Here is a 55,983-nt window from a genome sequence, read left to right on the forward strand (position 1 = left end):
GCTCACCGGCACCATCCTCAGCAACGTCGGGCTCGCGCTCAGCTCCTACGCCGCCGAGAAGCAGCACGTCTATCTCGCCTCCGAGCCGCTGGCGGACACTCTGGTCTGGGGCTCGGGCAATCCCTACACCTTCCGGCTGCGCACCTCGACATGGGTGCAGGCGGCGATGCTGGCCGAGCAGGCGGCAACCACCGACGCCATCCGCTATGCCACCATCGCGCCGAATTACGCCTATGGCACCGAGGCGGTCGAGGCCTTCAAGACCAACCTCAAGCGGCTCAAGCCCGAGGTGGAGTTCGTCGCCGAGCAATGGCCCGCGCTGTTCAAGATCGACGCCGGCGCCGAGGTACAGGCGCTGGAGCGCTCCAAGCCCGACGCGATCTACAATGTCACCTTCGGCACTGATCTGGCCAAATTCGTCCGTCAGGGCACCGACCGCGGCCTCTTCGACGGGCGCGACGTCTACGGGCTGCTGACCGGCGAGCCGGAATATTTCGAGCCGCTCGGCGAGGAGGCCCCCGAGGGCTGGTTCGTCACCGGCTATCCTTGGTATGATTTCGCCGCGGACACGCCTGGCGGTGCCTTCGTCGGAGCTTATGAAGAGATGTTCGGTGAAACCCCGAAGAACGGCAGCAACGTCGGCTATCTGACCGCGCTCTCGGTCGCCGCCGCCATCGAACGCGCCGGCAGCACCGAGACCGAGGCGATCCGCGAAGCCTTCGAGGGGCTCGACATTCCCGACACGCCGATCGGGCCGCTGCACTACCGCGCGCTCGACAACCAATCGACCTTGGGCGCCTACGTTGGCACCACGGCGCTGAACGATGCGGGCGAAGGCGTGATGGTGGACTGGTCCTACAAGGACCCCACACCCTACATGCCCTCCGACGAGGACATCCGCAAAATGCGCCCCGCCGACTGAGGCGCTCCGGGGGAGGCCGCGCTGCCTCCCCTTTCATCTTTCCGCAAATACTCCGGGGTGAATTGGCCGCAAGGCTATGAGGGGCAGCGCCCCGCCCCCTTCCCCATCCGAGCCTTCCCCACCATGGCCTTCTTCCTCGCCCAGTTCCTGACCGGCCTCGCCAATGCCGCGGCGCTGTTTCTCGTGGCCTCAGGGCTGTCGCTGATCTTTGGCGTCACGCGGATCGTGAACTTCGCGCATGGGTCCTTCTACATGCTCGGGGCCTTTATCGGCGTGACCCTGATGGAGGTGCTGCCGGGCGCGGTCGGCTTCTGGGGAGCGATCGTGCTGACCGGGCTTGCCGTGGGGCTGATCGGCGCGCTGGTCGAAGTGATCGTGCTGCGCCGCATCTACCGCGCGCCAGAGCTCTTTCAGCTTGTGGCCACCTTTGGGGTGATCCTCGTCATTCAGGATCTGGCGCTGATGATCTGGGGTGCCGAAGACCGGCTCGGCCGGCGCGCGCCGGGGTTGCGCGGGGTCTGGCGCATCTTCGGCGAGCCGGTGCCCAAGTATGACATCGTTCTGATCGCGCTCACGCCGGTCATCCTGCTGGCGCTGTGGTATCTGATCACCCGCACCCGGCTGGGTATCCTCGTGCGCGCCGCAACGCAGGACCGCGAGATGGTCGGCGCGCTGGGGGTCAATCAGGCGTGGCTCTTCACCGGGGTCTTCGCGCTCGGCTCGGCGCTGGCGGGCTGGGGCGGCGCGCTGCAACTGCCCAAGGGCGGGGCCGATCTCCTGATGGATTTTAACATCATCGGCGCGGTCTTCGTGGTGGTGGTGATCGGCGGCATGGGCAGCCTGCCGGGGGCCTTCATCGCCTCGGTGTTGATTTCTGTGCTGGGGGTCTTCGGGGTGACCTACCTGCCGCAATCGACGCTGGTGCTGATGTTCGTGGTCATGGCGGTGGTGCTGATCATCCGCCCCTATGGTCTGCTGGGCCGCGAGGAGGTGGCGGGCGAGCATGGGCAGGTCGGCGCGCCCGAGACGCCCATCCGTCCCTATGGCCCTTTCGGGATGGCGCTCACCGCCCTACTGCTTGCAGCCCTCGCCGCGCTGCCGCTCTTTGCCGACCAGTTCCTGATGGTGCTGGTGATCGACATCGTGGTCTTCGCGCTTTTCGCCGCCAGCCTGCATTTCATCCTCGGCAGCGGCGGGCTGGTGAGCTTCGGGCATGCGGCCTTCTTCGGCGGCGGGGCCTATGCCGCGGCGCTGCTGGTCTACCACACCGAGACCCCGATGGAGCTGGCCTTCCTCTTCGCGCCGCTGGCAGCGGGGCTGCTGGCTCTGGGTATCGGCTGGTTCTGCATCCGCCTTTCGGGGGTCTATTTCGCCATGCTGACACTCGCCTTCAGCCAGCTTGTCTGGTCGCTGGCCTTCCAATGGCGCAGCGTCACGCGCGGCGACGACGGGCTGATCAACATCTGGCCGGCAGACTGGCTGAACGGCACTATGCCCTATTACTACTTCACGCTGGCCTTCGGCGTGGGCGGCATCCTCACCCTGCGCCATATCATTCATGCGCCCTTTGGCTACGCGCTGCGCTCCGGACGCGACAGCCCGCGGCAGGCCGAAGCCATGGGGATCAACGTCAAGCGGGTGCAGCTGATGGCCTTCGCGCTGGCCGGTATGATGGCGGGGCTCGCGGGCGGCCTCTTCGTCTTCTCCAAGGGATCGGTCTTTCCCACCGAGCTTGAGATCGTCAAGAGTTTCGACGCGCTGATTGTGGTCTTCCTCGGCGGGGTGAAGACGCTCGCGGGCGGCGTGGTGGGTGCCAGCTTCATGACCACGGTCGAGCACTGGCTCACCCGGCTTGAATACTGGCGGCTGCTGCTGGGGCTGGTGATCATCGCCGTGGTCATCCTGATGCCCGAGGGCATCGTCGGCACCCTGCGCAGGCTGGCGGGCCGTCTGCACCACAGCGACGAGGAGCAGAGCCGATGACCGAGATCCTCCGCGCCGAGCACCTGCGCAAAAGCTACGACGGCTTCCTCGCGGTCGAAGACGTCTCCTTTTCCGTGCGGCAGGGCGAGCTGAAGGCACTCATCGGCCCCAATGGCGCGGGCAAATCCACCTGCTTCAACATGCTCTCCGGGCAGCTCAGGCCCACCGCGGGCGAGGTCTATCTCGGCGGTGCGCGGATCACCGGTCAGCGCCCGCGTGACATCTGGCGTAAAGGTGTCGGGCGGACGTTCCAGATCACCGGGACGTACCGGTCTATGAGCGTCATCGAGAACGTGCAGATGGCGCTGATCAGCCACCATGGGCGCATCTTCTCTTTCGGAGCGCGGACGTGGAAGCTCTATCGCGACGAGGCGCTGGAATTCCTGCGCACGGTCTCGCTCGAAGATCAGGCCGACCGCCCCTGCTCGGTGCTGGCCTATGGCGATCTCAAGCGGCTGGAACTGGCCATTGCGCTCTGCCACCGCCCGCGCCTTCTTCTGATGGACGAGCCGACGGCGGGCATGGCCCCCTCGGCGCGTATCGAGCTGATGCAGCTGGTCGCCGACATTGTGCGCGACGAGGGGCTGTCGGTGCTGTTCACCGAGCACGACATGGATGTGGTCTTTGCCCATGCCCATCACATCATGGTGCTGAACCGGGGCCAGCTGATCGCCGACGGCAGCGCCGAAGAGGTGCGCCGCGATCCCAAGGTGCAAGAGGTCTATCTGGGCGGCGGGACGCTGTTCAAGGAGGCGCAGGATGCTTGAGCTCAAAGGCATCCACAGCTTCTACGGCAAGGCGCATATCCTCAGCGATCTGAGCTTTGCGGTGCAGCGCGGCGAGGTGGTGGCGCTTCTGGGGCGCAACGGGGCGGGCAAATCCACCACGATGAAATCGGTGATGCAGCTGCTGCGCCCGCGACAAGGCTCGGTGCGCTTCGAGGGGCGCGAGCTGGTGGGGCTGCCTGCCTATCGGGTCGCCAAGGCCGGGCTCGGCTATGTCCCCGAGGACCGGCGCGTGTTCACCGATCTGACGGTGCTGGAGAACCTCGAGGTCGGGCGCCAGCCCCGGCGTGAGGGCGCGCCGCATTGGACCGTCGAGCAGCTGTTCGAGCTTTTCCCCAACCTCGCCGAGCGCCGCAACAACCGCGGCAAGCAGATGTCGGGCGGCGAGCAGCAGATGCTGAGCATCGCACGCACCCTGATGGGCAACCCGGCGCTGCTGCTGCTCGACGAGCCCTCCGAGGGCATCGCGCCGGTGATTGTCGAGCAGATGGCGCGCAGCATCGCGGCGTTGAAATCGCAGGGGCTGACGGTTCTCATCTCCGAGCAGAACCTGCATTTCGCCCGCGCCGTGGCAGACCGGGCGATCATCCTCGAATCCGGGCAGAAGAAATTCGACGGCAGCTTTGAAACGCTCGAAAAACAACCAGAAATCCGCGACGCCTATCTTTCGGTCTAGCCATTGACGCCAAATAGCGCCAATCACGATTGCCGCAGCCGCCGCCGCGCCTTAGGTCTGGAAGGACCGGAGGACTTTGCGCTTGGCCGATATCTCCAAACCCGCCTGCAGCACGACGCAGGACTATCACCTCGACGAGCAGGTGGGCTATCTGCTGCGGCGTGCCTACCAGCGCAACTGCACGATCTTCTCGGACAAGATCGACGGCGCGCTGACCCCGATGCAGTTTTCGGTGATGCACCGGCTGGCCGAAATGGGGCCGATGTCGCAGAACTTTCTGGGCCGGTCCGTCGCCATGGATGGCGCGACCACCAAAGGCGTGGTTGACCGGCTGAGCACGCGCGGCCTCTTGCACACCGAGCGCGATCCCAAGGACAAGCGCCGGCAGTTGGTGTCGCTGACCGATGCCGGACAGGCCATGGTGAACAACACCGTCGCGGGCGTGCTTGCCGTCACCGCCGAAACCCTGTCGCCGCTGCGGGCGCGCGAGCGTGAGACGTTGATCCGCCTGCTGCAGAAAATCGTCTGACGCCCGCGCGGCGCGTCAGGCCGTGCCGCCGCTGACCCTTCGCACCAGCCGCATCACCAGCACGTAGAACCCCGGCACGAGGAAGATGCCGATCACCGTCGAGGCCAGCATGCCGCCGATCACCCCGGTGCCGATGGCGTTCTGCGCCGCCGCCCCGGCCCCGCTGGCGGTGGCCAGTGGCACCACCCCGAGGATGAAGGTCAGCGCGGTCATCAGGATCGGCCGCAGGCGCAGCTGCGCCGCCTCTTGCGCCGCCTGTGCGATGCTGCGGCCCTGCGCGCGCAGGTCTTCGGCAAACTCGACGATGAGGATAGCGTTGCGCGCCGCGAGGCCGATCGTCGTCAGGATGCCAACCTTGAAGTAGACGTCGTTCGACTGGCCAAAGAGATAGGCCGCCAGCAGCGCGCCCAACAGCCCCACCGGCACCGACAGCATAACCGAGAAGGGGATCGCCCAGCTCTCGTAGAGCGCCGCCAGCGCAAGGAAGACCACCAGCCCCGAAATCGCGTAGAGCAGCGGCGCCTGCGCGCCCGACTGCTGCTCCTGATACGACAGGCCAGTCCACGCCAGCGCGTAACCGCCGTCCATGTCACTCACCAGTTCCTGCATCACCTCCATCGCGGTGCCGGAACTGACGCCCGCCGCGGGCGAGCCGGAAACTTCGATGGCCGAGGTTGCCGAATAGCGCTGCAGACGCGGCGCCACCGGCTCCCACTTGGTGGTCATGAAGGCCGAGAAAGGCACCATCTCGCCATCCGAGTTCTTGGCGTACCAATCCATGATGTTGTCCGGCTGCATGCGGTGCTCGGCATCCGCCTGCACGATCACCGGCCGCAGTTCCGAGCCCATGATAAAATCATTCACCTCATCGCCCGAGAAGATCACCGAGAGCATCGAGTTGATCTCGGACAGCGTGAGGCCAAAGCTCTCGGCCTTCTCGCGGTCGATTTGGATGCGCAGCGCGCTCTCGTCCTCGGTGCCCGAGACGCGCACGTTGGCAATCTCTGGCCGCGCCGCGGCCTCTGCCTCCAGCGCGTCCGCGGCGTCCTGAAGGGATTCGATGCCATTGCCAGCCTGATCGACGAGGTAGAAGGAAAAGCCCCCGGTGTTGCCGAGCCCGCGAATTGCCGGCGGCTGCATCACCATGATCTGCCCGGCGCGGCTCGAGGCGAAAGCGGCAGTGGCACGTGCCGCCACGGCGCTGGCCGAAAGCGCAGGATTGTCCTCGCGCTCTTCGAAGTCGCGCAGCTTGACGAAGACCATCGCCTGGTTCTGGCCCGATCCGCTGAAGCCAAAGCCGAGCGAGGCAAAGGTGCTTTCCACCGCCTCGCCTTCCTGATTGAGCAGATAGTCCTCGACCTGTTCCAGTGTGGCCAGCGTCTGCTGGGTGGTGGCGCCTTCGGTGAGATTGATCATCGTCATCAGCACACCCTGATCCTCGGTCGGGATGAACGAGGAGGTGAGCCGCTCATTGACCAGCCACGCGCCGCCCAGCGATCCCGCCAGCACAAGCAGCACCAGCGCGGGCATCTTCAGCGACCAGCCGACGGCGCGGCCATAGCCCTCGGTCACCTTGGCAAGGCCGGTGTTGAACCAGCGCGCCGGGGGGAATTTCGCCGGGCCATGCGCGGGCTTCAGCAGCCGCGCCGACATCGGCGGCGAGAGGATAATCGCCATCACCAGCGACAGCGCCATCGCCGCCACCATGGTGATCGAGAACTGCCGGTAGATCACCCCGGTCGAGCCGCCAAAGAAGGCCATGGGCAGAAACACCGCCGCCAGCACCACGTTGATCCCCACAAGGGCGCTGGTGATCTGGCTCATCGAGCGTTTGGTCGCCTCATAGGCCGAGAGCTTTTCCTCCTCCATCAGACGTTCGACGTTTTCGACGACGACGATGGCGTCATCCACCAGCAGGCCGATGGCGAGCACCATGGCGAACATGGTCAGCGTGTTGATCGTGTAGCCCGTCGCCATCAGCACGCCGAACGTGCCCAGCAGCACCACCGGAACGGCGATCAGCGGCACCAGCGTGGCGCGCCAGCTTTGCAAGAAGATCATCAGCACCGCGAGCACCAGCACGATCGCCTCGAAAAGCGTGTGGTAGACCTGCTCGATCGACAGCTCGACAAACGGCGAGGTGTCATAGGCGGTGCGGAACTCCACCCCCTCGGGCAGCGCGCTGCTCAGCGTGTCGAGCTGCGCGCGGACCCGTGCGGCGGTGTCCACGGCATTGGCGCCGGTCTCGAGATTCACCCCGAAGCCCGAAGAGTTCAGCCCGTTGAACCGCGAGTCGCCGCCGTAGTCCTCCTGCCCGATTTCGACCCGCGCCACGTCGCCCAGCCGCACCACGCCGCCCTCTTCGGACGAGCGCAGCAGGATAGAGTTGAACTCTTCCACCGTGGTCAGCTGGCTTTGGGCGGTGATCGTGGCGGTGAACTGCTGGCCACGCGTGGTGGGCTGCTCGCCCAGCGAGCCCACCGAGACCGTTGAGTTCTGCGCTGAAACCGCGCTGGTCACATCCGAGGCGGTGAGCTGGTAGCGCGCCAGCGACAGCGGATCGAGCCAGATGCGCATGGCATAGCCAGAGCCGAAGCTTTGCACGCCGCCCACCCCTTCGAGCCGCTCTATCGGCCCTTCGACACTGGTCGACATGATGTCGCCCAGCTCCAGCGTGCTGTAAGTGCCGGTGGTGTCGACCAGCGCGCCAACCATCAGGATCGACGAGGACGAGCGCGAGACGCTCACGCCTTGGCTCTGCACGGCGGTCGGCAGACGTCCCTCCACCTGACTGACCTTGGACTGCACGTCATTCTGCGCGTCCACCGGATCGATGCTTTCGTCGAAGATGATTTCGATCGACGCGCGCCCCTGCGACGAGCTGGAGGTCATGTAGAGCATGCCATCGAGGCCGGTCATCGCGTCTTCGATCTCGCGGGTGACCGAGTTCTGCACCGCCTCGGCGGTGGCGCCGGTGTAGGTGGCAGAGATGCGCACCGAGGTGGGCGCAATGTCGGGATATTGGCTGACCGGCAGGGTGACCACGGCGAGCGCGCCGCCCAGCATGGTGAGGATCGCCAGCACCCAAGCGAAAACCGGGCGCGCAATAAAGAAGTTACCCATGGATCAGCCCTCGTTCTCCGAGGGCGCGCCGCCGAAGCTTTCGGCCTCACCATCGCTGCGGGTGACCACGCCAGTCTCCGAGATCGCCACCTCCACCGGGGTGACCGATGCGCCGTCCTGCAGGTTGCGCAGACCGTCGACGATCAGCTGCTCTCCGGCTTCGACGCCTTCGCTCACCATCCACGCGTTGTTGTAGCTGCCATCGTAGGTGAGCGTGCGTTTCACCGCCGTGCCGTCCTGATAGACAAAGGCAGTCAGCGTGCCGTCAGAGGCGCGCGAGGTGGCGTTCTGTGGCACCAGAACGGCGGGCGTGGTGCCGAAGGTCAGCTTCACGCGCAGGAACTGTCCCGGCAGGATGCCCCGGCGCGGGTTGTCGAAGCGCAGGCGCACCACCGAAGTGCCGGTGGTGGTCGACACGCTGACCGGCGGCGAAACAAAGGTGCCCTGCCCTTCGAACATCGCGCCATTCTCCAGCTCCAGCTCTGCCTCGATCCTCTCGCCGCGATTGAGCGAGCCCTGATCGAGCCGCGCGCGGGTCTGCTGGATGCGCGTGATCGACTCCTGCACGTCGACATAAATCGGGTCGATCCGCGTCACGGTGGTCAGCTCGTCCGACTGGTTGGCGGTGACCAGATCGCCGACAGACACCTCCGGCAGCACCGCGATGCCGTCAATCGGGCTGGCGATCTCGGTGCGGTCGAGATCGAGCTGCGCCAGTTCCAGAGCCGCCTGCGCCGCGCTGAGCGTCGCCTTGGCCTGCATCACGTCGACCTCAGCAGTGTCCACATCCGCCGCCGTCACCCCGGTGCCGACCAGCTTTTGATAGCGCGAGAGCGTCGCTTCGGCGCTGCGCTGCGCCGCCTCGGCGCCCGCCACATCCGCCTCTGCCGCCGCCACATCGGCCTGATAGGTGTCGCCGTCGATGCGGAAGAGCACGTCGCCCTTTTTCACGTCGCTGCCCGGCTCGTAGAGGATTTCCGAGATCACCCCGTCGACGCGCGGGCGGATCGCCACTTCTTCGAAGGCGGTGGACCGCCCCGGCAGCGTCACCGAATAGGGAACCTCGGCCGTCTCAAGGGTGATCACCCCGACCTCACGGGCGGCTTGCTGCGCGTGCAGCGCAGCGTTGGGCAGGATCAGCGCAAAGGCAGTTGCAAGGGCCCGTGCGGTGCGGGCGGCGGTGCGGCGATGCGCCATCTTCGTCTCCTTCGGTCGGTCGCGCGGGTAGGACGTTCCCGCACGAAGCCTTGTTACGCCGGCAAGATGACTTCCCGTCGCGGCATTTCAAAATTTTTCCCACCCGGCGCAATGATAACACGAAAAAGGCGCCTCCCGCCGGACTGCGGAAGGCGCCTTTCGATCCAAAGTGTCAGATCTGGCTCAGCCGGTGCGACGCTTGCCGCTGCTGGCCACCAGCCCGCCCTGCGCGCTTGGCGCGCTGCCACGCGGAGCGGCTTTGCGCGCCGAGCCCAGCCAAGCGGTGATCAGCATGATCACGATGCCCAGCGGCGGCAGCCCCCAGCCCATCCATGTGGAGAGCGGGTTGCCTGCCATGTAGACTTGGAACATCAGTGACACCACGGTGCCGGTGCAGAAGACCAGCAGGCCCTGTTGCCCCAGCAGGCGCAGCGGCGCGGCGGCCTTGTGCGCGCAGGCGCGAGTGACCCAAGGCAGGCACGACAGCACATAGGCCAGCGCCAGAATGTTGAGCAGCCGCGGCAGCGCCACGAAGGTCTTGTCATGGGTGGTCAGGTGGAACGGAATGCCCGCCTGATAGAGCCGCGCCATCTGGTGGTTGATCACGTCGCCCACCGCCGGCACGAACTTCCACACCAGCGCCAGCACGCAAAAGCCAAGACAGGCCCAGAAGAGCGCGCGTGATTTCGGCACGAAGCGCTCGCCGCGGCGCATGCCAAGCCCGGTGAGCGCGCCCAGCACGAACAGCAGTTGCCACGAGATCGGGTTGAAGAACCAGCCGCCGGGATTGGGGAAGTTCGGCAGGTTGAGTCGCCACAGCCCCGCCGCCATCCAGATGACCAGCGAGAGGGTCAGCAGCGCCCAAGGCCGCCACAGCCCGATCATCAGCATCAGCGGCGCGAAGAGCAGCAGCACCGAATAGGCTGGCAGGATGTTCACATAGCCCAACTGGTGCGTCAGCGCGGCAATGCCGAAGAGCGCTTCGCCGGTGTTGCCGAAGACCTGCCGCAGGTTGATCTGCTCCAGCAGCTCGGGCATCGCGTAAATCCCTGCCGCCGCAGAGAAGATCGCGATCGCCCACACCGTCATGAAGATATGCGCGAGGTAAAGCGTCCAGCTGCGTTTCCACATGGGAGCGATACCATTCCATAGCCCATGCTCGGCGCGTGCCTCGGACGTCAGCCGCCCCGAATAGGCCAGCGCGGCGGCAAGGCCCGACATCAGGAAAAAGGCCTCGGCGGCATCGGAATGGGTGAAATTGCGAATGGTCAGATATTCGTAAGGGTTGCCCGGCACATGGTCGATGAAGATCATCACCAGCGCCAGCCCGCGAAAGGCGTCGATGCGCGGATCGCGCGGACGCCGGGCGCCGGTGGCCTTCCCTGCGGGGAAGGACACCAGCTTTGTGCCATCAGGCTGCGACATGATGAGGTTCCTTGGCACCGGTTCCGGGTTCCGGCTGCGGCGCCTGCGGCGCATTGGTCCACTGCGCGAGGATCTCGCGGTAAGAGACCACCACCGGCGACGGGTTGCCTTCGTCCGGTGTGACGAACAGCTTGTGGGTCAGCGGACGCGAGGTCCAGGCGATCAGCAGCGGCGCAAAGAGCATCGGCAGGCAGACCGGCAGCAGCCACGGCACCAGATCGCGCGACAGCCAAAAGGTCACCCCCAGCGCCACGGCGCCGGTCACGGTGATCCACGCCCCCGCGCGCAGGCCCTGCATGATGGTCAGCTGGCCCTCACCGCGCTGGCTCGACGGCCAGCCACCATCGCGGCCCGACAGCACCTGCAGCACGGCTTTGGTCTGATACATCAACATCAGCGGCGCGATCAGCGAGGTCAGCAGCACCTCGACGATCACCGACCAGAAGGCCCGCATCACACCACCAAATCCGGCGACCCGGTGGGTCAGCGCGCTCTCGGTGAGAATGGCGAACTTGGGCATGATCAGCAGCCCAAAGATGCCGATCATCAGCGCGATCATCTCTTTGGTGCGATCGCTCGGGAAGACCGGGAACAGCAGGTGCGGCTCGGGGAAATAATCCGGCGGCGGCGCGGTCACGGCGGCGATCACCGAGGCGACGAGGAAGCCGAACCAGAGCAGCGACACCAGATAGGAGAAGATGCCAAGAATGAAAACAAAGCGGCTCCACGGCGCAAGGCCGGGCGCCATCACCAGCCGGATGTGCTGGAGGTTGCCCTGACACCAGCGGCGGTCGCGCTTGGCAAAGGAGAGCAGGTTTTCGGGGCCTTCCTCGAAGGAGCCGTCGATGCTGGCATCCACCTGAACCTTCCAGCCACCACGGGCGAGCAGCGCCGCCTCGACGTAGTCATGGCTGAGGATATGGCCACCAAAGGGGGCCTTGCCCTGCAGTTCCGGCAGGCCGCAGCTTTCCGCAAAGGCGCGCACGCGGACGATCGCATTGTGGCCCCAGAACGGGCCAGTGGCGCCCTGCATCCGCGCAAGACCACGGGTGAACACCGGGCCATGGAAGGCTGCGGCGAATTGCATGGCGCGACCAAAGAAGCTGCGCCCGCCCACGACGCGCGGCAGCGTCTGCAGCAGACCCATCTGCGGATCGGCCTGCATCCGAGCGATCATTTGACGGATGGCGCTGCCTTCCATCAGACTGTCGGCGTCGAGGATCACGGCAAACTCATAGGCCCCGCCGGAGCGGCGGAAGAAATCCTCGATATTGCCCGCCTTGCGCCCGCGGTTGTCCTCGCGGCGGCGGTAGAAGACACGCCCCTGCCCGCCCGTGGTGTCGAGCAGCTTCACGAAAGCCGCGCGCTCTGCCGCGGCCGCCGCGTCGTCGCGCGTGTCCGACAGGATCGCCACATCGGCCTCGACGCCCGCATCCCGGATCGAGCGATCCATGGCTGCGATGCGCGCAAAGGTGGCCAGCGGGTCCTCGTTACAGATCGGCACCAGCACGGCTGTGCGCGGCTGCGGAAGTTGCAGGTCCACGGGCGCGCGGCGGCGCATGGGGGCCAGTCCCGACAACGCCAGCGCGGCCCCCCATGCGAGCCATGCGGTGGTTACAAGGATCAGTCCGGCGCGCACAAAGTCCCACACGGCAACGCCATCTTGCAGCGCCACTTCGAGAAGCAGCGCCGTGGCGGTGCCAGCGGCAGCCAGCGCGAAGAGAGCCGCCAGAAAGCGGGTGGCGACCGTCTTGCGGTCGGGCGAGGGCAGAACGGGCATTGGCGTGTCCTTACGCTCTCTGGCCCGGCATGATAACGCGCAGGATCATTTCAGGCAGCGACGCACGCTCGGCGCGCGGCGCCTCGACGTCCTGACGCGGCATTTCCATAGGTGCCTCGGGCGGAGCCCAATGCGGCATTTCGACGGCCCGTGTTTCGGTCACGTCCAGATCTTTCATCGGTTCAGCATTCATTCCTTCACCCATTGATAAGTCCAGGTTTCGGTAAGAGTACGTCCATAACCTTTGAGCCCCGCCTTAAGCTCTGCCACCGCCCCGTCCGGAGCTTCGACTTCAAGCACAAGGCGCCATGTCTCGGTTCCCGAGATCCGGCTCACAACCGCTTCGGCAATCTCGCCGTTCGCGGCACTCACTGAAGGTTCAACCTCGGCACCGGCAGGAAGTTCCCCCAAAGTGCCACCTTCGAAATCGATGACGAATTTCCGCCGACCGTTGTCCTCGTCGGTTCCAGAAATGCCGCCCTTGCCGACCCGTGTGCGTACCACGCGGGCCCGATCTACCGCACCGTCACCCTCGGGGGACATCCCCCAGTGCAGGCGATAGGCGAACTCCAGCGCATCGCCGGCCTTGGTTTCCGCCTTGGGGATCCAGAAGGCGACGATATTGTCGTTGCCTTCGAGGTCCGAGGGGATCTCGACCAGCCGCACCGAGCCTTCGCCCCAGTCGCCGATCGGCTCGACCAGCAGCGTCGGGCGCTTCTCGTAGTGCGCCTGCGCGTCGAGGTAATGCTCGAACTCGCGGTTGCGCTGCACCAGACCGAATTTCACCGGGCTCAACGCCCCGAAGTAAGAACTGGCAAGGCGCGGCGGGTTGTTGAGCGGGCGGAAGAAGGTCTCGCCGCCCTGCGTGGTCAGCACCAGCGCTTCGCTGTCGTGCACCGCCGGGCGGAAATCATCGAAATCGCCCATGTCGGGACCGCCAAACAGGAACATCGAGGTCAGCGGCGCGATGCCCAGCTGCTGGATGTCGTTGCGCAGGTAGAGGCGCGCGGTCACGTCGATACGGGTGTCTTCGCCCGGGCGCACCACGAAACGATAGGCGCCGGTCACCGAAGCGCTGCTGAGCGCGGCGTAGATGGTGATGTGCTCGGCGCCGGGACCGGGGCGCTCCAGCCAGAAGTTGTCGAAGCGCGGGAACTCTTCGACGCCCGACAGGCCGGTGTTGACCGCCAGACCCCGCGCGCTGAGCCCGTAGAGATTTCCCCGGCCAAGCGCCCGGAAATAGCTCGCCCCGAGAAAGGCGACGAGCTCGTCGAACGTGTCGGCGCGGTTGAGCGGATTGTGCAGGCGAAACCCGGCGACGCCGGGCATTTCCGCGTCAGCGGGAATCTCGGTCTTCACATCGGAATAGTCGAAATCCGAGGTCGAGAAATGCATCTCTTTGGCATGACCATCGACCACTTCATGCAGGCGCACCGGCTGTTTGAACAGCCAGCCCAGATGAAAGGCCTGCAGCCGGAAGGTATCGTCGGGCAGATCGGCCCAACGCGCCTGATCCTTGTCAAAGCGGATGCGCTGATAGCCGTCGTAATCAAGCTCTGCCAGGAAGCCTTCGACCTGCTCGGGCTCTTTCTGCTCTTCTTGCGCGGCGCGCGCCATCTGCTCGGACAGAATGTCGAAGGAGAATGGAACGCCCTGCGCTTCGGGTGCATTGGTCTTTTGATCGCCCTCGCCGTCCGCAGCTTCCTGCGCGGCAAGTGGGCCAGCAGCGACGAGCGCAGGCATGGCGACAGATCCCGCCAGGCGGGTTAGGAATTGGCGTCTATTTTGACGCGCCACGGCTGCGCGTCCGGACACAACGGGACTCTGGTTCGGAAACTTCCGCAAATGTCTGCTCCAAGGGATAGTACTGGCCGGGAAAATGATATGGACTACGGGAAAGACAACACCCCGTATTCCAAGGGGTTCCCTGCAAAAGCGGGCTTTTGCTGCGCGGCAGCGAAACTTCGCCGAATCTCCGCTCATGCTGCGCTTTCACAGGCAATCCACCGGCGGATTGCCGCAAAGTTAAGCCTTTGGCAAGCGGAGTTTTGCCTGCAATTGTAGCGCTGCATGTAAAATAGGCGAAACAAGTACACAGGGCGCGTGATCGGCGAGTCGATCCGCCGCCTCGCCCAGCGGCCCGCCCCCGATAATCACCGCTTCGGCTCCATCGTGGCAGGCGCGCCGCACCGCGTAAAGCAATGCCGCGTCGAGCTTTTTCGGGTCTGCCGAAAGTTCAGTGGGATCGCCATCCGCAAGATATGTCCCGAGGTATCGCGCATCGGGCGCAGCATTGTGCATCAAAGCGTCGATGCTTGTTTCCAAAGCAGGTGTATGGGTCACCACTGCAAAGGTGCGCCCGCCTTGCGCCGCCGCCCGCGCCGCAGCCTCGCCGATGCCGATCACCGGAATGTCGAGCCGCGCGGCAAGTTCGTCCCGGCCCGGATCGCCAAAGGCCGAGACGATGACCCCGGCGAGCCCTTCGCGCAGCTCGGCAGCGGCCACAAGGCGCCCTGCCTCGGCCAGCGAGGCGGGGTTGGTGAGCAGCGGCGGCCCGGCGGGTGCGGTCCAGCCGGTGACCCCCGGCAGCACCCGCGCCGCGATGGCGCACATGGTGCGCGTGGTGGCCTTGTTGCTGTTGGGGTTCATCAGCAGAACCCGCGGCCCCGAAACGTCTGGCGCAGGCTGTTCAGTCAAGTTCCACCGTCGCCTCGATCTCGACCAGCGCATTGGCAGGCAGCGAGGCCACGTTGACAGCGGTGCGCGCGTGGCGTCCGGCCTCGCCCCAAAGGTCGATGAACAGCTGCGAGGCGCCGTTAACGATCAGCGGCCCGTCACCATAGCCCGCCGGGGCCGCGACGAAGCCGCCAAGCCGCACCACCGAGGTCACCCGGTCGAGCGATCCGGCCACCGCCTTGATCGAATAAAGCAGGTTGAGCGCGCACATACGCGCCGCGTCCTGACCAGTCTTCACGTCGAACCCCTCCGGCACCGGGCCGAAGTATTTGGGCACGCCTTCCCACTCACAGATCTGCCCCGAGAGGAACAACAGGTTGCCGCTGATCTTGCCGGGCAGGAACAGCGCCCGCGACGGCGCCGAAGGCGGCAGCGCCAGCCCCATCTCAGCCAGCCGGTCTTCGATCACGCTCATAGGGCTTTCCTTTTTCTCACGCGGTCACCGGGGCGGGATTTCTAGGGCCGGGGCTTTCGGCCATCAACCGACAGGCCAGAGCCAGCAGCGAGAGATCCGACCCGCGCGGCCCAATCAGCGACAGCCCATAGGGCGCACCATCCACCGTGCCTGCGGGCATCACAACCTGCGGCAGGCCCGAAAGGCCCGCGACGCAGAGCAGCCGCATGGCGCCGTGGCGGTAGGCGTCAAACACCTCGGTCGGCGCATCGAGCCGGAAGGGCGCCTTTGGCACCACGGGCGCAAGGATCACCCCGCCCGGCCCTAGCAGCGCCTCGAGATGCGCGGTAAAGGCGCGGCGGGTGGCCTCGGCGCCCGCGATCTCGGCCTCGGTCAGCGCCTCGGCGGCCTCGGCGCGCCCGTCGATCCCGCGCACCAGCGGCATGCCGCTTTGCCGGATGAAGGGCACCACCCATTTGCGTGCATCGCCCCCCATGGTGCGCAGGAAGGCGGTGTAAGCCGCCTCGACACCTTCGGGATAGACGCTGACGTCGCGCGCGGGCAATGCGCCAAAGCCCGTCTCCCAGACCCCAAGCGCCTCGGGCTGCAGCTGCGCCAGCATGTCCACCGGGCGCAGGAAGTCGGGGCTCTCGGGCAGCGCGGCGGTTTCGCCATCCAGCAGCACCGACATGGCCCGCAGCAGCGTCTCGCCGTCGCGCGCGAAGACCCCACAGGTGTCATAGCTCTCGGCCAAGGGCTGTACGTGCTGCAGCGAGATGCGGCCATGGGTCGGGCGGATGCCCCAGATGCCGCAAAAGCTGGCGGGCGCGCGCACCGAGCCGCCGGTGTCCGAGCCGATGGCGATATCCGCCAGCCCCGCCGCCACCGCCACCGCCGAGCCCGAAGACGAGCCACCGGGGATGCGGTCCGGCGCGGCGGGGTTCACCGGCGTGCCGAAATGCGCGTTCATCCCGTACATCGACCACGCCAGCTCGTCGGTATGGGTCTTGCCGACAAAGCACGCGCCCGCGTCCAGCAGCTTCTGCGCGGCGGGGGCAGTGTGGGTGTGCACCGGGCTCTGTGCCAGCCGGGTCGGGCAGCCCGAGCCGGTGCGATAGCCCGCGAAATCAAAGATGTCTTTCACCGCCAGCGTCAGATCCGCCAGCGGCCCGCCCTCGGCGCTCGCCACCGGCACCGGCTCATAGGGCATGAAGCAGCGGAAAGGGTCGTCCTCGATCAGCATGAGAGGGCCTTCACTCCGCCGCGATGGCGGGCTCTGCCTTCACGCAGGCCACGCGGCGGCGCGGGCTGGGCGTATAGACCGGCGGCAGCCCGGCGCGGCACTCGGGCATGGCATGCGGGCAGCGCGGCGCGAAAGAGCAGCTGTCGGGCTTGGTTTCCAGCGAGGGCGGGGCGCCGGGGATGGCGCTGAGCCGCGCGCCGCGCTCGACGTCATGCAGGTTCGCCGCCAAGAGTCCCTGCGTATAGGGGTGGCGCGCGTCCTTGATGATCTCGCGCGTGGTGCCCTCTTCGACGATCTGCCCGGCGTACATCACCGCGACCCGCTCCGAGATTTCCACAGCCACGCCAATGTCATGGGTGACAAAGATCACCCCCATGCCGAACTCTTTCTGCAGCTCGCGCAGCAGCAGCAGGATCTGGATCTGCACCGTGGCATCAAGCGCCGTGGTCGGCTCGTCGGCCAGCAGCAGGCGCGGACGGCAGGCCAGCGCGAGAGCGATCATCACCCGCTGGCGCATCCCGCCCGAAAGCTCGTGCGGATAGTTGTGCAGCCGCCGGTTCGCCGAGGGAATGCGCACCCGGTCAAGCATGTCGAGCGCGGTGGACATGGCGTCGGCCTTGCTGACGCCCTTGTGCCGCATGACAGACTCGGCGATCTGATGGCCGACGGTATAGACCGGATCCAGCGCCAGCGCCGGTTCCTGAAACACCATCGAGACCTCGCCGCCCCGGTACTTCTGCAGCTTCTTGCCCGACAGGCTCAGCACATCGGTGCCGTTGACGTGCATCGAGCCTTCGATGTCCGTGCGCTTTGGCGGCAGCAGGCCCAGCAGCGCCTTCAGCGTCACCGATTTGCCCGAGCCGGACTCGCCCAGCAGCGCCAGCGTCTCGCCCTGCTCCATGCTCAGCGAGACGTTGTTGATCGCATTGACCGTGCGCTTGCCCTTGAAGCGGACGGTGAGGTTCTGGATGTCGAGTAGCTTGGTCATTTGCCCTCCTCCGGTTTCGGGGTGGTGCTCGGCGCGGTCCAGAAGACCTCGCGCTTTGGCTTGGCGCATTTTCCCGACAGGATCATTCCGGCACCCCCTGCCCGGCCTTGGGATGGCCCGAGGCGGCATCATGCAGGTGGCAGGCGGTCAGATGCTCGGCATTGGCGGCGATCGCCTGCAGCTTCGGCACCTTGGTCTTGCAGACCGCGCTGGCAAAGCGGCAGCGGGTGTGGAAGCGGCAACCCTTGGGCGGGTCGATCGGGTTCGGCGGATCGCCCGCCAGCGGCGGCTCCTGCGTGCGGTCGTCCGGGTCCATCGCCGGCATCGCCGAGAACAGCGAGCGCGTGTAGGGATGCGCCTGCTCGCGCCAGATGCTGTCGACCGGCGCGACCTCGACCACTTCGCCAAGATACATCACCAGAATACGGTCCGATATGTAGCGCACCACGTTCAGGTCGTGGCTGATGAAGATATAGGTCAGGCCGAACTCGCGGCGCAGGTCGGTCAGCAGGTTGAGCACCTGCGCCTCGACCGATTTGTCGAGCGCCGACACGGCCTCGTCCAGCACCACCAGCCGCGGCGACATGGCGAGCGCGCGGGCGATGTTCACCCGTTGGCGCTGGCCGCCCGAAAGCTCGTGGGGGTAGCGGTGGGCAAAGCGGTCGGGATCGAGCCCGACGCGCGCCATCAGGCTGCGCGCCCGGCCATTGGGATCGTCGAGCCCCTGCACCTTGGCGCCGAAGGCCACCGAGTCTTCGATCGTCAGGCGCGGGTTGAGCGAGGCATAGCTGTCCTGAAAGACCATCTGCACATCCTTGCGCAGGTCCTTCAGCGACAGCCGCTCGCCCAGCCCCTGCCCGTCGAAGATGATCTCGCCCTTGTCCTTTTCGATAAGGCCGATGAGCAGCCGCGCGGTGGTGGATTTGCCGCAGCCGGATTCGCCGACGATGCCCAGCGTCTCGCCCTTCTTCACCTCGAAGGAGACGCCGTCGACCGCCTGCACCACCGCCTGCGTGCGGCCAAGGATGCCGCCACGGACCGGGAAGTGCTTTTGCAGGTCCTTCACGATGACCAGCGGCTGCGCCGGGCCGCCCTTGTCGCGGCTCGCCGGGGCGGCGGTTTTCGGTTTGATCGCCTGATCTTGGCTCGGTGACAGGTCAGTCGCGGACATTCATCGCGCTCCTCAGTCCGTCGCTCAGCAGGTTGAGGCAGAGCGAAGTGATAAAGATCATCACCCCCGGCAGCGCCGAGAGCCACGGGTTGATGTAGATGGCCGAGCGCAGCGTGTTCAGCATCAGGCCCCACTCGGGCTCGGGTGGGCGCACGCCAATGCCGAGGAACGACAGGCCCGCGGCAAGGATCATGCACACCGAGGTGAGCGAGGTGGCGTAGACAAAGATCGGCGAGAGCACATTGCCGATGACGTGCACGCGGATCACCGTCCACGCATTCGCCCCGGTGGCCCGCGCGGCGTCGATATAGTCGAGCGCGCGCACGCCCGAGGTCACCGCCTCGGCGACGCGGGTGATCGGCGGGATGAAGACGATGGTCAGCGACACGAGCGAGTTGACGATCCCCGCCCCCAGCGCGCCCGAGATGGCGATCGCCAGCAGCACCGAGGGGAAGGCAAAGAACACATCCACGATGCGCATGATGATGGTGTTGGTCATGCCGCCGACGTAGCCCGCGACGATGCCGAGCGCCGAGCCGATGAAGAAGGCGAAGACCACCGGCATCAACCCGATGAACAGCGTCAGCCGTCCGCCATAGATCAGCCGCGCCAGCATGTCCCGCCCTTGCTCGTCGGTGCCGAGGAGATGCCCCTCGGTGCCCAGCGGCTTGAGGCGCGCGATCATCGAGCCCTTGTAGGGATCGGCGAGCCCCAGATAGGGCGCGAAGATCGCCGAGAGGATCAGCAGCAGCACGACCGCGAAACAGATCATCGAGACCGGATCGCGCACCACGCGCGCGCCCACGCCGGACCAGTAGCCCTGCGGTTTCTCGGTCTTGGCGCCCTGCATGTTTTCGGTTTCCGCAAGCGCCATGGGTCAGGTCCTCTTGATGCGGGGGTCGATGGCGGCCTGCGCCACATCGACGATGAGGTTCATCGCCACAAAGAACAGGGCGAGGATCAGGATCGTGCCCTGCAACAGCGGCAGATCGCGCTGGAAGATGGCGTTGGACAGCAGAAAGCCCGAGCCCGGCCAGTTGAACACGGTCTCGATCAGGATCGAGCCGCCGAGCAGGTAGCCCAGCTGCAGGCCCATGACCGACAGCGCGGTGGCGGCGGCGTTGCGCGCCACGTGACGCAGCACGTCACCGCGGCTCATGCCCTTGGCATAGAGCGCCTGCACGAAGTCTTGGGTGAGGATGTCTCCGGCCAGCGCGCGCACGGTGCGCGCAACGATGCCGATGGGCACCACGGCCAGTGTCACGGCGGGCAGGATCAGGTGGCGGATGTGCAGCCAATCCCAGCTCCAGCTCTGCGAGCCGCCCGGCCCCGCGCCCATCGAGGGCAGCCAGCCGAGGTTCACCGAAAAGATGATGACCAGCACGATGCCGAGCCAGTAGTTCGGCACCGACACACCGGTGATCGACACTGCGGTCACCGCGCGGTCGAGCAGCGTGTCGCGGAAATATCCGGCAAGGAAGCCGAGGAAGATGCCGATCGGAAAGGCGATGACGGCGGCGCTGACGGCCAGCAGCAGCGAGTTCTGCACCGCGCCGAACACCTCGTCGGCGACCGGACGGCCGGTGGCGATGGATTTGCCCATGTCGCCTTGCATCAGATTGCCGACCCAGATCGCGTATTGGATGGGAAGCGGCTTATCGAGGCCGTAGGCGGCGCGCATGGCGGCCTGCTCTTCGGCGGTGGCATCGATGGGCATGATTGCGGTCAACGGATCGCCCGGAGCGATCTGGACCAGCAGGAAGCAGATGACCGACACCCCGAATGCCACGGGCAGCACGAGGATGAGGCGGCGGAGAAAATAGCTGAGCACGGGTGGATCCCTGGCTTGAAGTGGACCCCCGCCGCAGCGCGTGCGGCGGGGGCGAAACCCTTGCGGGCCTTACTCTTCGATGGTGATCGACGAGAAGTTCTGGTACCAGTTCTGCGCCTGAACGAAGCCCTTCACCTTGGGCGCCATGGCGCGCGGTGCGACGTCGTGGGTGACCATGAGGAACAGCGCGTCATCGACGTATTTCTCATGCGTCTTGCGCATCACAGCGTCCTGCGCTTCGGGATCGAAGGTGTTCTTGATCTCCGAGAACAGCGCCTGCATCTCATCGTCGCAATAGTGGCCCCAGTTGGTGCCATTGGGCGCGATAAGGTTGCAGTCGAGGTGACGGATGAGGCCGGTGAACGGGTCCTGCAGGAAGTAGGTGAAGTTCACCGACATCGCGCCGTCAACCGACGGATCGGCCGCACCGGCACGCCACAGGTTGATCATCTGGTTCCACTCGACCACCGAGAACTCGACGTCGATCCAGATCTCGGCGAGGCTCTGCTGAACGTATTCGTTCATCGGCAGCGGCAGCATCTGGCCCGAACCCGACGGCGAGATCAGCGCCTTCACCTGCAGATGGTTGTCGGGGCCGTAGCCGGCCTCTTCCATCAGCGCCTTGGCGGCATCGAGGTCATAGGAGATGTCGAACGAGGGGTTGCCGAACCATTGCGAGCTGGGCGGCAGGAAGCCCTTCGCGGGGACCATCAGGCCACCCAGGAGCGGCGCCATGCCTTCGCGGTCGATGGCGAGGTTGGCCGCCTTGCGCACGCGGATGTCGTTCCACGGCGAGCCTTCCAGACGCGACAGGTGCCAGGTCCAGTTGTGCGGATAGGCGTTGGAGGAGATGACGAAGCCATTGCCTTCCATCGCCGGGATGGTGTCGGGCGCCGGAGCTTCGATCCAGTCGACCTGACCGGACAGCAGCGCGGCCGAACGGGCGTTGGGCTCGGGCAGCGGGATCAGCACCATCTTGTCGAGCTGGGGAACGCGGCTGTCGTCCCAGTAGTCGGCGAAGGGCACCAGTTCGGCGCGCTCACGCGGCACGAAGGTTTCGAGCTTCCACGGGCCGGTGCCCGACGGGCTGCCTGCGACCTTCTCCCAGTCCTTGTCCATGGCTTCCCAGTTCGCCTTCGACGACATGAGGATCCAGGTCATCTGGTAGGGCAGCGTGGCGTCGGGCTCTTTCGTGGTGATCTCGAGCGTGTAGTCGTCGATCGCCTCATAGGAAGCCACGGCGGGGATGCGCGACTTGCCCTGCGCCGACTGGCGCGGGTCGTATTGCTCGGAGCTTTCGTCGAGGATCTTGTCAAGGTTCCACACCACATCGGCGGCGGTGAACGGCGCGCCGTCGTGGAAGGTGACGCCTTCGCGCAGCGTGAAGGTCCATTTGGTCTTGTCTTCCTCGTCCACCGACCACTCGGTGGCGAGACCGGGGATCAGGACCGAGGGTTTGTCGGCGCTGGTGAGATCCCATTCGATCAGCGAGTCATAGACGGTGTAGCCCATGAAACGCATCCCCTCGCCGCCCTGGTCGGTCTGACCGGTGGTGAGAGGAATGTCGGCTGCGGTCATGCCGATCCGCAAAGTGCCTTGCGCCATTGCGGCGCTGGCCATGGTGGCCGCGACGGCGAGCGCCGCAATGCCTGCTTTCAGACGAAGCATAAGAACCTCCGAAATATCCCTGTTGAATGGCCCGGCCTCATGCGTGTGCCGGATGCGTGATCAGCTTGACGTGGGCGCAGAGCGAAGGGCAGACAGGCGAGCGCATCGGGAAATTATCTTTTTGGCATTCCATCTGGATCGCTCAAAAATTAAACGGAAAATTCACGGGCGCACACAAAACCGGCACCGGAAAGTCATTTTTGTACGAACAAAACCGGGAAATACAGACACCGAGCGGCGTTGCCGATTGGCCTCACGCTGAAGTAGAAAAGAGCAAGTTACGCTCGCGTAAGCTATGGAAATGCGTGATTTCCCACGCACTATCGGCTTTGAAGAGCGCAGAAGCTGAAACATGCCGCAATTTGACCGAGCAGTTATGGACAGACGCAATTTCCTCGCGGGGCTCACCGCTTTGACCTGCAGCGCCGCCCCGGCAGCGACCGCCGAATCCAGTTCTGAGCAATGCTGGCGGCTGTGGCGCGCGCGGTTCATGCAGCCCGACGGGCGGGTGATCGACGATCTGCAGGGCGGCACGAGCCATTCCGAAGGTCAGGGCTATGGCTTGCTTCTGGCACAGGCCCATGGGGATGAGCGCAGCTTCCGAAATATGGAGGAGTGGACGGCGCATAATCTCGCGATCCGCGACGACCGGCTCATGGCGTGGCAATGGATCCCCCGCCGCCGCGACAATATCGAGGATTGGCACAATGCCACCGATGGCGATCTCTTCCGCGCTTGGGCTCTGCTGCGGGCGGCGCGCGACAGCGGCTGGCACGAATATTACGACACTGCCATGGCCATCGCCCGCGACATCGCCCGCCTGTGCCTCGCTCCCGACCCGCGCGCGCCGCAAGAGCTTATCCTCAGGCCCGGCGCCGAGGCACGCATGGCCCCCGACCGGGTGCTCTTTAACCCGTCCTACATCATGCCCCGTGCGCTGCGGGAGCTTGGCGAGGCTGCCGGAGAGCCCAAGCTGATCCGCGCCGCCGACCACGGCGAGAGGCTGCTGGCCGAACTTGCGCGCGAGCCGGTACTGCCCGACTGGATCGACGTCACCGAGGCGGGCTTTGACGCGCCGCAGGAACATGAGCTGCGCTCGAGCTATGATGCCATTCGCATCCCGCTCTACCTCACTTGGTCGGGCCGCACCGCGCACCCCGCAGTCGCCTCGGCGTTGGCGGGTTTCGACGCGGCGGGCCCCGGCGGCAAGGTCGCCGTTGCGCTTGGGCCCGCAGGCAAGGTGCGCGCGGTTTCCGACAGCGCGGGCTATCGCGCCATCGCCGCACTGGCCCGCTGCGCGCCCCTGCCCCCGGCAACCCGGCAGGATTCTGCGCAGTCTTACTACCCGGCGACCCTGCAACTTCTCGCGAATGTGGCCATCCGGGAGCGCGGAAGCTGCTGAGGGCCCAGTTCCGGCCTTAATCGTTACGAAAAGTTTACCGAGGGGCCTCCCCACGTAAACTTTTGCCGGCCAATGGCTTGCACTCTCGCTGCGTCGCGCAGAAAATCCCGCAAAACGGGCAAACACCGCGAGCAGCACATGAAGTATACCCGCCTCATCATCGGCATCGCCGCGATCCTCGCCACGCTGTGGGTGATCATCGGCGAACAGATGACCGCCGCCAGCGCCAACGCCACTGTCAACGCGCCGGTGGTGACGCTGCGTGCGCCGGTCGCGGGCACGCTGGAAATGCAGGGCCATGCGCTTGGCGCGCGGCTGGGACAGAATGAGCTTCTGGCCACGGTGAACGATCCGCTCGCCGATTCCGTCCGGCTGTATGATCTGCAACTCGAAGCCGACACGGCAGGCGCCGCCTATGCTAGGCTCGAGGCCGACATCGAGCAGAAGAAGAAGGCGCGCGCCGATCTTGAGGCCCGGGCCGAACGCTTTCACGCCGCCCGCATCGAAGAGATCGAGGCGCGGCTGAAAGAGGCGCGCGAGCGCGTCGCATTGCTCGAAGCATCGGACGAAAGCACCGGCAGCGCCGCCGCCTCGCTGGCCGATGGCGTGACCGTCGAAGACAGCCGCCGCCCCGGCGAGCCGGTGACCCGCGCGCTGGCGCTTTCGCACGCCCGCGAGCGCGTCGAGACGCTCGAGATCGAACTCGCCACCGCGCGCGAGGGGGTCTATCTCGGCGACGGCTACAACGACGCGCCCTATGCCGGACAGCGCATGGCGCAGATCGACGATGAACTCGACAGTCTGAACGCGGCCCTCACCGAAACCGACGCGCAGCGCGCCGCGATCGAGCGCCGCATGACCCGCGCCCGCCAGCGCCTTGGCCGCCAGTCGCGCGCCGAACTGCGCACCCCCGCCGAGGGCATGCTGTTCTGGGAGACCCTGCAGGCTGATGCCGTGACCGTGCAGCGCGGCGATCCGATTCTGCGCCTCGTCGATTGCAGCCGCAGCATGATCACCCTTTCGGTGACCGAGCGCACGTTCAACTCGCTCCGCGTGGGGCAGGACGCCAGCTTCCGCTTCACCGGGCAGTCGCATCTCTACCCCGCCACGGTCGGCCGCCTTGCCGGCAGCGGCGCGCGCACGATCTACGCCAACCTCGCCGTCGCGCCGAGCGCAAAGCACCTTGAACGCTATGACGTGACGCTGCTGGTGCCCTCGCTCAACGCCGACCCCGAGATCGGCTGCGCCGTGGGCCGCACTGGCCGGGCCTTCTTTGACGGGCGTCCGCTGGACATCTTCCGCGGCTGGTTCGACTGAGATGAACCGCGATCTCGCCCCGTTCCCCCATCTCGGCGAGTTGGGGTCGAGCAGCGCCTATCTGCTCTTGGTGGCGGGCATCGGGCTGATCCTGCCGTTCATCGTCGACATCTACCGCACCCGCGACCGCAGCATCCTCTTCGCCATCGCCTTCATCCTTGCCGCGCGCTACGCGTGGTGGCGGGGCGCAGAGACCTTGGCACCGCTGGAGTTCAGCGCCAGCGCCTTCTTCAGCTACGCGCTCTATGGGCTCGAACTGGCCACGCTGATCGGCTCGCTCAGCGCCTTCGTCATCCTTGCACGCCACAAGCAGCGCAGCATCGAGGCCGACGAACACGCCGCATGGTGGGGCGACAAAGAGCCCAAAGTTGCGGTGATGATCGCTACCTACAACGAGGACCGCGAGATCCTCGAGCGCACCATCATCGGGGCCAAATCGCTGCGGCACCGCAACAAAGAGATCATCGTCCTCGACGACAACCGCCGCGACTGGCTGCGCGACTACTGCGAAACGCAAAACGTGCGTTACATGCGGCGACCCGACAACAAAGGCTCGAAGGCGGGCAACATCAACCACGCGCTGGACCGGCTGGCCGAAGACCCGGTGCCGCCGGACTTCTGCGCGGTGCTCGATGCGGATTTCGTGCCGCACCGGGGGTTCATCTCGCGCACGCTGGCGCTGTTTCATGACCCTACCGTGGGGCTGGTGCAGACGCCGCAGCACTTCTTCAACGCCGACCCGATCCAGCACAACCTCGGGCTCAGCGCCTCTTACCCTGACGAGCAGCGGTTCTTCTTCGACCACATGCAATGCTCGCGCGATGCATGGGGCACGGCGATCTGCTGCGGCACTTCCTCGGTCTGCCGCTGGGAGGCGCTGCGCGAGTTGGGCGGCTTCCCTACGGAGAGCGTGACCGAAGATTTCATGCTCACGATTTCGCTGCAGACCATCGGCTGGAAGACCGTCTACCTCAACGAGCCGCTCACCGAAGGGCTCGCGCCGGAAGGCCTTGCAGAATACATCACCCAGCGCGCCCGCTGGTGCCTCGGCCTGATGCAGATCGCCCGCTCGTCCGTGGGTCCGCTCAGCAAGGCCAACCTGCGCATCCGCGACCGCTGGAGCGTCATCGACTCGGTGTTCTTCTGGGCCACCAGTTTTCCGTTCCGCATCGCCGCCATCGTGTTTCCGCTGCTCTACTGGTTCTTCAACATCACCGTTGTCGATGCGCAGCTGGCCGATGTGCTGATCTATTTCGGCCCCTATTACGTCTGGGTCACCATGGTGATGAACCTGCTGTCGCGCGGGCTGATGATCCCGGTCATGCATGACGTCAGCCAGCTCATCGGCTCGATCCCGATCACCCGCGCGGCCTATACTGGGCTGTTCCGCCCCAAGGGGCACAAGTTCTCGGTCACCGCCAAAGGCGGCGACCGCTCTAAGGTGGTCGTGCAATGGCGGCTGATGGCGCCCTTCGCGATCTGCCTTGTGCTGAGCGTGGTTGGCCTCAGCCTCGGCATCTTCGACGACAATTTCGCCTACAATGATGCGGGCGATGGCAAATGGGTGATCGTCTTCTGGACCGTCTACAATATGGCCGTGCTGACGGTGACCTGCTTTACCTGCATCGAACTGCCCCGCGCCGAATCCCATATCGCCGACAAACCCGAACGGGTGAGCTTCACCGCCAATGGCCGCAGTGACGCGCTGTGGCTGTCGTCGCTCACGCTCGATACGGCGCGGCTGCGCGGAAACCTTTATCCGCTGCAGACCCGTGGCGTTCTGCATCTGCCCGACGTGGGCGACCTCGAGGCCTATGTGATCGCCACCACCACCGACGGCGCGCGCCTGAAGCTGGAGCCGACAGCCGAGCAGCGCGAGGCACTGTTTGTGCGGTTCTACGCGGAAGGCGATGCGCCGGGCGTGGTCAGCACCCGAACCTCTGCGGTGATTGCAGATATCGCGCGACGCATCAGCTTCGGCCTGCCCGGCTGACGCGCCGCACTGCCTTCAGAACACGTGGCGCTCAGAATGTGTTGACCGAAAAGCCGATGAAGAACTCGCCCGAGATGAAGCGATAGCCCGCACGCAGGCTCACCGGCCCATCGTAATGCTTGTTCACCGCGAAGGTTGTGTCGAGATAGCTGTCACTGCCACCGCGCGAAAGCTCGGTGTTGAAACCGCTGTCGCCCCAACCGAAAGAGACCAGCCCGAACCAACTGTGTTCGATGCTGTTGAGCTCACCCAGATAGTAGAACGAGCCGAAAGACGTGGGCATCCAGTGGTCCAGCGAGGCACGCACGCCAAAGTCATATTCGTCTTCTTCGCCATCCTTGTAGACCCCGCCCACCGCCGGGCCGATCTTGAAGCTGGCACCAATCGGCGTGTCGAACCCGTAGGTGAGGCTGCCGACAACCGAATACCCTCCGTCCCAATGGCTCACCACTCCGCCGTAGTTCAGCTTGTCGCGGTTCACCGCCAGCACGGCGCCCGAGGTGCTTTGCGCCTGTTCGAGCTGCACGAAGGTGCCGTCCGCCGCTGCCGGCAGCGCCGACAATGCCAGAGATGCCGCAAGACCGGCCGTAGCGAGAAAGCCAGAGGTCGTCATGTTCAGTTCCATTTTTGTTGATTGTCTGCCCGCCAGAGGGTCGCCCGGATTGACCTAGGGTTCGCAACGCAGGCACGCCGACGCAAGTGGCCGGGCCAAGCGCAGGTCACGCCGTGTCATTATCGAGACATTAATCCCTGACATAGCGGCATGTTTCCGCCAGCCATCTTTTGACGCAGAAAGGGCGGAGGTTGCCCCCCGCCCCTGACATGCCCTTGCAGAGCAGATGGTTCAGCTGTTGCCTACGCGCCTTCAAGCGCGATGGCGATGCCCTGACCCACGCCGATGCACATGGTCGCCAGCGCCTTCTGGCCGGGCTTCAGCTCCAGCGCGGCGGTGCCGGTGATGCGCGCGCCCGACATGCCAAGCGGGTGGCCAAGCGCGATGGCACCGCCGTTGGGGTTCACCCGCGGGTCGTCATCGGCGATGCCCAGATCGCGCAGCGTGGCGATGCCCTGAGACGCGAAGGCCTCGTTCAGCTCGATCACGTCGAAGGCGTCCTGCGTTAGACCAAGCCGCGCCATCAGCTTCTTCGACGCCGGTGCCGGGCCAAAGCCCATGATGCGCGGCTCGACGCCTGCGGTGGAGCCGCCGACGATGCGCGCGATCGGGGTCAGCCCATGCGCCTTCACCGCCGCTTCCGAAGCGATGATCAGCGCCGCGGCCCCGTCGTTCACCCCCGAGGCGTTGCCCGCCGTGACCGAGCCGCCCTCGCGGAACGGCGTCGGCAGCTTGGCGAGCTTCTCCAGCGAGGTCTGGCGCGGATGCTCGTCGGTGTCTACGATCAGCGGATCGCCCTTGCGCTGCGGGATGGTCACCGGGGTGATCTCCTGCGCGAGACGGCCATTGGCCTGCGCAGCCGCCGCCTTTTCCTGCGACCGCATGGCAAAGGCGTCCTGATCCTCGCGGCTGATGCCGAACTGCGCGGCCACGTTCTCGCCGGTTTCGGGCATGCTATCCACGCCGTATTGCGCCTTCATCAGCTTGTTGACGAAGCGCCAGCCGATGGTGGTGTCGTAGATCTCGGCATTGCGCGAGAAGGCCGAGGACGCCTTCGGCATCACGAAGGGCGCGCGGCTCATGCTCTCGACGCCGCCCGCGATGGCCAGCTCGATCTCGCCCGCCTTGATGGCGCGCGCGGCGGCGATGATCGCATCCATGCCCGAGCCACAGAGGCGATTGAGGGTGGTGCCCGGCACCGTCACCGGCAGCCCCGCCAGCAGCGAGGACATGCGCGCGACGTTGCGGTTGTCTTCGCCCGCCTGGTTGGCGCAGCCGAAATAGACTTCGTCCACCGCCGACCAGTCGATGTCGTGCTTGGCCATCAGCGCCTTCAGCGGGATGGCCCCCAGATCGTCGGCCCGCACCGCGGACAGCGAACCGCCGAAGCGGCCGATGGGCGTGCGGATGTAGGAACAGATATAGGCTTCGGTCATCTCAGAGCTCCGGGCAGATCAGGTCGGCAACGTCACCCTCGACATGCAGCGGCGCGCCGGTGAGCGCCTGCAGCTCGTCGAAGGAGATGGCGGGGATCTTCTCGCGCAGGACGAATTTGCCGCCCACCACGTCAACCACTGCCAGCGAAGTGTAGATGCGCGTCACGCAGCCCACGCCGGTCAGCGGCAGCGAGCAGCTGGCCACCAGCTTGGGCGCACCCTTCTTGGTGACGTGATCGGTCAGCACCGCCACACGCTTGGCGCTCTGCACCAGATCCATCGCGCCGCCGACGGCGGGCACGCCGCCCTTGCCCGTGGACCAGTTGGCAAGGTCACCGTTCTGCGCGATCTCGTAGGCGCCAAGGATGGCCACGTCGAGGTGGCCACCGCGCACCATGGCGAAGCTGTCGGCGTGGTGGAAGAAGGCGGTGCCCGGCTTGATGGTGATCGCCTTCTTGCCCGCGTTGATGCAGTCCCAGTCTTCCTCGCCCGGCTTCGGCGCTTCGCCGAAATCCAGCACGCCGTTCTCGGTGTGGAAGATCGCCTGCTTGCCCTCGGGCTGGAACTTGGCAACCATCTCCGGGAAGCCGATGCCGAGGTTGACGTAAGCGCCATCCTCGATGTCCTGCGCCGCGCGCCATGCGATCTGGGCGTTGCTCAGTTTGATGGCGGAAATGTCGGTCATGGTATCACTCATGGGTAAACGGCCTCCGCCCGGTTCAGCTCTTCTTCCTGTGCGGGCTTTGCCACCTCGACCACCGAGCCGACAAAGATGCCGGGGGTGATGACATGCTCGGGATCGATGCCGCCCAGCGGAACGATCTGCGACGCCTGCGCGATGGTGTGGGTCGCGGCCATGGCCATCACCGGGTTGAAGTTGCGCGCCGCCATCCGGTAGGTCAGGTTGCCGTGCGGATCGGCCAGCTCGGCCTTGATCAGCGCGTAATCCGCCTTGAGCCAGCGCTCGCGGACGTAGTGCTTGCCCTCGAATTCCTCGACCGGCTTGCCCTCGGCCAGTTCGGTGCCGTAGCTGGTGGCGGTATAGAAGGCCGGGATGCCCGCGCCGCCCGCCCGGATACGCTCGGCGAGCGTGCCCTGCGGCACGATCTCAAGCTCGATCTCTCCGGCCAGATAAGCCTCGGTGAAGACCCGCGGGTCCGCCGAGCGCGGGAAGGAGCAAATCAGCTTCTTGACCCGCTTCTGTTCGATCAGCGCGGCAAGGCCGACGTGGCCATTGCCGGCGTTGTTGTTGACGACGGTCAGGTCTTTGGCGCCGTGGTCGATCAGCGCGTGGATCAGCTCGATCGGCGCGCCGGAGCCACCGAAGCCGCCGATCATCACGGTGGCGCCATCGGGAATGACCGAAACGGCCTCCGCGGCGCTGGCGATGCTCTTGTCCATGAAAATCCTCCTGTGGGCGCGGATCGCCCTCGGAAGGGGAAATATGACCTGCGGGTAACAGGGGCTATGGATTTCGTGCGCATGTTGACATTTGTTCAGATACCGCCGCAAATCGTGCGCATGTTGAACAAACCGACCGATTACATCGCCTCTCTGGCGAAGGGCCTGCAGGTGATCGAGTGCTTCCGCGCCGAAACCCCGCGCCTGTCGATCGCGCAGGTGGCCGAGATGACCGGCCTCGACCGCGCCACCGCGCGGCGCTGCCTGCTCACGCTGCACCGGCTGGGCTACGCCGATTACGACGGGAAATTCTTCCAGCTCACCCCGCGGGTGCTGCGCCTCGGCATGGGGGCGCTCGCCGCCCTGCCCCTGCCGCAGCTGGTGCAGCCCTGGCTCGATCAGCTGTCGGAACAGATCCATCAGTCAAGCTCGGTGTCGATCCTCGACGAGACCGAGATCGTCTACCTCGCCCGCGCGGCGCAGCGCAAAGTCATGAGCATCGGCCTGATGCCCGGCTCGCGCCTGCCGGCCCATTGCACCTCCATGGGCCGGGTGCTGCTCGCCGCCCTGCCCGAAACGGAGATGCGCGCCCTGCTCGACCGCTCTGACCTCACGCCGCGCACGCCGCGGTCGCTGACCGACCCCGAAGAGATCATCGCCCGCATCGCGCAAACCCGCGCGCAGGGGTTCGCCATTATCGACCAAGAGGTGGAGATGGGCCTGCGCTCCATCGCCGTGCCGCTCTACAACGCGCATGGCAAGGTGGTGGCCGCGCTGAACACCGGCCTGCCCGCCATGCAGGCGGAGCCGGAGGATCTGGCGCAAGACTATCTGCCCGCCCTCCTCAAGGTGCAGGCGGGCCTGCGCCGGGTGCTGCCCTGAGCCTTTCATTGTTCCAAAAATACGCGGCTTCGGCGCTGGCGGCAGGTGCCGACTGCGTATTTGCAGAACAATGAAGGCCAAAGGCCTCGAGAAAAAGCTGCCGACAAGAAAAGGGGCGAGGGTTTCCCCCCGCCCCGTTTTCATGAGCTTGGCCTGTGGAACCTAGCGGCTCACTCGTCCGTGTCGAGGCTCAGGGCCACGAAGCGCGGATCCCCACCGCGGCGCACCAGCAGCAGGATCGACTTGCGTCCGGCGTCCTTGGCTTCGGTGATGCGATCCTCGAGGTCATTGAGGCTCAGCACCTCGGTCTGACCGGCTTCGGTGATCACGTCCCCGGCGCGCAGGCCCTTTTCATAGGCTTCGGCAGCGGGGTCGACATCGGTGACCGCAAGACCCTTGGCGCTGTCCTGCAGACCCAGCTCGCTGCGCAGTTCGGCGGTGAGCGGCGACAGGGTGAGGCCCATCAGGTCCTTGGTGGCGGGCTCTTCGATGCCCTCCTGCTGTTGCGAGGCGGGCACGGCGGTCTCGGTTTCCTCGCGGCGGCCGAGGGTCACCAGCAGCGTCTCGGTGTTGCCGTTGCGGTTGACCACCACACGGACCGATTTGCCGACCTCGGTGTTGCCGACGATCCGCACCAGCTGGCGGGTGTCGGAGACCGATTTGCCGTCGAAGGAGACGATCACGTCGCCCGCCTTCATGCCTGCGTCCTTGGCCGGGCCATCGGGCACATCCGAGACCATGGCACCTTCGGCGCTGTCGAGGCCAAGCGCCTCAGCCATATCCGGGGTCACGTCCTGAATGCGCACGCCGAGCCAGCCGCGGCGGGTCTCACCATATTGCTTGAGCTGGTCGACCACTTTGGTCACCACATTCGAGGCCATCGAGAAGCCGATGCCAATCGAGCCACCATTGGGCGAGAGGATCGCGGTGTTCACGCCAATCACGTCGCCGTTCATGTTGAACAGCGGGCCGCCCGAGTTGCCGCGGTTGATCGCCGCGTCGGTCTGGATGTAGTCGTCATAGGTGCCCGAGAGCGCGCGGTTGCGGGCCGAAACGATCCCGGCCGAGACCGAGAAGCCCTGCCCCAGCGGGTTGCCCATGGCCATCACCCAGTCGCCGACCTTGCTGTCGTCGGAGTTGCCGAACTTGACGAAGGGCAGCGGCTCGTCCGCGTCCACCTTCAGCAGCGCGATATCGGTGTTGGGATCGGTGCCGACCAGCTTCGCGTCCAGTTCCTTGCCGGAGAAGAACTCGATGGTGATCTCATCCGCGCCTTCGATGACGTGGTTGTTGGTGACGATATAGCCGTCTTCCGACACCACAAAGCCCGAGCCGAGCGCCGAGGAGCGGCGCGGGCGGTCGCCTTCGGGGCCATTGCCGTTGCGATCCTGAAACTCGCGGAAGAAATCCTCGAAGGGCGAGCCTTCGGGAACGATGCCCTGCGGGCCGGTGCGCCCCGCGACCATCGTCGAGGTGGTGATATTGACGACCGAGGGGCTGACGCGCTCGGCCAGTCCCGAGAAGCTGTCAGGCGCGCTCTGCGCCTGCGCCATCAGCGACTGCGAGACGATCATGAATGCGGAGATCGTGGCAAGCCAGAACAGCCGCACCGGGCTCGCACCCTCCGTCACTGCAAGATTTTGTGGTTTCACAGGGAACTCCTTCTGTTCGGCAGCCTTGATCGCGGTCTTGAGCGCGGTGCCCCACGCGGCGCGCTGCCTCCTCATGAACAAGCGTAACATAGGTGCTTTGAGCGGCCACCAAAGAAAAGGTTTCAAGGTTTCAAGCCCATGTGACAGGGCAGTGAAAATTTCGGCGGCGCGCCGCCGGCAGGCTCGGCGCATGCCCGCTCAGCGGCGCGCGATCCACAGCAGCAGAACCCCAGTGATCAGCGTCGCAAGCCCCAGAAACCTGCGCATCTCCAGCGGCATGTCGCGCAATGCCTCGAGCATGCGCTCCACAAGCGAAGGGGCCAGTGCGTACACCAGCCCCTCGATCACGAGAACCAGAGCGATCCCCGTCAGTATGTCGGTGCCGCTCACTCGGTGGCGGTGGCGCCGGTGGTGGCGCTTCCACTGGTGGAAGAACCGGTGGCCGTGCTGCCCGAAGTAGAGGGGGCCGCAGGCGCCGCCGCAGCGGAATCCTCGCCCTCTTCCGAGCTTTCCGCGAGCGGTGCCGGAGTGGCCTCACCCTGATTGCGGAAATAGTCGAAGAACTCGCCGGTCGGGGTCATGACGATCGAGGAATTCTCGCCCGGCAGCGCTTTGCGGTAAGCCTGCAGCGACCGGTAGAAGCCAAAGAACTCGGGATCGGCGCCATAGGCCTCGGCATAGATGCCGTTGCTTTCGGCGTCGGCCTCACCGCGGATGATGTCGGCATCGCGGTTAGCTTCCGATTGAGTCTCGACCACGGTCCGGTCGGCCAGCGCGCGCACGCGCTGCGCGGCCTCGTTACCACGGGCGATCTCGTCGGCGGCTTCCCGTTCCCGCTCGGCGCGCATCCGGGCGAAGGTCGCTTCGAGGTTCTGCGACGGCAGGTTGGTCTGCTTGAGACGCACGTCCACCACATCAAGGCCCAGAGACAGCGCCTGTTGGCGCGCCTGGTCGCGAATGCGGTTGGTCAGCCCGCGACGGTCTTCCGACAGGATGACGTCCGAGGTTACCTGATCGGCACCCAGAACTTCGCGGATCTGCGCGTTGAGGATGCCCGACAGGCGGTCCTCGGCGGTGCGCAGACCGCCCACGCCCACGGCCTGACGGAAGCGCACCACATCGGCGATGCGGTAGCGCGCGAAGGCGTCCACAACGAGGCGGCGGTCATCCGACGGCGTCACCTCGATGGTGTCGGTGTCGAGCGACAGGATGCGGTCGTCGTATTTCACCACTTCCTGGATCAGCGGCACTTTGAAGGCGAGCCCGGGCTCTTCCTTGACCGATTTGATCTGGCCGAACTGCAGCACGAGAGCCTTCTCGCGCTCGTCCACCACGAAGATCGACGAGAGGGCAATCACCGCCAGAACGACGATCACCGGCAGCACATAAGTCGACTTGCGCATGTCAGTTACCTCCCTCTGTGGTGGTTCGGCTGCGGTTCAGCTCGTTGAGCGGCAGGTAAGGCACAACGCCGCCCTCGCCGGTCACGCCCTCGTCGAGGATCGTCTTGTCGACCCCGCCCAGCACGTTCTCCATCGTTTCGAGGTAGAGACGGCGACGGGTGACCTCGGGGGCCTTGGCATATTCCTCGCGCACGGCAGAGAAACGGCTGGCTTCACCCAGCGCCTCGTTGACCACTTGCGCACGATAGCCTTCGGCCTCTTCTCGGATCTGCGCCGCTTCACCCCGGGCCTCGGCGACCACGCGGTTGGCGTAGGCATCGGCCTGACGTTCGAGGCGGTCACGCTCCTGCTCGGCGGCCTGCACCTCGCGGAAGGCGTCGATCACCTCGCGGGGTGGATCGGCGGTGTCGAGGTTGATCCGCACGATGTTGATGCCGCTCTCATACTCGTCCAGCGTCGCCTGAATCTCTTCGCGCGCGGTGTCTGCAATGATGCCGCGATCGCGGTTGAGGATCGGGGCGAGGTTGCTGGCCGCGATGATCTCGCGCATCGTCGCCTCGGAGACCGCCTGCACGGTCAGCTGCGGGTCGCGGATGTTGAACAGCAGTTTCGCCGGATCGTTGATGTTCCAGACCACCTGAAACTCGATGTCGACGATGTTGGCATCGGTGGTCAGCATCAGGCTGTCCGCCGAATCACGCCCATTGCCGATGGTCTCGGTCCGCTCCGAGGTCACATTCACCACCTCATGGGTGACGAAGGGCCAAGGTGCGAAGTTCAGGCCGGGATTGCCGGTCGAGGAATATTTGCCGAGGAAAAGCTCCACCGACTGTTCTTCGGGCCGGACGGTGTAGAAGCTCATCCAACCCCAGACACCAACCGCGACCAGCGCGATCAGGGCCACGGTGCTGCGGTTGAACTTGGGCCCGCCCGAGCCGCCACCGGTGCCACCGGTGCGCCCGCCGTTGTTGCCGCCGCGCCCGCCCATCAGCACGCGCAGCCGCTCCTGGCCCTTCTTCATCAGCTCGTCGATCTCGGGGATCTGCGGATCCTCAGGACGTCGGCCACCGTTGTTGTTGCCTCCGCCACCGCTGGGCGGCCTGCCGCCACCCTGATTGCCACCGCCGCCCCAGGGGCCGCCGCCGTGTCCTGCCATTAGGTTCCTTCCCTCTCACTCACGTCTGTGTGTTCCCCTACCTGTGCATTTTCACCGCGAATTCAAGCGGTGCGCACCGGGGACTTCAGCGTCACGATCTCTTCCGACATGGTCGGGTGCACTGCCACGGTACGATCGAAATCCTCTTTCGTCGCCCCCATCTTTACGGCAATCCCCGCCAGCTGGATCATTTCCCCGGCGTTGGGTGCGACGATATGGCAGCCCAGCACCTTGCGGGTCTCCTTCGAGACGACCAGCTTCATCATCACCCGGTCTGGCCGACCGGCAAAGGCGGTCTGCATCGGGCGGAACGAGGTGGCATAGACCTCGATCGGCTCCTGCTCGGCCGCCTCTTCCTCGGACAGGCCCACCGTGCCGAACTCGGGCTGGGTGAAGACCGCCGAGGGGATCAGCTCGTGATCGACCTTGGTGGGGTTGTCCTTGAACACCGTCTCGACGAAGGCCATGCCCTCGCGGATCGCCACCGGGGTGAGGTTCACCCGGTCGGTGACATCGCCGATGGCGTAGATCGAGGGCACATCCGTGGCGCTGTAGTCATCCACCAGAATCTCGCCCTTGCGGCCCAGCTTCACGCCAGCCTCTTCGAGCCCCATGTCGTCGGTGTTGGGCAGACGGCCGGTGGCGAAGAACACCTTGTCAAAGACCTTCACGTCGCCGTTCGACGCCTTGACCCAGACCGGGCCGTCGCCGGGCTTGCCGCCGCTGTGATCGGCCAGCATTTCCTGCATCCGTGCGCCCATGGGCACGCCGGCGATCTCATGCTCTTCGAGATCCTCGGCGGTGGCGAGGCGCATTTCAACGATGTCGGTGCCGCAGTGCAGCTGCACGCCGTTTTCCACCATGCTCTCGGCGATCAGGCCGCGGGCCTGCTCGTCAAAGCCGCGCAGCACCTGCGCGCCGCGGTAGTATTGCGTCACCTCGACGCCAAGCCCGTTGAGAATGCAGGCAAACTCGCAGGCGATATAGCCGCCGCCGACGATCAGGATCGAGCTTGGCAGATCCTCGAGATGGAAAATATCGTCCGACACCAGACCCAGCTCGGCATTGGGGATCTCGGGGCGCATCGGGCGGCCGCCGGTGGCGACGAGGATGTGCTTGGCGGTGATCGTCTCGCCAGTCGACAGCTCGACCGTATGCGCGTCCTTCACCTTGGCCCGCGCATCATAGGAGGTGACGCCCGAGTTCTTCAGCAGGTTGCGGTAGATGCCTTCGAGCCGGTCCAGCTCGTTGTTGAGCCGCTCGCGGAAGCTGCCCCAGTTGAAGCTGCCCTCCGCGATGTCCCAGCCATAGCCCTTGGCGTCCTCGGCAACCGTGCCGTATTCGGACGCGAAGACCATCAGTTTCTTGGGAACGCAGCCGCGGATGACGCAGGTGCCGCCATAACGGTCCTCTTCGGCGAGGGCCACTTTGGCGCCGGTCTCGCCCGCCGCAACGCGGGCCGCACGCACGCCGCCCGAACCGCCGCCGATCACAAAGAGATCAAAGTCAAAATCGCTCATGGGTCGCCTCTGGGTCGCCTTGTTTTCTGTCGGCGGGAGGTAGACCACAGAGCCGGGCGGATGACCAGAGCGACCGGGCCGGATGGCCGCGGCGCTCTGCGACGTGCGCGCTGTGCGTGCAGAGGTCAGGCGGCGAGGCGGGGGCCAGCCCCCGCGCCCCCGGAGTATTTTTGGAAAGATGAAAGGCCGCCCACGGATGATCCATGGGCGGCCTGTCTTTTTGGTGTCGTCTGGTTGGTGTCAGTCTGGGCGCGGGGCTCAGAGCAGCGTCTGGGCCTCGCTGAGATCGACCGTGCTCTCGCCCGCTTCGCCGCCGCGCAGCTCGGCGCGGCCATCGGCATGGCCGATCACCACCGTGTCGCAGATGCCGAGGAAGAGGCCGTTCTCCACCACGCCGGGGATCTGGTTGATCGCCAGCGACAGCGCGCGCGGATCGCCGATGCGCTTCAGGTGCAGGTCGAGCACATGGTTGCCCTCATCGGTGATGAAGGGCTGCTCGCCCGCCATGCGCAGGGTGGTTTCGCGCCCGTCCACATCCATGTCTGCCAGCGCGCGCTCGACCAGTTTACGGGTCGAGGCGCCGCCGAAGGGGATCACTTCGAGCGGCAGCGGGAAGGCCCCCAGCGTCGCCACATCCTTGGCCGCATCGGCGATCACCACCATGCGGTCGGAGGCGCAGGCGACGATCTTCTCTTGCAGATGCGCGCCGCCACCGCCCTTGATCAGGTTCAGCGCCGGGTCGAACTCATCGGCGCCGTCGATGGTCAGATCGAGCCAGCCGGCCTCGTCGAGGCTGATCACCTCGATGCCCACCTGACGCGCCAGATCCGCGGTGCGGCTGGAGGTCGGCACGGCACGGATTTTCAGCCCGTCCTCGCGCACCCGCTTGCCAAGGCTGCGCACCAGCCAAGCGGCGGTGGAGCCGGTGCCGAGACCGACGCGCATGCCGTCCTCGACGAAATCCGCCGCACGGCGGGCGCATACGAATTTGGCCAGATCGCTGGCCGAAAGCTGGTCGGACATCGCCGCGACTCCCCTCTTGTGATATCGGGGGCGCTTATAGGAAAGATCGCGCCCGCGGGCGATAGCCAAAATCCCCGCCAAGGCAGGCCCGCGCTTGGCGCCGCAGCGTTTTTCCCCGGCGGAATGCCGCTTTCCGCAGGTGACATCGCCGCGCCAGAGGATAGGGTCGCCGCAAACAGCCCAACGCCAACCGAGGTTTTTGCATGTTTCTGTCCGTCTTCGAGATGTTCAAGGTCGGGATCGGCCCGTCATCCTCGCACACGATGGGGCCGATGGTGGCGGCCGGGCGCTTTCTCGACCGGCTGCGCGCCGCGCCTTTCGCCGCCCATGGGCTGCGCGGCTCGCTGCATGGCTCGCTGGCGTTCACCGGCGTCGGCCATGCCACCGACCGCGCCACCATCCTCGGGCTGGCGGGCTTCCTGCCCGAGACCTTCGATGCCGAGGCCGCCGAGGCCGCGCTGGCGGAGATCAACGAGACCGGCATGGTGCATCCCGAAGGGCTGGCACCGCTGAAGTTCGACCCCGCCAAAGACCTGCGCTTCGACTACGACCGCAATCTGCCCGGCCATGCCAACGGCATGATCCTGATGGCCACCGACGCGCAGGGCGACGTGATCGCGCAAGAGACGTATTATTCCGTCGGCGGCGGGTTTGTGCTGACCGAGGACGAGCTGAGCTCGGGAGAGGACAAGGACCACGGCCCGGCCGTGCCCTACCCCTTCAAGACCGCCGCCGAAATGCTTGAGATGGCCGCGACCTCCGGCCTCGGCATCGCGGAAATGAAGCGCCGCAACGAGCTGTCGCGCCGCCCCGCCGCCGAGCTTGATGCCGGGCTGCTGCGCATCTCGGAGGTGATGATGGGCTGTCTCGAACGCGGGCTGGAAGGCGGCGGCATCCTGCCCGGCGGGCTGAACGTGAAGCGCCGCGCGGGCAATATCCACGAGCAGCTGCAGGCCGAGCGTGGCCGCAATCTCACTGCGCCGCATGTGATCAACGACTGGATGAGCTGCTACGCCATGGCGGTCAACGAAGAGAACGCCGCTGGCGGACAGGTGGTCACCGCGCCCACCAATGGCGCGGCGGGCGTGGTGCCCGCGGTGCTGCGCTATTGGCTCGACTTCGTGCCCGGCGCCGCCTCCTCGCGCATCCCCGAGTTCTTGCTAACCGCGGCGGCGATCGGCGGGCTGGTGAAATACAACGCCTCGATCTCCGGCGCCGAGGCGGGCTGTCAGGCCGAGGTGGGCAGCGCCTCGGCGATGGCCGCCGCCGGGCTCTGCGCCGTCATGGGCGGCACGCCTGCACAGATCGAAAACGCCGCCGAGATCGCGCTGGAGCATCACCTCGGCATGACCTGCGATCCGGTGAAGGGCCTCGTGCAGGTGCCGTGCATCGAGCGCAACGGGCTGGGCGCGATCAAGGCGGTCTCTGCCGCCTCGCTGTCGATGCGCGGCGACGGCACGCATCTTGTCTCGCTCGACGCCTGTATCGAGACGATGCGCCAGACCGGGCGCGACATGGGCCACGAGTACAAGGAAACCTCGCTCGGCGGGCTGGCGGTGAACGTGCCCAACTGCTGACCCTCTCCGAACGGATTAGTGGGACATCCGCTTGCCCCCTCCGCCTGTCCGCCGCCGGAGCGGACGAGAGCGCCCGCCGCACCATAACATGCTGTGATACGCATGTTTTTAGCGACGGTTTCCATGGCACGCTCTTCTTCGAGAGACTACCCGGAATTCTACCTCGTCGGCGCGGCGAAAGCCGGGGCCGAGACGCTGGGCACTTGGCTGGCGCAGCACCCGGAGGTCTTTCTGCCCGAGAACCGCGCGCCGAGATACTTTACCCATTCGGGCAATGATCCGCGTCCGACCGCCGGCCCCTACGACCGCGAGACACTGGCGACCGCGGTGACTGATGCGGCGGAGTACCTCGCGCTATACGCCGGGCGCGGCGCGGCGATGCGCGGCGATGCCTCGCCCTGCTACCTTGCCCATTGCGAGGCCGCCAGCCGCATCGCCGAGGCCCGTCCCGACGCGCGGATCGTCATCACCCTGCGCGACCCTGTGGCCCGCGCCTTCGCGCATTATGCGGATTACCGCGTGCAGGGGCTCGACCCCAGCCCCAGCTTCGAAGAGGCGCTGGCCGCCGAGCCGCAGCGCCTCGCCAGCGGCTGGAGCGCGTGGCACGGCTACGCGCAACAAAGCCACTACGTAACGCAGCTTCAGCGCTATCTCGACGCCTTCCCCCGCGAGCAGATCCTGTTCCTGAGCTATGAGGCGCTGCGCGAGACGCCCGCCAAGGTATGGGAGCAGCTGTGCGCCCACCTCGGGCTCGCGCCCGCCGCGATTGACCTCGCCCCCGCCGCCGCGCCCGAGCCGTCCCAGCCCGGAACCGTGCAGCGCCTGCTCGACCGCGCCCTGCCCGGGCGCACGGCCCCCGCGCCAGCGCTCAGCGAGCGCACCCGCCGCGCCTTGGCGGGGCGCTATCTGTCGGAACATGCGCCGCTGCGCAGGATGACCGGGCTGGCGCTGGAAAGCTGGTCGACGCCGACCGGCTGAGGCTCAGCCCAGCCGGTACATGAACAGCGTCGCATCGCGCCGCGCGCCGCCCTCGGGCGCAAGCGCATATTCGGGAATTTCTCCCGCGGGCAGAAAGCCGCAACTGGAATAGAGATGCTGCGCCGCGTCGCCGCTGCGCGTGTCCAGCGTCACCAGATCGCGGCCCATCTGCTTGGACCGTTCCAGCAGCGCCTGCATCAGCGCCCGCGCGATGCCGCGGCGGCGGAACGCCGGGTGCACCAGCATCTTCGACACTTCGGCGCGGTGGGTCTGGTTCGGCATCCCCGCGGGCACAAGCGATCCGGTCCCGACCAGACGCCCCTCAAGGAACGCACCAAAGAGCAGACGCCCGCCAGTGCCGACCTCGGGCAGCAGGCCCCGCCAGAACCCCTCTGCCTCGGCCAAAGAAAATGGCATCACGAAGCCGACGCTGGCACCATCGGCGACGCAGGCCTGCAAGACCTCGGCGAGAGCGGCCAGATGGCTCTGCGCCTCTGCCAGCCCCAGCGCGCGGATCTCCACCCCGGTGGTCACATCGCTCATGGCGTCACCAGCACAAGCACATAGTCCGCGGGCTTTTTCTTGCTCAGCGCGGTGAAACGGCTGGCTCCCTCGAGCCGGTAGCGCAGCGTGTCCCCCGCCGCCATCTCATGCGCCGCGCCTTCGACCTCGACCCGCAGCTTGCCCGACAGCAGATGCAGGTGATGCTCCAGCCCCGGCACCGGCGAGGCGTCATAGGCGATCTCGGCTCCCGGCGTCAGCGTACAATGCAACATCTCGGCGGCGAGCCCGGTTGCGCCGGGCGAGACCACGCGGCGGGTAAAACCGGTTTCGGCATCCTCCCAGACCGGCTGTTCGGCGGCGGGCACATGCGCGGTGAACCCCTCTTCGACCATCGCCATCAGCCGCGACATGCTGAGCCCATAGGCAAGGCAGAGCTTGCCCAGAACCTCGGCAGTGGGGCTGGTCTCACCCTTCTCGAACCGCGAGAGCGCGGCGCGCGACACGCCGCTCTGCTCGGCCAGTTGGTCCAGCGTCAGCCCGCGCTCGCCGCGCAGCGCGGCAAGACGGCGGGCAAGCCGCGCGGCAAAGCCTGACAGGTCATCGGGCGGGGGCAGGGTTGCTGCATCGGGCATGGGATCGGCTCCGGGAATCCATCTCTGATACGAGAAAGATTCCCGAATTTGCACGTGAAAGCAAGTCCCGTAACGTAGCCCCCGTCTCAGCAGATGCGCGGCAGCTGCTCTCCGACCAGCATGTCGACGATCCGCGTGCCGCCAAAGGCGGTGCGGCAGACCACCGGGATCGGCCCCGCCGCCGCGGCATATCCGATGATCGCCGCGCCCTGCCCCTCGGGCCGCGCGCGCATCGCCGCGAGCGCCGCCTCGGCCTGCTTTTCAGGCACGAACATCACCAGCGTGCCCTCATTGGCCAGATAGAGCGGATCGAGCCCCAGAAGCTCGCACATCCCGCGCACCTCGTCGCGGATCGGCAGATCGGCGTCTTCAAGCGTGACGGTCACCCCCGCCTCCGCCGCCATCTCATTGAGCGCCGAGGCCAGCCCGCCGCGCGTGGCGTCGCGACAGGCGCGTGCATCGGGCGCAGCGGCGAGCACCGCCTCGATCAGCGCGTTTAGCGACTGGCAGTCGCTTTCAATCGGCGACGACAACGCCAGATCACCCCGCGCGGCAAGGATGGTCGCGCCGTGATCGCCCAGCACGCCGTTGACCAGCACCGCATCGCCGGGCCGGATATTGGCCGCCGCCATGTCGCGCCCTGCCGGGATCACCCCGACGCCCGAGGTGGTGATGAAGAGCGTGTCGCAGGATCCCTTCTCGACCACCTTGGTGTCGCCGGTGACGATGCGCACGCCCGCGTTCGCCGCCTCCCGCGCCATCGAGGCCACCACCCGGCGCAAAAGCGTGATCTCGCAGCCCTCTTCGATGATGAAGGCCGCCGAGAGCCAGAGCGGCTGCGCGCCGCCCACCGCCAGATCATTGACTGTGCCGCAGACCGCCAGCTTGCCGATGTCGCCGCCAGGAAACTCCACCGGGGTCACCACGAAACTGTCGGTGGTGAAGGCCAGTTGCGCGCCAGGGGCCTGCAAGGCGCTATGCATCAGCCGCGCCTGATCCTCGGTCCCGGCGGGCTCGAAGACCGAGGTGAAGACCTCGTCGATGAGATCGCGCATGGCCTTGCCGCCGCCGCCATGGGCCAGCGTGACCCGGTCGCCGCGAAGACGCGAGGGGTGGCGCGAGGGTTTGGGAGTGAGGGCGTTCATGGCTGAGCCTCCTTGATCTTCAGGCATCTGCGGGCATCTGGGGACGGGGCCGCCCTTATTCCGCCGCCGCGACGGCACGCGCGCCGCCATAGGTCCAATAGGCCGCGCAGGCGCCCTCGGACGAAACCATCAGCGCCCCAAGCGGCGTGTCGGGGGTGCAGCCTCTGCCGAACTGAGGACAGGCGACGGGCTTCATCCGCCCGGTCATCACCGCGCCGCAAGCGCAGCCCTCGGGCTCTGCCACCTTGGGGCGCGCGCCGTAGCCGATGCCGAATTTGGCCTCGGTGTCCCACGCGCGATAGCCCTCGCGGATGCGCAGGCCAGAGGCGTCGATCTCGCCAAGGCCGCGCCATTCGAAGCTGGGGCGCGGCTCGTAGACATCGGCGATGGCCGCAAGGCTCACCGGGTTGCCATGCTCGGGCACGACGCGGGCGTATTGGTTCTCGACCTCGGCGCGGCCCTCGGCGATCTGGCGCAGCACCATCAGCACCGACTGCAGCAGATCGAGCGGCTCGAACCCCGCAACGACGATGGGCTTGCCGAACTCATCGGCGACGAAATCATAGCAGTGGATGCCGGTGACCATGCTCACATGCCCCGGCCCGACAAACCCGTCGAGGATCATATGCGGGTCTTCCAGCAGCGCGCGGATCGGCGGCGGCACGGTGATGTGGTTGCAGAAGACCGAGAAATTGCCGATCTCCTCGCGCTTCGCCTGCTGCAGGGTGAGCGCGGTCGAGGGGGTGGTGGTCTCGAAGCCGAGGCCGAAGAAAACCACCTCGCGGTCCGGGTTGCGCCGCGCCAGTTCCAGCGCGTCGAGTGGCGAGTAGACCATGCGGATGTCGGCACCGTCGGCCTTGGCCTGCAGCAGCGACTTACGCGTGCCGGGCACCCGCATCGCGTCGCCGAAGGTGCAGAAGATCACGCCGGGCTGTTCGGCGATCTCGACGCAATCGTCGACACGCGCCATGGGCAGCACGCAGACCGGGCAGCCGGGGCCGTGGATGAACTCGATACCCGCGGGCACCAGCTTGTCGAGCCCGTAGCGAAAGATCGCATGGGTGTGGCCGCCGCAGATCTCCATGATGCGCAGCGGGTCGTCGGCGGTGCAGCCGATCTCGGTGCAGACCGCTTCGATGGCCCGCAGCACGCCCTGCGCGGCCTTGGGATCGCGAAACTCCTGAACGTATCTCATGCCGTGCCCTCCCCCGCGTGCACCCCGGCAAGAGCCCTGTCGCCCTCGGCCATTTGCTCCAGCGCCTCCTGCGCCTCGCCCAACTCGCGCAGAGCGATCAGCGTCTCCTGCGCCTCATGCTCGTCGATCACCGCCATGGCAAAACCGACGTGGATCAGCACCCATTCGCCCACCAGCGCTTCGAGCGGACGGTCGGCGACGGGCGCGAGCGAGACCTCGCGGCGCACGCCCGAGACCTCGGCCATGCCCATCTGGCGGCCCGCATCGGTGATCGAGACGATCTGTCCCGGAATGCCCAGACACATGGTTCAGTCCTCCTCTGCCACGGCGGCATGCGGCTCGATGCCGTAGCGGTCGAGCTTGGCGCGCAGGCCGACGCGGCTGAGCCCAAGCTCCGCCGCCGCCCGCGACTTGTTCCACTTGAGACGGGTCAGCGTCTCGCCAAGGATGCGCATTTCCATCAGTTCCACCCGGTCCTTCAGCGTGCCCTCGAGTTGGCACAGATCCTGCCCCGAGATCCGCTCGCCGTCGCGCTGCGAGCCCGCCTGCAGGATCGCGCGCGAGATCAGTTCCGGCCCCAGCGTCATATCCTGCGCGAGGATGAGCATGCGCAGCATCTCGTTGCGCAGCTCCGGCAGGTTGCCGGGCCAGTCGTAGGCCATGAGGAATTCCAGCGCCGCACGGCTGAGCCCGCGCACCGGCTTGCCGTGGGCGCTGGCGGCGTCATGCAAGAACCGCTCGGCCAGCAGTTCCACATCCTCGCCGCGCGCCCGCAGCGGCGGCATCGCCAGTTCGGTCACCGCCAGTTCGTAAAAGAGATCACCGCGGAACCGTCCGGCCTCGACCGCCGGGCGCAGGTCGGCATGGCTGCCCGCGATCAGCCGAACCCGCGTGGTCAGCGTCTCATGGCCGCCCACCGGCTGAAAGGCGCCCTCGCGCACGATCCGCAGCAGCGCCATTTGCATGACGTCCGACAGCCCATCGACGCCATTGAGAAAGATCGTGCCCCGGTCGGCCTTTTGCAAAAGCCCCGCGCGCGCCTGCACCTGCCCCGCCATGGCGCCGCGCTTCACCCCAAAAAGCTCTGCCGCCAACGCCTCATCCGAAAGGCCCGTGCAGTTGAGCTCAAAGAACGGCCGGTCGGCGCGCAGCGAGCCGTAGTGCATGGCGCGGGCAAGGTCGGTCTTGCCGGTGCCCGGCTCGCCGGTGATCAGCACCGCCACGTCGAAACTGGCCACCTGCCGCGCATGGGCAATGGTGGCATTGAGCGGCGAGTTCGCCCCGCGCAGCACCTTGTCGAAGCCAAGCCCCGCCTGCGCCTGCCGTCGCCGTTCCTCAAGCTTGGCGGTGGCGGTATTGCCCAGATAGCGCATCTCGAGCGAGATCCGCTCGTGGTCGCGCGCCAGTTCGAACAGCCGCGCCGCGTTGCGCACCGACATCAAAAGCTGATCGGGGTGCCACGGCTTGGTGATGAACTGATAGATCCCCGCCTCGTTGATCGCATCGATCATGTCGCCGGTCTCGGTATAGCCGGTGACAATGATGCGCACGGTCTCGGGCCAGCGGTCGCGGATCTCGGTCAGCAGCTCGATGCCGGTCTTGCCGGGCATGCGCTGGTCCGAGATCACCACCTGCACCCAATGCTCTTCCATCAGCCGCCACGCCTCTTCGGCGCTGCCCGCCTCGAGCACCGAGAAGTCATCCTCCAGCGCCATGCGCATGGCGGCGACCGAATGCGGCTCGTCGTCGACGACCAGAACGGTGGGAAGCGCCGGGCCCGCCATCACTCCGCCGCCTTGACCTGTGCCTTGGCCCGACGCTTGGCCTGTGCCTCGCTACGCAGCCAGCCGAGAACCTGCTCCAGCCCCTCGCCGGTGCGCGCCGAGACGCGTATCACCTTGATGGTCGGGTTCACCCGCTTCAGGTTGGCCTCGTAAAGATCGAGGTCCACATCGCAATGCGGCGCAAGGTCCACCTTGTTGAGCAGCGCCAGCCGCGCGGCGGTGAACATATCTGGGTATTTCAGCGGCTTGTCCTCGCCCTCGGTGACCGAGAGGATGGCGATCTTGGCATCCTCCCCCAGATCGAAAGCGGCGGGGCAGACGAGGTTGCCGACGTTCTCGATAAAGAGCGTGGTTCCCGGCCTCAGGTCCAGATGCTCCATGGCGTGGCCGACCATATGGCCGTCCAGATGGCAGCCTTTGCCGGTGTTGACCTGCACCGCGGGCGCGCCGGTGGCGCGGATGCGGTCGGCGTCATTCGAGGTCTGCTGATCGCCCTCGATCACCGCCACGGGTGCCTGCCCAAGTGCGCGGATCGCGGCGCAGAGCAGCGTAGTCTTGCCCGAGCCGGGTGAGGACACGAGGTTCACCGCGAAGGCATCCAGCTCGGCCAGCCGCGCCCGGTTGGCCATGGCGTAGCGGTCGTTCTGCGCCAGGATGCCGGTCTCGATCTCGACCAGCCGCTCCTGCGACATGCCCGGCACCTCGACACCCGCCGGACCCTGCCCGAAGTGAATGTCGCCATGGGGATGCGCGTGGGAATGGGCATGCGTGTGGTGGTGGCCATGATCATGACTGTGGTCATGGTGACCATGTTGATGATGATGGTGATGCCCATGCTCCCCATGGGAATGCCCCTCGAGCCTTGCATCGCCGCAGCCGCATACCGTGCACATCAGATCACCTCCATGTCCTTGATCCGCATTTCATCGCCCCCGTCGGGCATCAGCTTGCCCCCGCCGCAGTTCGGGCAGGGATCGAGCCGGTTGTCGATCTCGACCTGCGCCATGCAGTCGTAGCAGAGCGCGCGGCCCGGCAGGTCGATCATCTCCAGCGCCGCGCCTTCGGCCTTGGAGCCACGCATGACGACCTCCCAAGCGAAGGTCAGCGCATGTTTTTCCACCCCGGCGAAGCGGCCGATCTCCAGCCGCACGCGGGTCACCTTGGCGATAGCGGGATCAGCGGCGGCCTGATCGACCACCTGCCGGATCCCCTCGCAAAGCGACATCTCATGCATGCTGCACCTCTTTCAGCCGAAGAGGGCAACAGGGATCGAGAATGTCCAGCAAGAGCGGCCCCAGACCCGATCTTTCCGGCGGCAGCGTGGCGAGGCTGCGCGCCAGAACGCCGCCCTGCGCCAGCAGCGCATCGGTGGGCGTGCGGCGCTCCAGCGCGGTCACCTGCCCCGCCGCAACCGTCACGCGCACTGCATAAGCGCCGCGCGCCGCCGGGACCATCGCCCAGCCCGCGCCCTGCAGCACGGCGGGCAGCCTTCCCAGCGCCGCCGCTTCGAGATCATAGAGCCGCGCACAGGCGCGCCAGAGCGGCCCCCGCCCCTCGCGCGCGGCCAGCGCCGCCAGCGCCGGGTGATGCATGTGCCGCGCCGCGACCGAGTTTTCGACCGGCACATCGTTCCAGACGCTGGCCGCGTCCACCACTGCCAGACCTTCGGCCACCGCCTCTCCGGGCGCAAAGCATGACCCGATGCGGTAGAGCGCCCGCGCCGCAGGGCGGTCCGACGCGATGAAGGCATCAAGCTCGGCCAGCCTCTCGGGCGCGCGTCCGGCGGGGCCGAAGAGCGACGTAAGCAGCGCCCGCCCGCCCTGCTGCCAACCCTCGGGCAGCGGCAGCGGCGCAAGGCCGAACTGCCCCGGCCAGCTGACGTGCAGTTTAAGCAAGTGATCGCGCAGAACCTCCGCCGCGATGCCGCTGCTCTGCACCTCTCGCCCCAGCGCCGCCGCCAGAGCCGCCGCCTGCGCCGCGCGGCACAGGTTGAAGAGCCGCGGCATCAGCGCCAGCACCTCCTCCACCGACCGACCGGCGACCAGCCGGGCGACCGGCAGCCCCGGCGCAGCCTGCGCCACGAGGCGCGGAGGGGCGGCGTCGTCAAGCATCAGCCCTGCTCCACCGACGGCTGCTCAGCCGCCCCGCTGTTCGAAAGCCCCGCGGTCAGCACCGCGCGCCGCGAGGGGGCTCCGCGCAGGTCCGGCACCTCACCCGCATCCATCGCCGCCTCTTCAGCGGCCATCTCGGCCAGATCCGCCTCGCGCTGCGCCCGGATCTCGGCGGCGCGGTCGGTTTCGGCACGGTTGGCCTCGTCGAAAAGCGCCGCCATCACCGCGCGCGCCACATCGGTGGCGTCCTTCTGGCGGGTAAACTCCCCCATCGGCGAAAACAGCGAGCAGGCCTTGTAGGGGCCGGTCATCTCGCGGCTGTTGTGCAGGAATTCATACTCGCCCGAGGGAAAGCCGATCACCTCCTTGTCCCCGGCGCGGAGCTCACGCCACTCCGCGCCCTCATCGGGCAGCAGCACAAGGTTCATGAACCACGGCGAGACCAGCACTCCAAGCAGGCAGTCGCCATGGCGCTGAAAGCCCACCGCCTCGACCCGCAGCGCCTTGTTGACGATCGGCACGTCGCGCATCTTGGCATGATACACCTCGGCGAAATCGGCCTCGAGCCGGTCCGTCACCGCCTTGATGCGCGCCGCTTCGAGCAGGTCCGCCGCGCCCGGATCTTCCAGCACCATGAACTGCTCCTTGGGGGCCGAGCAATTCGGGCAGGACCAATCCTCGGGCAGATCGGCAAAGGCGGTGCCCGGCTCGACCTGCCGGAAATCGTCGCCCTCGGCCGGATCATAGGGCGTCCAGCAGATCTTGCACTCCATCACCGCCTGCGCGCTGATCCGGTCGTTGGCACCCAGATAGGACCCTTCAAAGCTCATCGGATCGCCTCCAGCACTTCACGCAGACGCTCTGCGCTGTCCGTCAGATCTTCGGGCGCCGCCAGCGCCACCTCGGGCATGGCGGTCACCTCGAAGGTGTCGAGGATCAGCTGATCCATCGAGTTGTAGAAGCGCACGCGCCAGACGTGGGGCGTGGCGGTGGCGGTGACCCGGCAATTGCCATAGCCGCGCGACAGGATGTCGACAGAGCCCTCGCCAAGCCGCGCATCGAGCCATGCCAGATCGCCCTCGGTGTGCGGCAGCAGCGTCATATTCACCACATGGGTCGCGCCCGCGTAGGCGGCGCTCTTGTCCAGCAATTCGGCCAGCAGCGCCGGGGCGTTGACCACCCCCACACCGGCCTTTTCGGAGTTGCCCCGCCGCGACGGCTCGAACGCCCGGCTGCGCGCCGCGCCCGGCACCGCGCCGATCTCGATCGCATCGAGCCCCGCCCCGCTCAGCATCCAGACACCCGCAAAAACGCTCTCCTGCACGCGGATCGCCGGGATGCCGCGGATCTTCATCGCCACTTCGCCTTCCAGCATGGTGTCGGCGACGAGCCTGCGGTTCGCCGCGTCCAGCGGGCTCAGATCGAAGCGCTCGGGCGCGCCGCCCCCAGCGACACGCTCGGCGGCCTCCGCCAGCGCCGCCAGCAGCCCCATCGCAGGGGCCAGCGCGGCGCTGGCCTCCACATCCGGCACATGGGCGGTGAAGGTGCGCATGTCCTGCGGCAGCGACATATACTGCAGCTCGGCCTCATCCTCGGGCTGCGAGCCGGGGCCGTAGCCGACGGGCGGAAGGTGGAAATTGCTGACCATGGGGATGTCCTTTCGGCTCAGGCCGCGGAGGTGGCTTCGGAAGCCGGAGGAAGCTCGGGTGTGATCGCCAGAAGATGCGGGATGCGGGCCATGTAGTCGTCCCAGTCGCGCACCTTGGGGATGCCGCCGACACAGGTGCCGCCGCGGTAGAAGATCAGCGAAGGCGTCTTCAGCACCCCGGCGCTCTCGCGCAGTTCGGCCTCGATCGCATCGCCCACCACAGCGCAGTCGAAAGCGCCTTGGAAGGTCATGCGCAGCTCGGGCAGGATCACCGCCACATCGGCGCTTTCAAGGTTGCGCTTGGGATCGCCGGGCACAAAGAGCACATGCGCCCCGTCGCGCGCGGTGAAGGCACGCAGCGCCTCCATGCTCTCCAGCAGCGGCATGTTCATCTCGGTGCTCAGCCGGTCGATCAGCGGATGGCCCATGTCAGTCACTCCTCGTATTGCGGCCTCAAGCCTTGCTCAAACCGGCCGCGCGGGCCGCTTCCAGATGCGGGGGCAGCGCCGGGCTGCGGTTTTCCAGATCGGCAAAGGCCCCCTCGGCGCTGCCCCCCGCCATGAGGCTGCGCAGCCCCGCCAGCGCCTCGGCGATCAGCGCCGCCTCTTCGGGCGAGATCACCTCGCGGGCGCAGCCGAGATGGGTCAGCACCCATGTGCCGGGGGCCAGCGGGCCGGTGAGCGACAGGTCGATCAGCGCCTCGCCCTCGGCGCCCGTGGCACGGGCGGCGATGCCCTCGACCGAAAGAATCTGCATGGGGATGCCGACGCACATCAGCCGCGTCCGCTCTGCGGGAAGAAGCGCGCGTCGCCGCTGCGGCAGGCCTCATCCTCGGTCGGGCGGCCCGCCTCATAGGCGTCCATGCGCAGCGAGGCATCGGCGAGATCTGGTGTCTCGGTGCTGCCTTCGGCGGCCACAAAGCCGCGCGCCGCCAGCCAGCCGCGGGCGATGGCCACCGCCTCGGGGATGCGCGCCGTCACCTCGGGCCGCAGCGATCCGCCGTAATCCTCAAGCTCGACCGGCTGGCAGCCGATCAACACAAGCTCGCCGGGGCAGTAGCCCATGAGTTGCGCGGTGGCGATCACATCCTGAAAGCCGGTCTGGTGCAGGCTCATCTTCTTGGCGCCCATGAAGGCGGGCACTTCCTCGCCCTCGACGATCTTCATGGTGCCGGGCTCCAGCCCGTAATCCACCGCGTCAAAGACGACCATCACGTCAGCCTCTTCGAGGAAAGGCAGCAGGTAGAGCCCCTGCGTGCCGCCATCGAGCACCGTCACCTCCGGCCCATAGGCCAGCGTCGCGGCCACATGTTCGACGCAGCGCACACCAAAGCCCTCGTCCGCCCAGAGCACGTTACCGATGCCGAGAATGAGCGCCTTTTGCGCCATATGTCCCTCCCTCCGCTTGCGCGCCGAAAACCGTGTTTTCAGCTGCTGGCCCTTTCGAAATTAAGGGCATCGTTCCGCCACGGCAGCGAATTTCCACCCACCCGGATAAAATCCGCATCTGCATGATATGTTTAACAAAAACCTAAAAATCGCCCCGAACTGACCTACGCTAACCGGAATTCATCTTTCCACAAATACTCAAAATTGGAAAACCACCTTCCACACAAAGAAACGGACCCCGAAGGGTCCGCTTCCACGTCTTCCGTCTTGGGAGGGGAGTCAGTCCGGAAGATCGTCCTTGAAGGTGCGGTGGCCCGAGATCATCGTCGAGACCATCGACTGCCGCGACATGATGTCCTCGCGGATCGCGGCGTAGATGTGGATCATCATGAAGATCACGATGAACCACATGCCAAGGTGATGAAGGGAATGCAGAATTTGCGTATTCCCCACCAGCGCGATGAGCCAGCCCATGACCAGATCGGGCAGCGATCCCTGCCCTGCACCCTCGGCATAAAGCGCCCAGCCGGTCAGCAGCATGAAGGTGATGCCCACCGTCATGAAGAAGAACATCGCCACCTGCGCCAGCGGGTTGTGACCCACGTATTTCTTCGGCACATCCTCAAGGAAGGCGTACCAGCGCAGCTCGTGGACAACTTCTTTCCACCAGCTTTTCTTCCAGACCGGCACATAGAACAGCTGCTTGGCATGATGGTTGCCAACAAAGGCCCAATAGACCCGGCCAAGGAAGGCCACGGTCAGCATCTGCCCGGCGGCGAAATGGCCAAAGCGGATGTAGCCCATGACGAACTGATGCGTGGCCTCGGCGAAATTCATCGTCGGCAGCGGCGAGGCGATGAACCAGCCGGTGCCGATCAGCACCATGATCAGCGCCGCGTTGATCCAATGCCAGAGCCGCACCGGCCATTCGTAGACAAAGACCGAGGTGCGGCGGCGGACGGTTTCGATGTCCGAGGCTCGCGCGTCGCCGGTCAGCGGGCGGGTCGACAGGGTCTGGCCCTGCCCTCCTTGCGTATGAAGCGTGTCCTCCGGCATGGGCTCACTCCCGGCGCGCGGCGTAAAGCCGCCAGACCAGCACGCCCGCCAGCGCCAGAACCCCCAGCCCATGCAGCGGCGAGAGCAGCCAATGCGCCGCGCCATCCGCAGGCAGCGCCGCGTCGTGACCGGGATGGGCCGCCGCCACAGAGGCGGAGGCGGCCCAGATCAGGATTGCCTTTTTCATGATCGCTTCTCCTCTCAGCGAACCTTGACCTGCGCCAGTTCGGCGCCGTCGGGGGACATGACATGGGTGGAACAGGCAAGGCAGGGATCGAAGCTGTGCAGCGTGCGCAGGATCTCCACCGGCTCCTCGGGGCGCTCGACCTTGGTGTTCATCAGCGAGGCCTCGAAGGCGCCGATATTGCCCGCAGTGTCGCGCGGCGAGCCGTTCCACGTGGTCGGCACGACACATTGATAGTTCTCGATCCGCCCGTCCTTGATCTTGATCCAATGCCCCAGCGCGCCGCGCGGCGCTTCGGTCATGCCGACACCCTTGGCCTCTTTCGGCCAGGTCGACGGATCCCATTTCTCGATGTTCGCCGTGCTCTCGTCGCCGTTGCGGATATTGGCGATCATCTTGTCGAAGAAGTGCCGTTGCAGACGGCCGCAATATTCGGATTCCAGCGCCCGCGCCGCGGTGCGGCCCAGTGTCGAGAACAGCGCCTCCTTGGGCAGGTCCATATCCGACAGCAGCCGGTCGACCTGATCGCGGATGTCCTCATGGCCCTTGGCGTAGCCGACGATGTAACGCGCCAGCGGGCCCACCTCCATGGCATGACCGCGCCAGCGCGGGGCCTTGATCCACGAGTATTTCGCCGCCTCGTCAAGCTCTTCGATGCGGGTCTTGGTGCCCTTGGCGTTCGGCCCCAACTCGTATTTCGGCTCGGTGACGCCATCCCACGGATGCAGCCCCTTGCCCGCCTCGCCGTAGGTGTACCACGAGTGATCGACGAACTCCTGCACCTGCTCGGGATCGCGCGGATCGACGTCCAGCACCTCGTCCATATTGCCATTGATGATCGCGCCGCGCGGCAGATGCAGCTGCTCGGGCGAGAAATCGTTGGGATGCTCGGGGATGTCGCCATAGGCGAGGCACGCCTTCGAGGACAGCCCGCCACCGTACAGCCAGTTGCGGTAGAAGCCGCCGATTGCCTTCACATCGGGGACATAGACGTTGCGGTTGAACTCCTGCGTCTGGTCGATGATGGAGCTGACCATATTCAGCCGCTCCATGTTGATCGCCCCGACCGAGCCCACGCCGTCCATGTTGATCGGGCACGGCACGCCGCCCACAAGCCAGTTCGGGTGCGGGTTCTTGCCGCCAAAGATCGTGTGCACCTTGACGATCTCCTTCTGGAGATCGAGCGCCTCGAGGTAGTGGGTCGTCGCCATCAGATCCGCCTCGGGCGGCAGAAGATAGGCGGGATTGTCCCAATAGCCGTTCTTGAAGAGCCCGAGCTGGCCGCTCTCGACGAATTTCTTCAGCCGGTTCTGCACATCCCGGAAATAGCCCGGGCTCGACAGCGGGTGGTTCGGCCCGACGGTCTGCTGCAACTCCGAGGTCGCCTTGGGATCGGCCTTCAGCGCGTTGATCGGGTTAACCCAGTCGAGCGCATGCAGGTGATAGAAATGCACGACGTGGTCGTGAATTTCGAGCGCCAGCTGCATCATGTTGCGGATCGAGTTGGCATTGTCGGGGATGGTGATCCCCAGCGCATCCTCGACCGCCCGCACCGAAGTCAGCGCATGGGTGCCGGTGCAGACGCCGCAGATGCGCTCGGTGAAGGCCCAGGCGTCGCGCGGGTCGCGGCCCTTGAGGATCACTTCCAGCCCGCGCCACATGGTGCCGGTAGAGACCGCGTTGGTGATCATGTTGTTCTCGTCGACGTTCACCTCGCAGCGCATGTGACCCTCGATCCGAGTGACCGGATCGACCACGATGCGCTGGCCGGAAGTGTCGAGCGTAAAGCCGTTGGGGGTTTGCACGACCATGGATCAGACCTCCTCGTGGGACGCTTTGGACTGCGTCTTCTTCTGTGCAGATTTCAGCGCCGAGACGGCGGCGTGCAGCGCGATGCCGCCGCCCACCACACCCGCCGCCGTGAGGCCCACCTTGTCGGCATTGGCCTCGATCCCGAACTGCGTAAGATCGGTGACGCGGTTGTAGAAACTGCCCTGATCCCAGAAGCCGTCTTCCGAGCAGCCGATGCAGCCATGGCCCGACTGGATCGGGAATGAGACGCCTTCGTTCCAGCGCACCGTCGAACAGGCGTTGTAGGTGGTCGGCCCTTTGCAGCCCATCTTGTAGAGGCAATAGCCCTTGCGCGCGTTCTCATCGTCCCAATGCTCGACGAACTGCCCGGCGTCGAAATGCGGGCGGCGATAGCATTTGTCGTGGATGCGCTGGCTGTAGAACATCGCGGGCCGCCCCTGACGGTCAAGCTCGGGCAGCCGGTCGAAGGTCAGCATATAGGTGATCACCCCGGTCATCACCTCGGCGATGGGCGGGCAGCCCGGCACTTTGATGATCGGCTTGTCGGTGATCACCTTGTGCACCGGCGTCGCGCGGGTCGGGTTGGGTTTCGCCGCCTGCACGCAGCCGTAAGAGGCGCAGGCGCCCCAGCTGATGATCGCCTTGGCGTGCTCGGCAGCCTCGCGCAGCTGCTCGACGAAGGGACGCCCCCCGACGATGCAGAACATGCCGTCCTCGTTCAGCGGCGGGTTGCCTTCAACCGCGAGGATGTAGTTGCCCTTGTATTTCTCGATGGTGTCGGCCAGCGCCGCCTCGGCCTGATGCCCCGCCGCCGCCATCAGCGTGTCGTCGTAGTCGAGGCTGATCATCGACAGCACCACGTCCTTGGCGAGCGGATGCGCGCTGCGGATGAAGCTTTCCGAGCAGCAGGTGCATTCCAGCCCGTGCACCCAGATCACCGGGGTGCGCGGCTTGGTCTCCATGGCGTGGGCGATCTTCGGCACGAAGGCCGGTCCCAGCCCCAGCGCCGCCGCCGTCAGCGAGCAATATTTCATGAAGCTGCGCCGGGTGATCCCCTGCCGCCGCATCACATCGTAGAAGGTTTCTATCTGGCTCAAGCTGGTCCCTCCCTCGCCTTCAGGTCTGGCCTCATGCTCCGGGCAGCCCACCCGGTGAGACTCTGGCGCGCCGAGAACAAAGGCGCGTGGTCCCTCCAGAGACCACGGTATGCCGGCGTGTGCGAAGGGAATGCGCGGACGCAGAGGAAGGTTTTAAATATGCATGATATTCAGGTGGTTACGCGGCATTTCTACAGGGTTTATGCAGCCGCAGCACGGATAGCGCCCTGCCAGCCCGAGAGCGCAGACGGTCAGGCGCTTTCCAGCCGTGCGAGCGCCACCAGCGCCTGACCCAATGCCAGCCCGCCGTCATTGGCCGGTGTCTTGCGGTGGATCAGCACCGGCACATCCCCCAGCGCGCGCACCGTCAGATCGAGCAGCAGCGCGTTCTGAAAGCATCCGCCCGACAGCGCCACAGCTGCCGCCTCGCCGCGGTCCACCAGCGCCCGCGCCGGGGCCGCAAAGGCCTCGGCCAAACCCGCGTGGAACCGCCGCGCCATGACGCCGGGATCCGCGCCCGCCGCCGCATCCTCCCGCCACGCGGCAAAAAGCGGTGCCGGGTCGATCACGCCCCCGTCCGAGGCAAAGGGATAGGCCCCGCACTCCGGCGCCGCTGCCGCCAG

General features: G+C 66.2%; 55 protein-coding genes (2 of these 55 only partly in view). 12 read left to right on the forward strand and 43 right to left on the reverse strand.

Features of this window, described 5'->3' with window-relative positions; translation table 11 throughout:
- The 5 genes from AYJ57_RS03270 to AYJ57_RS03290 form a co-directional block, all read left to right on the forward strand.
- Nucleotides 1–922, forward strand: the 3' portion of a protein-coding gene (locus tag AYJ57_RS03270) for an ABC transporter substrate-binding protein (RefSeq protein ID WP_157373937.1). The gene continues 302 nt to the left of window position 1, outside the view; 922 of the gene's 1,224 nt are visible here — the last part of the coding sequence; the start codon falls outside the window, past its left edge; its stop codon occupies nt 920–922.
- Nucleotides 923–1,045: 123 nt separating this feature from the next.
- Complete coding sequence (locus AYJ57_RS03275; protein ID WP_066101144.1) at nt 1,046–2,905, forward strand: ABC transporter permease; 1,860 nt, start codon at nt 1,046–1,048, stop codon at nt 2,903–2,905.
- Complete coding sequence (locus tag AYJ57_RS03280) at nt 2,902–3,672, forward strand: ABC transporter ATP-binding protein (protein WP_066101146.1); 771 nt, start codon at nt 2,902–2,904, stop codon at nt 3,670–3,672. The genes AYJ57_RS03275 and AYJ57_RS03280 overlap by 4 nt, the downstream gene beginning before the upstream one ends.
- Nucleotides 3,665–4,366, forward strand: a complete 702-nt coding sequence (locus tag AYJ57_RS03285; protein WP_066101149.1) for an ABC transporter ATP-binding protein — start codon at nt 3,665–3,667, stop codon at nt 4,364–4,366. The genes AYJ57_RS03280 and AYJ57_RS03285 overlap by 8 nt, the downstream gene beginning before the upstream one ends.
- Before the next feature lie 82 nt (nt 4,367–4,448).
- A complete protein-coding gene (locus AYJ57_RS03290) occupies nt 4,449–4,895 on the forward strand; it encodes a MarR family winged helix-turn-helix transcriptional regulator (RefSeq protein WP_066101152.1) in 447 nt (148 codons plus the stop codon).
- A gap of 15 nt (nt 4,896–4,910) precedes the next feature.
- Here AYJ57_RS03290 and AYJ57_RS03295 read toward each other — a convergent pair whose 3' ends face one another.
- The 14 genes from AYJ57_RS03295 to AYJ57_RS03355 all read right to left on the reverse strand — a co-directional run bounded on the left by AYJ57_RS03295 (nt 4,911) and on the right by AYJ57_RS03355 (nt 22,451).
- The gene (locus AYJ57_RS03295) at nt 4,911–8,018 is read right to left on the reverse strand and encodes a multidrug efflux RND transporter permease subunit (RefSeq protein ID WP_066101155.1); all 3,108 of its coding nucleotides are present in this window, start codon (nt 8,016–8,018) and stop codon (nt 4,911–4,913) included.
- Nucleotides 8,019–8,021: 3 nt separating this feature from the next.
- A complete protein-coding gene (locus AYJ57_RS03300; protein ID WP_066101159.1) occupies nt 8,022–9,215 on the reverse strand; it encodes an efflux RND transporter periplasmic adaptor subunit in 1,194 nt (397 codons plus the stop codon).
- 183 nt (nt 9,216–9,398) lie between these two features.
- On the reverse strand, nt 9,399–10,640 hold the full coding sequence (locus tag AYJ57_RS03305; RefSeq protein WP_083191134.1) for an OpgC family protein: 1,242 nt from the start codon (nt 10,638–10,640) through the stop codon (nt 9,399–9,401).
- The gene (gene mdoH, locus AYJ57_RS03310) at nt 10,627–12,420 is read right to left on the reverse strand and encodes a glucans biosynthesis glucosyltransferase MdoH (RefSeq protein WP_066101163.1); all 1,794 of its coding nucleotides are present in this window, start codon (nt 12,418–12,420) and stop codon (nt 10,627–10,629) included. Before mdoH ends, AYJ57_RS03305 begins: the two co-directional genes overlap by 14 nt.
- A 10-nt stretch (nt 12,421–12,430) precedes the next feature.
- On the reverse strand, nt 12,431–12,625 hold the full coding sequence (locus AYJ57_RS25820) for a hypothetical protein (protein ID WP_157373940.1): 195 nt from the start codon (nt 12,623–12,625) through the stop codon (nt 12,431–12,433).
- The gene (locus tag AYJ57_RS03315) at nt 12,610–14,163 is read right to left on the reverse strand and encodes a glucan biosynthesis protein (protein WP_083191135.1); all 1,554 of its coding nucleotides are present in this window, start codon (nt 14,161–14,163) and stop codon (nt 12,610–12,612) included. Before AYJ57_RS03315 ends, AYJ57_RS25820 begins: the two co-directional genes overlap by 16 nt.
- Nucleotides 14,164–14,445: 282 nt before the next feature.
- A complete protein-coding gene (locus tag AYJ57_RS03320) occupies nt 14,446–15,117 on the reverse strand; it encodes an aspartate/glutamate racemase family protein (protein ID WP_237220188.1) in 672 nt (223 codons plus the stop codon).
- Entirely contained in the window at nt 15,110–15,571 is a 462-nt protein-coding gene (locus AYJ57_RS03325) for a RidA family protein (protein ID WP_066101172.1), read from the reverse strand. Before AYJ57_RS03325 ends, AYJ57_RS03320 begins: the two co-directional genes overlap by 8 nt.
- Before the next feature lie 16 nt (nt 15,572–15,587).
- Nucleotides 15,588–16,793 (reverse strand): amidase, encoded by a 1,206-nt coding sequence (locus tag AYJ57_RS03330; protein WP_066101175.1) that lies wholly within the window; start codon nt 16,791–16,793, stop codon nt 15,588–15,590.
- 10 nt (nt 16,794–16,803) lie between these two features.
- Nucleotides 16,804–17,781, reverse strand: a complete 978-nt coding sequence (locus AYJ57_RS03335; RefSeq protein ID WP_066101178.1) for an ABC transporter ATP-binding protein — start codon at nt 17,779–17,781, stop codon at nt 16,804–16,806.
- An 82-nt stretch (nt 17,782–17,863) separates the two neighbouring features.
- Nucleotides 17,864–18,952 (reverse strand): ABC transporter ATP-binding protein, encoded by a 1,089-nt coding sequence (locus tag AYJ57_RS03340; RefSeq protein WP_083191136.1) that lies wholly within the window; start codon nt 18,950–18,952, stop codon nt 17,864–17,866.
- The gene (locus AYJ57_RS03345) at nt 18,939–19,826 is read right to left on the reverse strand and encodes an ABC transporter permease (protein WP_066101180.1); all 888 of its coding nucleotides are present in this window, start codon (nt 19,824–19,826) and stop codon (nt 18,939–18,941) included. Before AYJ57_RS03345 ends, AYJ57_RS03340 begins: the two co-directional genes overlap by 14 nt.
- A 3-nt stretch (nt 19,827–19,829) precedes the next feature.
- Nucleotides 19,830–20,783 carry an ABC transporter permease gene (locus AYJ57_RS03350; protein WP_066101183.1) on the reverse strand — a complete coding sequence of 318 codons (954 nt, stop codon included), beginning with the start codon at nt 20,781–20,783 and terminating at the stop codon, nt 19,830–19,832.
- A gap of 69 nt (nt 20,784–20,852) precedes the next feature.
- On the reverse strand, nt 20,853–22,451 hold the full coding sequence (locus tag AYJ57_RS03355) for an ABC transporter substrate-binding protein (RefSeq protein ID WP_066101186.1): 1,599 nt from the start codon (nt 22,449–22,451) through the stop codon (nt 20,853–20,855).
- A 56-nt stretch (nt 22,452–22,507) separates the two neighbouring features.
- On the opposite strand from AYJ57_RS03355, the gene AYJ57_RS26170 reads away from it, so the two are divergent.
- The 4 genes from AYJ57_RS26170 (at nt 22,508) to AYJ57_RS03370 (ending at nt 27,163) form a co-directional block, all read left to right on the forward strand.
- The gene (locus AYJ57_RS26170) at nt 22,508–22,867 is read left to right on the forward strand and encodes a hypothetical protein (RefSeq protein ID WP_193789506.1); all 360 of its coding nucleotides are present in this window, start codon (nt 22,508–22,510) and stop codon (nt 22,865–22,867) included.
- Nucleotides 22,828–23,853 (forward strand): glycosyl hydrolase family 8, encoded by a 1,026-nt coding sequence (locus tag AYJ57_RS03360; RefSeq protein ID WP_066101188.1) that lies wholly within the window; start codon nt 22,828–22,830, stop codon nt 23,851–23,853. The genes AYJ57_RS26170 and AYJ57_RS03360 overlap by 40 nt, the downstream gene beginning before the upstream one ends.
- A 138-nt stretch (nt 23,854–23,991) precedes the next feature.
- Entirely contained in the window at nt 23,992–25,170 is a 1,179-nt protein-coding gene (locus AYJ57_RS03365) for an HlyD family efflux transporter periplasmic adaptor subunit (RefSeq protein ID WP_066101190.1), read from the forward strand.
- A gap of 1 nt (nt 25,171) precedes the next feature.
- On the forward strand, nt 25,172–27,163 hold the full coding sequence (locus AYJ57_RS03370; protein WP_066101193.1) for a glycosyltransferase: 1,992 nt from the start codon (nt 25,172–25,174) through the stop codon (nt 27,161–27,163).
- 31 nt (nt 27,164–27,194) lie between these two features.
- On the opposite strand, the gene AYJ57_RS03375 is transcribed toward AYJ57_RS03370, so the two are convergent.
- The 4 genes from AYJ57_RS03375 to AYJ57_RS03390 all read right to left on the reverse strand — a co-directional run bounded on the left by AYJ57_RS03375 (nt 27,195) and on the right by AYJ57_RS03390 (nt 30,613).
- Entirely contained in the window at nt 27,195–27,776 is a 582-nt protein-coding gene (locus tag AYJ57_RS03375) for a hypothetical protein (protein WP_157373944.1), read from the reverse strand.
- Nucleotides 27,777–28,018: 242 nt separating this feature from the next.
- Complete coding sequence (gene pcaF / locus AYJ57_RS03380) at nt 28,019–29,212, reverse strand: 3-oxoadipyl-CoA thiolase (protein WP_066101196.1); 1,194 nt, start codon at nt 29,210–29,212, stop codon at nt 28,019–28,021.
- A gap of 1 nt (nt 29,213) precedes the next feature.
- Nucleotides 29,214–29,897, reverse strand: coding sequence for a 3-oxoacid CoA-transferase subunit B (locus tag AYJ57_RS03385; protein ID WP_193789521.1), 684 nt, complete (start codon nt 29,895–29,897; stop codon nt 29,214–29,216).
- An 8-nt stretch (nt 29,898–29,905) separates the two neighbouring features.
- Entirely contained in the window at nt 29,906–30,613 is a 708-nt protein-coding gene (locus tag AYJ57_RS03390; protein ID WP_066101203.1) for a 3-oxoacid CoA-transferase subunit A, read from the reverse strand.
- Between the two features lie 120 nt (nt 30,614–30,733).
- Between AYJ57_RS03390 and AYJ57_RS03395 the strand changes: the two genes are divergently transcribed.
- Nucleotides 30,734–31,495 carry an IclR family transcriptional regulator gene (locus AYJ57_RS03395; protein WP_066106605.1) on the forward strand — a complete coding sequence of 254 codons (762 nt, stop codon included), beginning with the start codon at nt 30,734–30,736 and terminating at the stop codon, nt 31,493–31,495.
- 170 nt (nt 31,496–31,665) lie between these two features.
- Here AYJ57_RS03395 and AYJ57_RS03400 read toward each other — a convergent pair whose 3' ends face one another.
- The 6 genes from AYJ57_RS03400 to rpiA all read right to left on the reverse strand — a co-directional run bounded on the left by AYJ57_RS03400 (nt 31,666) and on the right by rpiA (nt 38,249).
- Complete coding sequence (locus AYJ57_RS03400) at nt 31,666–33,069, reverse strand: DegQ family serine endoprotease (RefSeq protein WP_235952898.1); 1,404 nt, start codon at nt 33,067–33,069, stop codon at nt 31,666–31,668.
- A 276-nt stretch (nt 33,070–33,345) separates the two neighbouring features.
- Complete coding sequence (locus tag AYJ57_RS03405; protein WP_066101205.1) at nt 33,346–33,537, reverse strand: DUF2065 domain-containing protein; 192 nt, start codon at nt 33,535–33,537, stop codon at nt 33,346–33,348.
- Nucleotides 33,534–34,550 (reverse strand): protease modulator HflC, encoded by a 1,017-nt coding sequence (gene hflC, locus AYJ57_RS03410; RefSeq protein WP_066101208.1) that lies wholly within the window; start codon nt 34,548–34,550, stop codon nt 33,534–33,536. The genes AYJ57_RS03405 and hflC overlap by 4 nt, the downstream gene beginning before the upstream one ends.
- Nucleotide 34,551: 1 nt before the next feature.
- On the reverse strand, nt 34,552–35,706 hold the full coding sequence (gene hflK / locus AYJ57_RS03415; protein ID WP_066101211.1) for an FtsH protease activity modulator HflK: 1,155 nt from the start codon (nt 35,704–35,706) through the stop codon (nt 34,552–34,554).
- Nucleotides 35,707–35,768: 62 nt separating this feature from the next.
- Nucleotides 35,769–37,226, reverse strand: a complete 1,458-nt coding sequence (locus AYJ57_RS03420; protein WP_066101214.1) for an FAD-dependent oxidoreductase — start codon at nt 37,224–37,226, stop codon at nt 35,769–35,771.
- A 258-nt stretch (nt 37,227–37,484) separates the two neighbouring features.
- On the reverse strand, nt 37,485–38,249 hold the full coding sequence (gene rpiA / locus AYJ57_RS03425; RefSeq protein ID WP_066101220.1) for a ribose-5-phosphate isomerase RpiA: 765 nt from the start codon (nt 38,247–38,249) through the stop codon (nt 37,485–37,487).
- 203 nt (nt 38,250–38,452) lie between these two features.
- On the opposite strand from rpiA, the gene AYJ57_RS03430 reads away from it, so the two are divergent.
- Nucleotides 38,453–39,826 (forward strand): L-serine ammonia-lyase, encoded by a 1,374-nt coding sequence (locus tag AYJ57_RS03430; protein ID WP_066101223.1) that lies wholly within the window; start codon nt 38,453–38,455, stop codon nt 39,824–39,826.
- Between the two features lie 123 nt (nt 39,827–39,949).
- Nucleotides 39,950–40,804, forward strand: a complete 855-nt coding sequence (locus AYJ57_RS03435; RefSeq protein WP_066101226.1) for a sulfotransferase family protein — start codon at nt 39,950–39,952, stop codon at nt 40,802–40,804.
- Nucleotides 40,805–40,807: 3 nt separating this feature from the next.
- Here the strand turns inward: AYJ57_RS03435 and AYJ57_RS03440 are convergent, their stop codons facing one another.
- From AYJ57_RS03440 to hypF, 19 genes are all read right to left on the reverse strand, one after another.
- The gene (locus AYJ57_RS03440) at nt 40,808–41,347 is read right to left on the reverse strand and encodes a GNAT family N-acetyltransferase (protein ID WP_066101229.1); all 540 of its coding nucleotides are present in this window, start codon (nt 41,345–41,347) and stop codon (nt 40,808–40,810) included.
- Nucleotides 41,344–41,940, reverse strand: a complete 597-nt coding sequence (locus AYJ57_RS03445; RefSeq protein ID WP_066101232.1) for a helix-turn-helix domain-containing protein — start codon at nt 41,938–41,940, stop codon at nt 41,344–41,346. The genes AYJ57_RS03440 and AYJ57_RS03445 overlap by 4 nt, the downstream gene beginning before the upstream one ends.
- 86 nt (nt 41,941–42,026) lie before the next feature.
- Nucleotides 42,027–43,085, reverse strand: a complete 1,059-nt coding sequence (hypE, locus tag AYJ57_RS03450) for a hydrogenase expression/formation protein HypE (RefSeq protein ID WP_066101235.1) — start codon at nt 43,083–43,085, stop codon at nt 42,027–42,029.
- 55 nt (nt 43,086–43,140) lie between these two features.
- The gene (gene hypD, locus AYJ57_RS03455; RefSeq protein WP_066101238.1) at nt 43,141–44,280 is read right to left on the reverse strand and encodes a hydrogenase formation protein HypD; all 1,140 of its coding nucleotides are present in this window, start codon (nt 44,278–44,280) and stop codon (nt 43,141–43,143) included.
- Complete coding sequence (locus tag AYJ57_RS03460) at nt 44,277–44,585, reverse strand: HypC/HybG/HupF family hydrogenase formation chaperone (RefSeq protein WP_066101241.1); 309 nt, start codon at nt 44,583–44,585, stop codon at nt 44,277–44,279. Before AYJ57_RS03460 ends, hypD begins: the two co-directional genes overlap by 4 nt.
- 3 nt (nt 44,586–44,588) lie before the next feature.
- Complete coding sequence (locus AYJ57_RS03465; RefSeq protein ID WP_066101244.1) at nt 44,589–46,064, reverse strand: sigma-54-dependent transcriptional regulator; 1,476 nt, start codon at nt 46,062–46,064, stop codon at nt 44,589–44,591.
- A complete protein-coding gene (gene hypB / locus AYJ57_RS03470; protein ID WP_066101247.1) occupies nt 46,064–46,957 on the reverse strand; it encodes a hydrogenase nickel incorporation protein HypB in 894 nt (297 codons plus the stop codon). The genes AYJ57_RS03465 and hypB overlap by 1 nt, the downstream gene beginning before the upstream one ends.
- On the reverse strand, nt 46,957–47,298 hold the full coding sequence (hypA, locus tag AYJ57_RS03475) for a hydrogenase maturation nickel metallochaperone HypA (protein ID WP_066101250.1): 342 nt from the start codon (nt 47,296–47,298) through the stop codon (nt 46,957–46,959). Before hypA ends, hypB begins: the two co-directional genes overlap by 1 nt.
- Nucleotides 47,291–48,175 (reverse strand): hydrogenase expression/formation protein HupK, encoded by an 885-nt coding sequence (locus AYJ57_RS03480; protein WP_066101253.1) that lies wholly within the window; start codon nt 48,173–48,175, stop codon nt 47,291–47,293. Before AYJ57_RS03480 ends, hypA begins: the two co-directional genes overlap by 8 nt.
- Nucleotides 48,175–49,005 (reverse strand): [NiFe]-hydrogenase assembly chaperone HybE, encoded by an 831-nt coding sequence (gene hybE / locus AYJ57_RS03485; RefSeq protein ID WP_066101256.1) that lies wholly within the window; start codon nt 49,003–49,005, stop codon nt 48,175–48,177. Before hybE ends, AYJ57_RS03480 begins: the two co-directional genes overlap by 1 nt.
- Complete coding sequence (locus AYJ57_RS03490; RefSeq protein WP_066101259.1) at nt 49,002–49,823, reverse strand: hydrogenase expression/formation protein; 822 nt, start codon at nt 49,821–49,823, stop codon at nt 49,002–49,004. Before AYJ57_RS03490 ends, hybE begins: the two co-directional genes overlap by 4 nt.
- 17 nt (nt 49,824–49,840) lie before the next feature.
- Nucleotides 49,841–50,251 carry a hydrogenase accessory protein gene (locus tag AYJ57_RS03495; RefSeq protein WP_066101262.1) on the reverse strand — a complete coding sequence of 137 codons (411 nt, stop codon included), beginning with the start codon at nt 50,249–50,251 and terminating at the stop codon, nt 49,841–49,843.
- 25 nt (nt 50,252–50,276) lie between these two features.
- Nucleotides 50,277–50,597: a HypC/HybG/HupF family hydrogenase formation chaperone gene (locus AYJ57_RS03500; protein WP_066101264.1), complete on the reverse strand. Its 321-nt coding sequence runs from the start codon at nt 50,595–50,597 to the stop codon at nt 50,277–50,279.
- Complete coding sequence (locus tag AYJ57_RS03505; RefSeq protein WP_066101266.1) at nt 50,597–51,211, reverse strand: HyaD/HybD family hydrogenase maturation endopeptidase; 615 nt, start codon at nt 51,209–51,211, stop codon at nt 50,597–50,599. Before AYJ57_RS03505 ends, AYJ57_RS03500 begins: the two co-directional genes overlap by 1 nt.
- 279 nt (nt 51,212–51,490) lie before the next feature.
- Nucleotides 51,491–52,267, reverse strand: coding sequence for a Ni/Fe-hydrogenase, b-type cytochrome subunit (gene cybH, locus AYJ57_RS03510; RefSeq protein WP_066101269.1), 777 nt, complete (start codon nt 52,265–52,267; stop codon nt 51,491–51,493).
- 4 nt (nt 52,268–52,271) lie between these two features.
- Nucleotides 52,272–52,454 (reverse strand): hypothetical protein, encoded by a 183-nt coding sequence (locus AYJ57_RS03515; protein ID WP_066101272.1) that lies wholly within the window; start codon nt 52,452–52,454, stop codon nt 52,272–52,274.
- Between the two features lie 14 nt (nt 52,455–52,468).
- Nucleotides 52,469–54,262 carry a nickel-dependent hydrogenase large subunit gene (locus tag AYJ57_RS03520; RefSeq protein ID WP_066101275.1) on the reverse strand — a complete coding sequence of 598 codons (1,794 nt, stop codon included), beginning with the start codon at nt 54,260–54,262 and terminating at the stop codon, nt 52,469–52,471.
- Between the two features lie 3 nt (nt 54,263–54,265).
- The gene (locus tag AYJ57_RS03525; protein ID WP_066101279.1) at nt 54,266–55,360 is read right to left on the reverse strand and encodes a hydrogenase small subunit; all 1,095 of its coding nucleotides are present in this window, start codon (nt 55,358–55,360) and stop codon (nt 54,266–54,268) included.
- Nucleotides 55,361–55,611: 251 nt separating this feature from the next.
- Nucleotides 55,612–55,983 carry the final stretch of a carbamoyltransferase HypF gene (gene hypF, locus AYJ57_RS03530; RefSeq protein WP_066101282.1) on the reverse strand. The gene runs 1,857 nt beyond the window's last position, so only the last 372 of its 2,229 coding nucleotides appear in the window; its start codon lies off the right edge, out of view; the stop codon is at nt 55,612–55,614.

It is taken from the genome of Salipiger sp. CCB-MM3 (assembly GCF_001687105.1).
Lineage (GTDB): Bacteria > Pseudomonadota > Alphaproteobacteria > Rhodobacterales > Rhodobacteraceae > Salipiger.

Excerpts from the sequence above, each read along its gene's own strand:
- AYJ57_RS03345 (WP_066101180.1), bottom strand. The coding sequence starts at position 19,826 with ATGGCGCTTGCGGAAACCGAAAACATGCAGGGCGCCAAGACCGAGAAA.
- hflK (WP_066101211.1), bottom strand. The coding sequence starts at position 35,706 with ATGGCAGGACACGGCGGCGGCCCCTGGGGCGGCGGTGGCAATCAGGGT.
- AYJ57_RS03490 (WP_066101259.1), bottom strand. The coding sequence starts at position 49,823 with ATGGTCAGCAATTTCCACCTTCCGCCCGTCGGCTACGGCCCCGGCTCG.
- AYJ57_RS03420 (WP_066101214.1), bottom strand. The coding sequence starts at position 37,226 with ATGAGCGATTTTGACTTTGATCTCTTTGTGATCGGCGGCGGTTCGGGC.
- AYJ57_RS03515 (WP_066101272.1), bottom strand. The coding sequence starts at position 52,454 with ATGAAAAAGGCAATCCTGATCTGGGCCGCCTCCGCCTCTGTGGCGGCG.
- AYJ57_RS03365 (WP_066101190.1), top strand. The coding sequence starts at position 23,992 with ATGAAGTATACCCGCCTCATCATCGGCATCGCCGCGATCCTCGCCACG.
- AYJ57_RS03430 (WP_066101223.1), top strand. The coding sequence starts at position 38,453 with ATGTTTCTGTCCGTCTTCGAGATGTTCAAGGTCGGGATCGGCCCGTCA.
- AYJ57_RS03370 (WP_066101193.1), top strand. The coding sequence starts at position 25,172 with ATGAACCGCGATCTCGCCCCGTTCCCCCATCTCGGCGAGTTGGGGTCG.
- AYJ57_RS03465 (WP_066101244.1), bottom strand. The coding sequence starts at position 46,064 with ATGGCGGGCCCGGCGCTTCCCACCGTTCTGGTCGTCGACGACGAGCCG.
- AYJ57_RS03445 (WP_066101232.1), bottom strand. The coding sequence starts at position 41,940 with ATGCCCGATGCAGCAACCCTGCCCCCGCCCGATGACCTGTCAGGCTTT.
- AYJ57_RS03285 (WP_066101149.1), top strand. The coding sequence starts at position 3,665 with ATGCTTGAGCTCAAAGGCATCCACAGCTTCTACGGCAAGGCGCATATC.
- AYJ57_RS03460 (WP_066101241.1), bottom strand. The coding sequence starts at position 44,585 with ATGTGTCTGGGCATTCCGGGACAGATCGTCTCGATCACCGATGCGGGC.
- AYJ57_RS03300 (WP_066101159.1), bottom strand. The coding sequence starts at position 9,215 with ATGGCGCATCGCCGCACCGCCGCCCGCACCGCACGGGCCCTTGCAACT.
- AYJ57_RS03305 (WP_083191134.1), bottom strand. The coding sequence starts at position 10,640 with ATGTCGCAGCCTGATGGCACAAAGCTGGTGTCCTTCCCCGCAGGGAAG.
- AYJ57_RS03505 (WP_066101266.1), bottom strand. The coding sequence starts at position 51,211 with ATGGCGCAAAAGGCGCTCATTCTCGGCATCGGTAACGTGCTCTGGGCG.
- AYJ57_RS03375 (WP_157373944.1), bottom strand. The coding sequence starts at position 27,776 with ATGACGACCTCTGGCTTTCTCGCTACGGCCGGTCTTGCGGCATCTCTG.
- AYJ57_RS03315 (WP_083191135.1), bottom strand. The coding sequence starts at position 14,163 with ATGCCTGCGCTCGTCGCTGCTGGCCCACTTGCCGCGCAGGAAGCTGCG.
- AYJ57_RS03500 (WP_066101264.1), bottom strand. The coding sequence starts at position 50,597 with ATGTGCGTCGGCATCCCCATGCAGATTCTTTCGGTCGAGGGCATCGCC.
- mdoH (WP_066101163.1), bottom strand. The coding sequence starts at position 12,420 with ATGCCCGTTCTGCCCTCGCCCGACCGCAAGACGGTCGCCACCCGCTTT.
- hypB (WP_066101247.1), bottom strand. The coding sequence starts at position 46,957 with ATGTGCACGGTATGCGGCTGCGGCGATGCAAGGCTCGAGGGGCATTCC.
- AYJ57_RS03360 (WP_066101188.1), top strand. The coding sequence starts at position 22,828 with ATGGACAGACGCAATTTCCTCGCGGGGCTCACCGCTTTGACCTGCAGC.
- AYJ57_RS03385 (WP_193789521.1), bottom strand. The coding sequence starts at position 29,897 with ATGACCGACATTTCCGCCATCAAACTGAGCAACGCCCAGATCGCATGG.
- AYJ57_RS03390 (WP_066101203.1), bottom strand. The coding sequence starts at position 30,613 with ATGGACAAGAGCATCGCCAGCGCCGCGGAGGCCGTTTCGGTCATTCCC.
- hflC (WP_066101208.1), bottom strand. The coding sequence starts at position 34,550 with ATGCGCAAGTCGACTTATGTGCTGCCGGTGATCGTCGTTCTGGCGGTG.
- cybH (WP_066101269.1), bottom strand. The coding sequence starts at position 52,267 with ATGCCGGAGGACACGCTTCATACGCAAGGAGGGCAGGGCCAGACCCTG.
- pcaF (WP_066101196.1), bottom strand. The coding sequence starts at position 29,212 with ATGACCGAAGCCTATATCTGTTCCTACATCCGCACGCCCATCGGCCGC.
- AYJ57_RS03340 (WP_083191136.1), bottom strand. The coding sequence starts at position 18,952 with ATGTCCGCGACTGACCTGTCACCGAGCCAAGATCAGGCGATCAAACCG.
- AYJ57_RS03295 (WP_066101155.1), bottom strand. The coding sequence starts at position 8,018 with ATGGGTAACTTCTTTATTGCGCGCCCGGTTTTCGCTTGGGTGCTGGCG.
- AYJ57_RS03280 (WP_066101146.1), top strand. The coding sequence starts at position 2,902 with ATGACCGAGATCCTCCGCGCCGAGCACCTGCGCAAAAGCTACGACGGC.
- AYJ57_RS03355 (WP_066101186.1), bottom strand. The coding sequence starts at position 22,451 with ATGCTTCGTCTGAAAGCAGGCATTGCGGCGCTCGCCGTCGCGGCCACC.
- AYJ57_RS03480 (WP_066101253.1), bottom strand. The coding sequence starts at position 48,175 with ATGCTTGACGACGCCGCCCCTCCGCGCCTCGTGGCGCAGGCTGCGCCG.
- AYJ57_RS03435 (WP_066101226.1), top strand. The coding sequence starts at position 39,950 with ATGGCACGCTCTTCTTCGAGAGACTACCCGGAATTCTACCTCGTCGGC.
- hypD (WP_066101238.1), bottom strand. The coding sequence starts at position 44,280 with ATGAGATACGTTCAGGAGTTTCGCGATCCCAAGGCCGCGCAGGGCGTG.
- AYJ57_RS03400 (WP_235952898.1), bottom strand. The coding sequence starts at position 33,069 with ATGATCGTCTCGCAGTCGCTGATGGCGCAGGCGCAGAGCGCGCCTGAC.
- AYJ57_RS03335 (WP_066101178.1), bottom strand. The coding sequence starts at position 17,781 with ATGACCAAGCTACTCGACATCCAGAACCTCACCGTCCGCTTCAAGGGC.
- AYJ57_RS03275 (WP_066101144.1), top strand. The coding sequence starts at position 1,046 with ATGGCCTTCTTCCTCGCCCAGTTCCTGACCGGCCTCGCCAATGCCGCG.
- AYJ57_RS03440 (WP_066101229.1), bottom strand. The coding sequence starts at position 41,347 with ATGAGCGATGTGACCACCGGGGTGGAGATCCGCGCGCTGGGGCTGGCA.
- AYJ57_RS25820 (WP_157373940.1), bottom strand. The coding sequence starts at position 12,625 with ATGGGTGAAGGAATGAATGCTGAACCGATGAAAGATCTGGACGTGACC.
- AYJ57_RS03325 (WP_066101172.1), bottom strand. The coding sequence starts at position 15,571 with ATGAGCGTGATCGAAGACCGGCTGGCTGAGATGGGGCTGGCGCTGCCG.
- rpiA (WP_066101220.1), bottom strand. The coding sequence starts at position 38,249 with ATGTCCGACCAGCTTTCGGCCAGCGATCTGGCCAAATTCGTATGCGCC.
- AYJ57_RS03330 (WP_066101175.1), bottom strand. The coding sequence starts at position 16,793 with ATGCTGATCGAGGACGACCCTTTCCGCTGCTTCATGCCCTATGAGCCG.
- AYJ57_RS03520 (WP_066101275.1), bottom strand. The coding sequence starts at position 54,262 with ATGGTCGTGCAAACCCCCAACGGCTTTACGCTCGACACTTCCGGCCAG.
- AYJ57_RS03395 (WP_066106605.1), top strand. The coding sequence starts at position 30,734 with ATGTTGAACAAACCGACCGATTACATCGCCTCTCTGGCGAAGGGCCTG.
- hybE (WP_066101256.1), bottom strand. The coding sequence starts at position 49,005 with ATGAGCTTTGAAGGGTCCTATCTGGGTGCCAACGACCGGATCAGCGCG.
- hypE (WP_066101235.1), bottom strand. The coding sequence starts at position 43,085 with ATGAACGCCCTCACTCCCAAACCCTCGCGCCACCCCTCGCGTCTTCGC.
- AYJ57_RS03495 (WP_066101262.1), bottom strand. The coding sequence starts at position 50,251 with ATGGGCCATCCGCTGATCGACCGGCTGAGCACCGAGATGAACATGCCG.
- hypA (WP_066101250.1), bottom strand. The coding sequence starts at position 47,298 with ATGCATGAGATGTCGCTTTGCGAGGGGATCCGGCAGGTGGTCGATCAG.